The 57,671-nt window shown below is 42.5% G+C and carries 53 protein-coding genes (2 of these 53 cut by a window edge); 27 read left to right on the top strand and 26 right to left on the bottom strand.

The genetic code is table 11. The features are described from left to right. A protein-coding gene (locus J2W55_RS23575; protein WP_310102157.1) for a hypothetical protein crosses the window boundary here: on the bottom strand, nucleotides 1-943 show its 5' portion. The gene continues 914 nt to the left of window position 1, outside the view; only the first 943 of its 1,857 coding nucleotides appear in the window; its start codon is at nucleotides 941-943; its stop codon lies beyond the left edge, outside the window. Nucleotides 944-978: 35 nt separating this feature from the next. Beyond that, nucleotides 979-4,107 (bottom strand): tetratricopeptide repeat protein, encoded by a 3,129-nt coding sequence (locus J2W55_RS23570; protein WP_310102155.1) that lies wholly within the window; start codon nucleotides 4,105-4,107, stop codon nucleotides 979-981. A 230-nt stretch (nucleotides 4,108-4,337) separates the two neighbouring features. Here J2W55_RS23570 and J2W55_RS23565 point away from each other — a divergent pair, with 230 nt between their 5' ends. Beyond that, nucleotides 4,338-5,474: a hypothetical protein gene (locus J2W55_RS23565; protein WP_310102152.1), complete on the top strand. Its 1,137-nt coding sequence runs from the start codon at nucleotides 4,338-4,340 to the stop codon at nucleotides 5,472-5,474. Nucleotides 5,475-5,738: 264 nt separating this feature from the next. Continuing rightward, complete coding sequence (locus J2W55_RS23560; RefSeq protein ID WP_310102149.1) at nucleotides 5,739-6,248, top strand: GbsR/MarR family transcriptional regulator; 510 nt, start codon at nucleotides 5,739-5,741, stop codon at nucleotides 6,246-6,248. Nucleotides 6,249-6,260: 12 nt separating this feature from the next. Here the strand turns inward: J2W55_RS23560 and J2W55_RS23555 are convergent, their stop codons facing one another. Both J2W55_RS23555 and J2W55_RS23550 read right to left on the bottom strand, forming a co-directional pair. Continuing rightward, nucleotides 6,261-6,629, bottom strand: coding sequence for a response regulator (locus tag J2W55_RS23555; RefSeq protein ID WP_310102147.1), 369 nt, complete (start codon nucleotides 6,627-6,629; stop codon nucleotides 6,261-6,263). Between the two features lie 1,053 nt (nucleotides 6,630-7,682). Continuing rightward, nucleotides 7,683-8,039 carry a response regulator gene (locus J2W55_RS23550; protein ID WP_310102144.1) on the bottom strand — a complete coding sequence of 119 codons (357 nt, stop codon included), beginning with the start codon at nucleotides 8,037-8,039 and terminating at the stop codon, nucleotides 7,683-7,685. A 184-nt stretch (nucleotides 8,040-8,223) separates the two neighbouring features. Here J2W55_RS23550 and J2W55_RS23545 point away from each other — a divergent pair, with 184 nt between their 5' ends. The 6 genes from J2W55_RS23545 to J2W55_RS23520 all read left to right on the top strand — a co-directional run bounded on the left by J2W55_RS23545 (nucleotide 8,224) and on the right by J2W55_RS23520 (nucleotide 15,216). Next, the gene (locus J2W55_RS23545) at nucleotides 8,224-9,684 is read left to right on the top strand and encodes an ATP-binding protein (RefSeq protein WP_310102142.1); all 1,461 of its coding nucleotides are present in this window, start codon (nucleotides 8,224-8,226) and stop codon (nucleotides 9,682-9,684) included. Between the two features lie 114 nt (nucleotides 9,685-9,798). Beyond that, nucleotides 9,799-11,115 (top strand): gluconate:H+ symporter, encoded by a 1,317-nt coding sequence (locus tag J2W55_RS23540; protein ID WP_310102139.1) that lies wholly within the window; start codon nucleotides 9,799-9,801, stop codon nucleotides 11,113-11,115. A gap of 9 nt (nucleotides 11,116-11,124) precedes the next feature. Next, nucleotides 11,125-11,937, top strand: a complete 813-nt coding sequence (locus J2W55_RS23535; protein WP_310102136.1) for an alpha/beta fold hydrolase — start codon at nucleotides 11,125-11,127, stop codon at nucleotides 11,935-11,937. Nucleotides 11,938-12,045: 108 nt separating this feature from the next. Beyond that, nucleotides 12,046-12,375, top strand: a complete 330-nt coding sequence (locus J2W55_RS23530) for a YMGG-like glycine zipper-containing protein (protein ID WP_310102133.1) — start codon at nucleotides 12,046-12,048, stop codon at nucleotides 12,373-12,375. 165 nt (nucleotides 12,376-12,540) lie between these two features. Continuing rightward, a complete protein-coding gene (locus tag J2W55_RS23525; protein ID WP_310102130.1) occupies nucleotides 12,541-13,758 on the top strand; it encodes a BamA/TamA family outer membrane protein in 1,218 nt (405 codons plus the stop codon). 231 nt (nucleotides 13,759-13,989) lie between these two features. After that, complete coding sequence (locus J2W55_RS23520) at nucleotides 13,990-15,216, top strand: multidrug effflux MFS transporter (protein ID WP_310102127.1); 1,227 nt, start codon at nucleotides 13,990-13,992, stop codon at nucleotides 15,214-15,216. Nucleotides 15,217-15,267: 51 nt separating this feature from the next. Here J2W55_RS23520 and J2W55_RS23515 read toward each other — a convergent pair whose 3' ends face one another. The 5 genes from J2W55_RS23515 to J2W55_RS23495 all read right to left on the bottom strand — a co-directional run bounded on the left by J2W55_RS23515 (nucleotide 15,268) and on the right by J2W55_RS23495 (nucleotide 17,518). Then, nucleotides 15,268-15,951 carry an ATP-dependent Clp protease proteolytic subunit gene (locus J2W55_RS23515; RefSeq protein WP_310102123.1) on the bottom strand — a complete coding sequence of 228 codons (684 nt, stop codon included), beginning with the start codon at nucleotides 15,949-15,951 and terminating at the stop codon, nucleotides 15,268-15,270. 30 nt (nucleotides 15,952-15,981) lie between these two features. After that, nucleotides 15,982-16,254, bottom strand: a complete 273-nt coding sequence (locus J2W55_RS23510) for a hypothetical protein (protein WP_310102121.1) — start codon at nucleotides 16,252-16,254, stop codon at nucleotides 15,982-15,984. After that, nucleotides 16,235-16,777: an RNA polymerase sigma factor gene (locus J2W55_RS23505; protein ID WP_310102118.1), complete on the bottom strand. Its 543-nt coding sequence runs from the start codon at nucleotides 16,775-16,777 to the stop codon at nucleotides 16,235-16,237. The genes J2W55_RS23510 and J2W55_RS23505 overlap by 20 nt, the downstream gene beginning before the upstream one ends. A 112-nt stretch (nucleotides 16,778-16,889) precedes the next feature. Next, nucleotides 16,890-17,297, bottom strand: coding sequence for a hypothetical protein (locus tag J2W55_RS23500; protein WP_310102115.1), 408 nt, complete (start codon nucleotides 17,295-17,297; stop codon nucleotides 16,890-16,892). A gap of 65 nt (nucleotides 17,298-17,362) precedes the next feature. Continuing rightward, nucleotides 17,363-17,518 carry a hypothetical protein gene (locus J2W55_RS23495; protein WP_310102112.1) on the bottom strand — a complete coding sequence of 52 codons (156 nt, stop codon included), beginning with the start codon at nucleotides 17,516-17,518 and terminating at the stop codon, nucleotides 17,363-17,365. Nucleotides 17,519-17,811: 293 nt separating this feature from the next. Here J2W55_RS23495 and J2W55_RS23490 point away from each other — a divergent pair, with 293 nt between their 5' ends. From J2W55_RS23490 to J2W55_RS23480, 3 genes are all read left to right on the top strand, one after another. Further along, nucleotides 17,812-19,731 carry an SPFH domain-containing protein gene (locus tag J2W55_RS23490; protein WP_310102110.1) on the top strand — a complete coding sequence of 640 codons (1,920 nt, stop codon included), beginning with the start codon at nucleotides 17,812-17,814 and terminating at the stop codon, nucleotides 19,729-19,731. A 132-nt stretch (nucleotides 19,732-19,863) separates the two neighbouring features. Continuing rightward, nucleotides 19,864-20,586, top strand: a complete 723-nt coding sequence (locus J2W55_RS23485; protein WP_310102107.1) for a hypothetical protein — start codon at nucleotides 19,864-19,866, stop codon at nucleotides 20,584-20,586. A gap of 83 nt (nucleotides 20,587-20,669) precedes the next feature. After that, nucleotides 20,670-21,839: an acyltransferase family protein gene (locus J2W55_RS23480; RefSeq protein ID WP_310102104.1), complete on the top strand. Its 1,170-nt coding sequence runs from the start codon at nucleotides 20,670-20,672 to the stop codon at nucleotides 21,837-21,839. A 107-nt stretch (nucleotides 21,840-21,946) separates the two neighbouring features. On the opposite strand, the gene J2W55_RS23475 is transcribed toward J2W55_RS23480, so the two are convergent. Further along, a complete protein-coding gene (locus J2W55_RS23475; protein ID WP_310102101.1) occupies nucleotides 21,947-22,831 on the bottom strand; it encodes an NAD(P)H-binding protein in 885 nt (294 codons plus the stop codon). An 83-nt stretch (nucleotides 22,832-22,914) separates the two neighbouring features. Between J2W55_RS23475 and J2W55_RS23470 the strand changes: the two genes are divergently transcribed. Together J2W55_RS23470 and J2W55_RS23465 are read left to right on the top strand one after the other, a co-directional pair. Next, nucleotides 22,915-23,337, top strand: coding sequence for a winged helix-turn-helix transcriptional regulator (locus tag J2W55_RS23470; RefSeq protein ID WP_310102098.1), 423 nt, complete (start codon nucleotides 22,915-22,917; stop codon nucleotides 23,335-23,337). Between the two features lie 291 nt (nucleotides 23,338-23,628). Then, nucleotides 23,629-23,946, top strand: coding sequence for a GIY-YIG nuclease family protein (locus tag J2W55_RS23465; RefSeq protein WP_310102095.1), 318 nt, complete (start codon nucleotides 23,629-23,631; stop codon nucleotides 23,944-23,946). 475 nt (nucleotides 23,947-24,421) lie between these two features. Here the strand turns inward: J2W55_RS23465 and J2W55_RS23460 are convergent, their stop codons facing one another. From J2W55_RS23460 to J2W55_RS23450, 3 genes are read right to left on the bottom strand one after another with little or no spacing between them, the layout of a single operon-like run. Continuing rightward, the gene (locus J2W55_RS23460; RefSeq protein ID WP_310102094.1) at nucleotides 24,422-25,408 is read right to left on the bottom strand and encodes an MlaD family protein; all 987 of its coding nucleotides are present in this window, start codon (nucleotides 25,406-25,408) and stop codon (nucleotides 24,422-24,424) included. A 22-nt stretch (nucleotides 25,409-25,430) separates the two neighbouring features. Beyond that, nucleotides 25,431-26,204 (bottom strand): ABC transporter ATP-binding protein, encoded by a 774-nt coding sequence (locus tag J2W55_RS23455; protein WP_310102091.1) that lies wholly within the window; start codon nucleotides 26,202-26,204, stop codon nucleotides 25,431-25,433. A gap of 8 nt (nucleotides 26,205-26,212) precedes the next feature. After that, complete coding sequence (locus J2W55_RS23450; RefSeq protein WP_310102088.1) at nucleotides 26,213-27,016, bottom strand: MlaE family ABC transporter permease; 804 nt, start codon at nucleotides 27,014-27,016, stop codon at nucleotides 26,213-26,215. 516 nt (nucleotides 27,017-27,532) lie between these two features. On the opposite strand from J2W55_RS23450, the gene J2W55_RS23445 reads away from it, so the two are divergent. From J2W55_RS23445 to J2W55_RS23425, 5 genes are all read left to right on the top strand, one after another. Further along, nucleotides 27,533-28,411 (top strand): AraC family transcriptional regulator, encoded by an 879-nt coding sequence (locus J2W55_RS23445; protein ID WP_310102085.1) that lies wholly within the window; start codon nucleotides 27,533-27,535, stop codon nucleotides 28,409-28,411. A gap of 231 nt (nucleotides 28,412-28,642) precedes the next feature. Then, nucleotides 28,643-30,475 (top strand): sodium:solute symporter family protein, encoded by a 1,833-nt coding sequence (locus J2W55_RS23440; protein ID WP_310102082.1) that lies wholly within the window; start codon nucleotides 28,643-28,645, stop codon nucleotides 30,473-30,475. A gap of 16 nt (nucleotides 30,476-30,491) precedes the next feature. Continuing rightward, nucleotides 30,492-31,688, top strand: a complete 1,197-nt coding sequence (locus tag J2W55_RS23435) for a glycoside hydrolase family 130 protein (RefSeq protein ID WP_310102079.1) — start codon at nucleotides 30,492-30,494, stop codon at nucleotides 31,686-31,688. Nucleotides 31,689-32,034: 346 nt separating this feature from the next. Further along, entirely contained in the window at nucleotides 32,035-33,264 is a 1,230-nt protein-coding gene (locus tag J2W55_RS23430) for an AGE family epimerase/isomerase (protein ID WP_310102076.1), read from the top strand. A gap of 146 nt (nucleotides 33,265-33,410) precedes the next feature. Beyond that, nucleotides 33,411-34,535: a glycoside hydrolase family 26 protein gene (locus tag J2W55_RS23425; protein WP_310102073.1), complete on the top strand. Its 1,125-nt coding sequence runs from the start codon at nucleotides 33,411-33,413 to the stop codon at nucleotides 34,533-34,535. 12 nt (nucleotides 34,536-34,547) lie between these two features. On the opposite strand, the gene nhaA is transcribed toward J2W55_RS23425, so the two are convergent. After that, complete coding sequence (gene nhaA, locus J2W55_RS23420; protein WP_310102071.1) at nucleotides 34,548-35,843, bottom strand: Na+/H+ antiporter NhaA; 1,296 nt, start codon at nucleotides 35,841-35,843, stop codon at nucleotides 34,548-34,550. 146 nt (nucleotides 35,844-35,989) lie between these two features. Here nhaA and J2W55_RS23415 point away from each other — a divergent pair, with 146 nt between their 5' ends. Next, on the top strand, nucleotides 35,990-36,259 hold the full coding sequence (locus tag J2W55_RS23415) for a hypothetical protein (RefSeq protein ID WP_310102069.1): 270 nt from the start codon (nucleotides 35,990-35,992) through the stop codon (nucleotides 36,257-36,259). Here the strand turns inward: J2W55_RS23415 and J2W55_RS23410 are convergent, their stop codons facing one another. The 3 genes from J2W55_RS23410 to J2W55_RS23400 form a co-directional block, all read right to left on the bottom strand. Then, complete coding sequence (locus J2W55_RS23410; RefSeq protein WP_310102066.1) at nucleotides 36,260-37,411, bottom strand: MFS transporter; 1,152 nt, start codon at nucleotides 37,409-37,411, stop codon at nucleotides 36,260-36,262. It lies immediately after the preceding gene. 123 nt (nucleotides 37,412-37,534) lie between these two features. Continuing rightward, nucleotides 37,535-38,206, bottom strand: a complete 672-nt coding sequence (locus J2W55_RS23405) for a hypothetical protein (protein WP_310102063.1) — start codon at nucleotides 38,204-38,206, stop codon at nucleotides 37,535-37,537. A 210-nt stretch (nucleotides 38,207-38,416) separates the two neighbouring features. Then, a complete protein-coding gene (locus J2W55_RS23400) occupies nucleotides 38,417-39,124 on the bottom strand; it encodes a DsbA family oxidoreductase (RefSeq protein WP_310102060.1) in 708 nt (235 codons plus the stop codon). A 207-nt stretch (nucleotides 39,125-39,331) separates the two neighbouring features. On the opposite strand from J2W55_RS23400, the gene budA reads away from it, so the two are divergent. Continuing rightward, nucleotides 39,332-40,144: an acetolactate decarboxylase gene (budA, locus tag J2W55_RS23395; protein WP_310102057.1), complete on the top strand. Its 813-nt coding sequence runs from the start codon at nucleotides 39,332-39,334 to the stop codon at nucleotides 40,142-40,144. A gap of 2 nt (nucleotides 40,145-40,146) precedes the next feature. Here budA and J2W55_RS23390 read toward each other — a convergent pair whose 3' ends face one another. Beyond that, nucleotides 40,147-40,446, bottom strand: a complete 300-nt coding sequence (locus J2W55_RS23390) for a hypothetical protein (protein WP_310102054.1) — start codon at nucleotides 40,444-40,446, stop codon at nucleotides 40,147-40,149. A 158-nt stretch (nucleotides 40,447-40,604) separates the two neighbouring features. Here J2W55_RS23390 and J2W55_RS23385 point away from each other — a divergent pair, with 158 nt between their 5' ends. From J2W55_RS23385 to J2W55_RS23360, 6 genes are all read left to right on the top strand, one after another. After that, on the top strand, nucleotides 40,605-40,970 hold the full coding sequence (locus J2W55_RS23385) for a hypothetical protein (protein WP_310102051.1): 366 nt from the start codon (nucleotides 40,605-40,607) through the stop codon (nucleotides 40,968-40,970). A gap of 133 nt (nucleotides 40,971-41,103) precedes the next feature. Continuing rightward, on the top strand, nucleotides 41,104-41,460 hold the full coding sequence (locus J2W55_RS23380) for a hypothetical protein (RefSeq protein WP_310102046.1): 357 nt from the start codon (nucleotides 41,104-41,106) through the stop codon (nucleotides 41,458-41,460). A 50-nt stretch (nucleotides 41,461-41,510) separates the two neighbouring features. Then, nucleotides 41,511-41,882, top strand: coding sequence for a hypothetical protein (locus tag J2W55_RS23375; protein ID WP_310102043.1), 372 nt, complete (start codon nucleotides 41,511-41,513; stop codon nucleotides 41,880-41,882). 286 nt (nucleotides 41,883-42,168) lie between these two features. Beyond that, nucleotides 42,169-44,526 (top strand): TonB-dependent receptor, encoded by a 2,358-nt coding sequence (locus J2W55_RS23370; RefSeq protein ID WP_310102040.1) that lies wholly within the window; start codon nucleotides 42,169-42,171, stop codon nucleotides 44,524-44,526. Nucleotides 44,527-44,528: 2 nt separating this feature from the next. Continuing rightward, nucleotides 44,529-45,980 (top strand): PepSY domain-containing protein, encoded by a 1,452-nt coding sequence (locus J2W55_RS23365; protein ID WP_310102037.1) that lies wholly within the window; start codon nucleotides 44,529-44,531, stop codon nucleotides 45,978-45,980. 2 nt (nucleotides 45,981-45,982) lie between these two features. Next, entirely contained in the window at nucleotides 45,983-46,201 is a 219-nt protein-coding gene (locus tag J2W55_RS23360) for a heavy metal-binding domain-containing protein (protein ID WP_310102035.1), read from the top strand. A 65-nt stretch (nucleotides 46,202-46,266) separates the two neighbouring features. On the opposite strand, the gene J2W55_RS23355 is transcribed toward J2W55_RS23360, so the two are convergent. Next, entirely contained in the window at nucleotides 46,267-46,623 is a 357-nt protein-coding gene (locus J2W55_RS23355; RefSeq protein ID WP_310102031.1) for a hypothetical protein, read from the bottom strand. Nucleotides 46,624-46,901: 278 nt separating this feature from the next. Here J2W55_RS23355 and J2W55_RS23350 point away from each other — a divergent pair, with 278 nt between their 5' ends. Then, on the top strand, nucleotides 46,902-49,118 hold the full coding sequence (locus tag J2W55_RS23350) for a putative Ig domain-containing protein (protein ID WP_310102028.1): 2,217 nt from the start codon (nucleotides 46,902-46,904) through the stop codon (nucleotides 49,116-49,118). 210 nt (nucleotides 49,119-49,328) lie between these two features. Here J2W55_RS23350 and J2W55_RS23345 read toward each other — a convergent pair whose 3' ends face one another. The 7 genes from J2W55_RS23345 to J2W55_RS23315 all read right to left on the bottom strand — a co-directional run. Further along, nucleotides 49,329-50,231 carry a YjiK family protein gene (locus tag J2W55_RS23345; protein WP_310102025.1) on the bottom strand — a complete coding sequence of 301 codons (903 nt, stop codon included), beginning with the start codon at nucleotides 50,229-50,231 and terminating at the stop codon, nucleotides 49,329-49,331. Between the two features lie 147 nt (nucleotides 50,232-50,378). Beyond that, a complete protein-coding gene (locus tag J2W55_RS23340) occupies nucleotides 50,379-50,819 on the bottom strand; it encodes a hypothetical protein (protein ID WP_310102022.1) in 441 nt (146 codons plus the stop codon). Between the two features lie 119 nt (nucleotides 50,820-50,938). Then, nucleotides 50,939-51,970, bottom strand: coding sequence for a fatty acid desaturase (locus J2W55_RS23335; RefSeq protein WP_310102019.1), 1,032 nt, complete (start codon nucleotides 51,968-51,970; stop codon nucleotides 50,939-50,941). Between the two features lie 119 nt (nucleotides 51,971-52,089). Continuing rightward, entirely contained in the window at nucleotides 52,090-53,091 is a 1,002-nt protein-coding gene (locus J2W55_RS23330; RefSeq protein WP_310102017.1) for a YncE family protein, read from the bottom strand. Between the two features lie 60 nt (nucleotides 53,092-53,151). Next, the gene (locus tag J2W55_RS23325) at nucleotides 53,152-56,238 is read right to left on the bottom strand and encodes an efflux RND transporter permease subunit (protein WP_310102014.1); all 3,087 of its coding nucleotides are present in this window, start codon (nucleotides 56,236-56,238) and stop codon (nucleotides 53,152-53,154) included. Continuing rightward, nucleotides 56,238-57,164 (bottom strand): efflux RND transporter periplasmic adaptor subunit, encoded by a 927-nt coding sequence (locus J2W55_RS23320; RefSeq protein ID WP_310102011.1) that lies wholly within the window; start codon nucleotides 57,162-57,164, stop codon nucleotides 56,238-56,240. Before J2W55_RS23320 ends, J2W55_RS23325 begins: the two co-directional genes overlap by 1 nt. A gap of 1 nt (nucleotide 57,165) precedes the next feature. Further along, nucleotides 57,166-57,671: the 3' end of a TolC family protein gene (locus J2W55_RS23315; protein ID WP_310102008.1), read on the bottom strand. Its footprint extends 730 nt past the window's final position; the window shows 506 of its 1,236 coding nt (coding positions 731-1,236); its start codon lies off the right edge, out of view — the gene reads right to left on this strand; its stop codon occupies nucleotides 57,166-57,168.

The raw sequence follows: 57,671 nt of genomic DNA, 5'->3' as shown, positions 1-57,671 counted from the left end.
ACTGTTTAACAGTTTGGTTAATAAAGCCGGATAACACCAGGTTATTTTCTTTTGCCTGATAAGCATTGTTGAATACATAGCCTTTTAGCTTTAAAGCATAGGTAAAGGCGTTCTCCTCATCTTTAAAGTTTTTGGCAAGCTCAGCCTCGGCCCCAATGGTGTTAAAATGTTGTTTGCCCGGAACAAAGGTATTATTAGGGGCGGCCTGGTCATAACCATAAAAATTGGTACCCAGGCGGTTGTAAGTTATACGGCCACTAATGGTATTGTCAGCAAGTATGCTTTTGCCAAATACGCCAATATCGTCCTTGCTTTGGCTTTGCTTTTGCAACGAACCCGATTGTGAAAAATGTTTAATGTAGCCGCCAACCTGCAGTGCTTCATCACGACCGTTGGCAAAGTAGGCTTCGCCAAAAAGTGTTTTTAAATTTCCGAAACCAGCTTTAACATAGTTGTTAAGCAATATAGAGTCTTGTTCGGGCGGTCTTTTCATGGCCTCAAGCTGCCTTATCTCAGAATTTTGTTCCTGCCTTTTATCCAATGGCGCATATGCCAATGGCGCTTTAAAAGGAACTTTGTCCTCCAGATCGGGGTTACGGCGTATTTTAACAGCATCTGCCAATACCGGTTTATAAGCGGTGGTTACCACTATCTCTTCCGACAGGCTACCACCATTATAAGCATTGTTTGCATTGGCGCCGCCTTTTTTGGTTGTATCCTGGGTGGTTTTTGCTGCGGCATCACCAACATTTTTTGATGCTGAAGTACTGGCCGCTTTTTTTACCGGGGCTGTTGTTTTTTTCGGTGCCACCTTTTTCGGCGCAGGTTTTTTAATGGTTTTTGCTGTAGCCTTTTTTGCTGGTTTCTTTGTTTGTGCTTGTGCAGGAACAAAGTATAATGCTATTATTAAGGTAAGCAGCGTATATATGTACTTCAATTTCATTGCTTGTCTTTTTATATTATTCTTTGCCATCCTGTTTAATTTTGACCGGGTGTTTTAGTTGTATCTGCAGGCGCGGTAGTATTCCCTGTAGTATCTGTTACGGTAGTATCAGTTGCCGGTGTATCAATTTTTACGGGTTTACCTGTTATTATCCCCATCTTTTGTTTGGCTGTAGGTAATATATCGTCATTGCCCTTGTAGTTATCAATGATACTTTGCAGGGTGGCTTTAGCCTGGAAGTTATCCTTTAGCTTTACATAATTATCGGCCAGCAAAATATATGTTTTAGCTACCCAGTAATCATAGTTTGGCATTTCTTTAGCCAGGTCAAAACACATTTTCTGCGATGTTTTATAGCGTCCTTTCAAATACTCTATATTGGCAATATTGTATTTTGCCTCGGCTGCCGCTACCGTTTTGGTATTGGTTACAGTATAATCAAATTCCTTAACGGCGGTTGTAGTATCACCTTTTTGCAAATAGGCTTTGCCCGCATATAAACCAGTGCGGAACTTGTCTTCCTGTGCCGACTTCTCATTACCGCGTACCTGTTTAACGTAGTTTAGCACGTCATCCGGCATCTGCATTTGCGCATAGCAAAGCATCAGGTTGTTAATTGCAAAGGAGTAATCTTCTTTAAATTCTGCATTGGTTTCCAGTTTTTTCAAGAATACCACGGCCTCGTTATATTTTTTCTGAGAGATATACAATTTGGCCATGCTGATGAGCGATTTCTCGGTATAAGCGCTGGTCCAGTCATTCAGGATAATGTTATAATCAACAACAGCCTCGGCAGAGCGGTTAAGGTTAACTAAACTTTGCGCCCTGATAAACCTGGCTTGTTTTTCATAGATCTGCTTGCTTGGGAATTTATCAAAATAAGCGTTAACCGCACCTACTGTACCCTGCCAGTCGCCTTTTAAATAAAGGTTATTGGCGGCCGTGATCATAATATCCTCTTGCTGCGATGTAGTATAATTACCAATAGGAGTGCTGGTGGCATAATTGATGAATGTTTGCGCATCACCTTTATCGGTATATATTTTTTCAATTTGTTTAAGGGCTTGCTTAGCTTCGTCGGTTGATGAATAATCGGCAATTACCTTTTTAAATGATTCAACTGCCAGATCATCGTTGCCTGCGTTGTAGTCAATTAAACCAATGGTAACCAGGGCGCGCGGAACGTAGCTGCTGCGCGGATATTTCTGAATCATGGCGTTCAGGTCGGTTTTCGCTTTTTCCCCGTCGTTTTTAAGGAAATAAGTATAGGCTATTTCAAACGAAGCATCGTCAGCATAATCCGAATTGGGGAAGGTATTTAAAACATCGTTCAGCGTACCGATCTTAGTGTCAAGGCCTCCCTGTAAGCCCTGTATCATGCCGCGCTGAAACAAGGCGTAATCTTCGCCCTGATTGTGCATGGCAATAATGCGGTTATAATACTCTAACGCTGTACCATAGCTTTTAAGCACAAAATAACTATCACCCAGCCGGGCTATAGCATCATTCTCGGTATTTTTGTCAATTTGCGCCCCACGTAAAAACTTTTCAAAGTAAGTGGCTGCTTTTTTATATTGTTCGCCATAAAAAGCGGCGTAGGCCAATGCATAATTAGCATAGTTGGCAACATCAGTTTCTTTGGCTTCGGGCATGCTTAAAAAGCGTTCAAAGTTTTCAACCGACTCGCCGTACTTGCGTACCTCATACATAGATTCGGCCATCCAATAGGTTGTAAGGGCTTCGGTTTTACTATCAACCGGGTTTTTCAATGAACGCAGGAAAATACCAATGGCGTTTTCAAAAGCACGTTCGTTATAAAACTCCAAACCACGATAGTAAGTAACCTTTTGATAAGCTATCTGCGCACTTTGCGATTTATTAGGAATAGGCTCCAGAATTTCAACCGCTTCTTTATAATTACGTGAATTTAACAGCTCCTCACCAAGCAATATCTTCACCTCATCGTTACGGCGCGACCGTGGATAATTTTTCAGATATAAACGGGTGGCGGCAAGCGCATCCGTATTAAAATCAAGCTCGTAGGATAGCTTCGCATATTCATATAAGGCGTCTTCCTGCAGCTGTTTATCGTAAGTAAGCTTTGATGCCGCTAAAAACGCGTTACGGGCACTTTGCTTATTGTTCATTTTCAGAAAAACATCGCCCAAAGTATAATTACCACTCTGGCTGTATACGTCGCCTTGTTCAATAAGACGTTCCAGTTCGGTACTGGCTTTGGTATAATTACCCACTTTGTAATAAGTGTAGCCTATTTGGTAGCTATCCTGGGTGTTTTGGGTTTTACCCTGGTCGCGCGCCTGGAAGCGGTCATAATATTTAACTGCGTTATCATAATCGGCTTTGGCAAAATACGACGCGGCAATAATACGCAGCATTTCTGTTTCATGCTCCTGGTGGGTATTGTTTACAATAGGAACCGCGTAACTGAGTACATCGTTATAACGTTTATCTAAAAAGTAAACTGCCGATATATAATAAGGATAGCTGCTTTGGTATTTTTTTGAATTTTTAAGTTTTTCAAAATTCGCAAGGGCCAGGTGATAATCCTTGTTAAGATAGGCTATATAAGCAAAGTAATAGGTAGCGTCTTCTGTAAATTCCGATCTTTTATTTTTCACCTCGGCAAAAAGCAGTTGGGCGTTTTTAAAATCGTTGATAGAGAAATAGGCGTAGCCTTTACGGAATTTATATTCGGTGTTGTCATGGCCGTTAAGCTCGCCTGCCTGCACTTTATCAAACCAGCGGAGAGCGTCCTGGTACTTGCCTTGTTTAAAATAGGATTTTCCTATCTGAAAGTAGGCCAGTTTGGTTAAAGGATTTTCAGGATGTTCTTTTATAAAACGAAGAAACATGCTTTCGGCATCGTCATTTCCGAGATTAAGGGCGCAAAAGGCTTCGTAATACTGACAGTTTTCTTTTACCAATGACAGCTCAGACTCAAACTGAGGCTGGGTGCTTGTTTTAAGCCTGGATGCTTCAACAAGGCGAAATTGCTCCGCAGCGGCAACATATTTACCCTTGTCCATCAGGTCAATTGCCGTATGGTAAGTACGGTATATTTGTGAAGAAGGGTTTTGCTGTGCGCGGGCTGTGGAAACAATAAATACCGGGATTAACAGGGAGATGTATTTAATTTTGATCATAAAGCGCATACTAACGATGGTGCTAAATTAGCGAAACGAAAAAGAGCAGTTAACATAAGTAATTAACAAATGTGGAAAACACTTTTAACTTAACGAAGGTAATACTTAAGATAATATGTGTGTGGAAAACTTTAAAATTGTTGGCCATTACCATAGCACTGGTATCGGGGCAAAAGTAAGTAAATTGTATTTACGGGTGCAATTTATTTCACAATTAAGCATTATATAACATGCTGCAAGGTGTAACATTTGTAATTGTTTTGGCAAGCCCGTTTTATTATCGGCTAAGGCTGGCGGATGTGATATTGCTATTGATTTTTTTAATTTCCCCGCTGCTTTTAAATGCACAAAAAATAGCTGGCCCCATTGTTTTAAATAATGAGCGATTGCCCTTTGTGGCAAAAGAGTTTTTTATAAGCGCGGTTACAGATGAACGTGACGACCGCAGCGCCGTTGCCTGGCTTTTACCTCCGTCAGAAACTGCAACTACCCCATATAAGGTTGATTTTAAAAATGGTGCACAGTTGGCAGTAAAGCAGTTTGTTGATTATGCCATACCACCAAATAAGCTTTTGCGTCCGGTGATCATCCGGATCAAAAAATTAAAGCTAACGGAAAGCCAGCGGGCGGACGGGCGTATAGAAGGTAAAATAGAGGAATGGTTATCATTTGATTTGAAACGTACTTATGATAACGTGCATTTGGTTGATTACCGAACGAGTGCCACTTATTACCGCATAGCCTCGCAGCAATATGACGCTGAAACTTTGCTGCGCCGCACTATACAGGCTGGTTTAACCTATTTTAATACCTGGATAAACCGCGAGGCCGATACCAATATAAAACTGGCCAGGGGGGTGAAGCTTATTTTTACTGACTATACAGAACAACCCGAAGGCGATACTATTTATTATGCAACCAACAGGCCGTTACGCTGGGACGATTTTAAAGCTGCGCCGATAGGAGAAAAATACGAGGCCTCGGTTTTGCCAAGTATTGGCTATACCGAACGTGTGGAGGTATTGAAAGGGATGGTAAATGTTAATTTGGCTATCAAAGTGTTTTTACCGAAAAGCGCATCATGGGTAAGAAACGGTGGCGGTAGCGCTTATAGTTTAAACCATGAGCAACGGCATTTTGATATTGTGAAATTAATTGCCGAAAGGTTTAAAAAGAAGTTGAGTGCTGAAAAACTTCCGGTTGATAATTATGACGGTTATATTAACGTGGATTATTTGGAAGCATTTCATGAAATGAATGTAATGCAGGACCAGTATGACAACGAAACCGGTCATGGCATAAATCAATATATGCAACAGCAATGGAATGAGAAGATAGATAAAGAGCTGGGGAATTTCAAATTGTGACATGGTGGTGTAGTAGTGATTGGTGAGTGGTGAGAAGTGAGTGGTGAATGGTTAAGGGTGAGGGTACGACGAACGAGTTAGTTAATTCTGTGATGTCTGTCAGGCAGAAGAATCGAGGTTTATGGTAAACCAGCGAAAACTAAAATGATCATTTGAAGTGGCGATCGGGCCTCTGAAGATTGCGAAATCGGACATTCCGTATTCCAAATAAAAAAATATCTTTCATTTGTTTTTGAAAGTTTGGGAAGTTAATTACATTTGTGCATGGAGTTGCCTGAAGCAAAATTAAAATTTATTGAAGCCTGGGGTAAACTGGGGTCGGAGTGGGGGATTAACCGCACTATGGCTCAAGTGCATGCTTTGCTGTTGGTTTCGCCCGAGGCTTTAACTACCGAAGCGGTAATGGATGAGTTGAGCATATCACGCGGCAATGCCAATATGACCCTGCGTGACTTGATTGACTGGGGACTGGTTGAAAAACAACATAAGACCGGCGAGCGCAAAGAATACTTTTACGCCGAAAAAGATACCTGGACTATTGCAAGGCGTGTGGCTGAAGAACGTAAAAAACGTGAACTTGATCCTGTGATAAAAATACTTAGTCAGCTATCGGAGGTAAAGGGCGATGAAAAAGATGCGGCTTTTAAGGCATTCAATTCATCAGTAACCAATATCAATAAACTGGCAAATAATGTGAATAAAACCTTAGAGACCATGCTCAAGGCAGAAGAGAACTGGTTTTTTGGTGCAATATTTAAAATATTCAAAAAATAGGAAGTAGTGTATTTATGCAGCGGTGTTCAATTGCTTGCTGATGCTTCCTAATAGATCTTCTATATCAAAAGGCTTTGCTATAAAATCATTGGGAGCTCCAATTTGATTTAAGGATTTGGAAACGTCGTGACTGGCAGATACTAATATCACGGGTATGTTTTGTGTTTCACTGCTGTTTTTAACACTGCGGCAAAGCTCGCGGCCGTCCAAATTACCCAGCATTATATCAAGCAATATCAAGTCGGGCTGACTTTCCTTTATTTTATCAAAAAGATAGTGCCCATCTGTAAGGGTTTCAACTTCATATCCCGATTCTTCAAGAATGTACTGTATAACCTCTAAAATATCACTGTCGTCATCTACAGCTAAAATCCGTCTCATGCTTATTTGTTTAGTATCTTCAAGTAATTGCTCTTAGTGATAAAGCGTTTTCCATGTGCAGCAATTAATGTACCAGTTTTGTGACAAATGCATGAGGCGTAGATAAAATATTGCGTTTTCGCTTAATTGCGAAATGATTTTATACTTAATAAGTATAAAACAGCTATAAACGTAAAGTGTATATAATTTTTATTTAGTGCCTGTTTAAGTGAACATCACTATAAAACAGGACAAGTGACAATATTAACCGACCTGGTTAATTGTCTTTGTTAATCATCACATAAGAGGCTTTTTTGCACCTCGCGCAAAAATATTTTCTTATAGGTAGGAAAAATAAAACTTTTTTTGTGAACCAGCCTCTTCTCAGTTGAAAATGAAATGGTTCGCCGCACTTTGAGCAGTAATATTTTTTTCTTGGTTGAGTACTTAAATTCTGATCGTCCACTATAGATAATAAAGGGCGACAAATTACAATACTTACTTAAATAATTATAGATAGAGATTCAATACTGACCTAAAAGTAGGTGTGGATTAATTTGAAATAGAAAAAATAAGAAATGAATTAACTAAACACATACCGCTTGCGCTGGCATCTGTAGCAAAAGTATCGCTTTAAAGGAAGAAAGAATAATATGGTTTTTACAAAGAAGCTTCGCGGTATCCGGCTGTCAAGCTCTGTTTTGCATTTTGGGCATACAGGCATTTTTTTATGCTGTTTCTTGTCGTCTTGGTTTGAAGTAATCGGGATAACCATAAAACAGTCCAGCGTTTACTATATTTTATATATTTATTTAAAGCAGCCATAACAAAACTAAGAAAAATATCAATATATTAAACATGTTGCTTAATTATTGATGAAATGAAATTTTATTATGGATAATTATGTTAAAATTATAAAATAGGTTATATGCCGGACTACCTTTTTATTTATTTATCAAAAAGTATGAGAAATTCATAGGTAACGGCATCAAATTATACGGTTTTAAGCAGCCCGGGCGGGCATTGCCACAATATTTTTACTTAGTGTTGGTAGTGCAGTTATATAATAGTTATTTATATTAAATTGTTAACTTTTTCTACAAGCTCAGTTAAATCGAAGGGTTTATTAATTACATCATCGCAGCCGTAATTGCGCAGGGTGGTATCCTTATTTAAGTATGCGGAAAATATAATTACCGGCACATTTCCAAACCGGGGATGTAACTTGATATTTTTACAAATTTCGCCGCCGTTAGTGCCTGCTACGCGGTAATCCAATATAACCAGGTGGGGAACAAACTGTTCCATTAGTGGCAGCACCTCGGTACTGTTTGATGTGCTTTTTACTTCAAATTGTTCATAAGTGAGTGTTTCATGAACAATATCCAATATATCCTGATTATCGTCTAACACTAAAATCCGTTTTGACATAAGAATATTAAAAGTGAAAAGGTCGAAAATGTACTAAAGTATATGTTAACTAATGCCAATTCAAACGCAACAGCCTCGCCTAAAAAATTTACCGCATTAATAAACATGTAAATTTAACTAATTTTATATCATTGAAAAAAAAGTCGGGCTGAAATTGTATGAATATTTTGTTTTAATTACGATTTTGAAAAAAAAAGATCAAAATAAACCAACGCAATGTATTGAGGATTTAATTTCGCAAGCCCCGGTGGCTATCAGTTTTTTGAGAGGATTTGAGCTCATAATTGAATCGGCCAATCAGCATATCTTGGAATTATGGGGTCGCCAGGAAAATATAATAGGTAAGCCCCTTAACCTTGCTTTACCCGGCCCCGGTAATAAAACTTACGTAAAACTAATAAGCGAGGCATATAAGAACGGGCATATATATTATGGGTATGAAACCAAAATATTGCTTAACCGCAACGGGTACGACAACCTGTTTTATTTTGACTTTGTTTATAAACCGGTTACAGATACCCTCAACACGGTAATTGGTGTGTTGGTTGTTGCTACGGAAGTAACCAAACAGGTGGTAGCAAGACAACTTCTTGAAGATGCCGAAGAACGGCTGCGGCTGGCCATTCAAGCTACCGGCATAGGCAGCTGGGATTTTGATATGGTGACAAATGATATCATTGCATCATCCGAGCTTTCTGAAATATTGGGCCTTGATCCGGAGGAAAAAGCGACCAGTGCGCAATTGCAGGAATTAATACATCCCGACGACAGGGATATGGTAGAAAAGGCTTTTGAAAGAGCCATACAAACAGGCGTTTATTTCCATGAGGCACGTATAGTTTGGGCCGATGGATCAATACACTGGATAAAAACCAGTGGAAAAGTTATTTACGATGAGCAGCATAAGCCTTTACGCATGCTTGGTACCATTAATGACATTACCGAACATAAGCAGGACGAGATCATGAAAAATGATTTTATTGCAATGGCCAGCCATGAGCTCAAAACGCCGCTTACTTCTCTTAAGGCCTATACACAATTACTTGCGGCCAAGGCTAAAAAAGCGGGTGATGAGTTTTTTATAAACGCACTTGAAAAATCTGAAAAGCAGATCAATAAAATGACCAGGCTGATATATGGATTTCTTGACCTTTCAAAAATTGAGGCTGGTAAGATGCAGCTTAATAGCCAGCTTTTTGATGTCAGCGCGTTAATTACCGAAGTAGTAGCTGATAATATAGCCATTGCACCGGGGCATAACCTGTTTTTTACCGGTCACCCACCTATTCATATTGTTGCCGATAGGGAAAAGATAGCGCAGGTACTTGGTAATTTGATCAGCAATGCCGTAAAATACTCGGCAAAGGGTAGTACAATAACAGTTGCAGCCAATGTATATGGCCAAACTTTAAGTGTGAGTGTAAAAGATCAGGGTATAGGTTTAAAATTAAAAGACCAGCAAAATATATTTCAGCGTTTTTACCGGGTTGAAAATGAAAGTACCCACAGGCTATCGGGTTTTGGCATCGGTCTCTATTTGTCGGCCGAGATCATCAAACTGCATCAGGGAAAGATCGGGGTTGAAAGTGAAGAAGGTAAGGGTTCAGAATTTTTCTTTTTACTTCCGCTGCCCGCGCATCAGTAGTTATATGTAACGGTTTTATCTGCAAAAATCCGAAACTCAAATATTGTTATTACTTTAGGCCTATAACCATAGCTTATTTTCATAAAAGCTATTACCTACGTATAACAATTAAATATGGCACTACTAACTATTTTTATCTGCATTGTTCTGCTTGTTTTATTAGTAAGCTGGGCTAAGCTTAATCCATTTATAGCCTTCTTGCTGGTATCTATAATTGCCGGCCTTATGTTGGGTATTCCTATAACTAAAGTTACCGCATCGGTACAAAAGGGCATGGGCGATATACTGGGCCAGTTACTTATTATTATTTGCCTGGGGGCTATGCTGGGGAAATTGGTAGCGGTGAGCGGAGCGGCCCAAAAAATTGCCGAAGTACTGGTTAACGCTGTTGGCGAAAAGCATATTCAATGGGCATTGGTAACCGCCGGTTTTATTATAGGCATCCCCTTGTTTTATGGTATTGGCTTTGTGCTTATGGTTCCGCTTATATTTTCGGTAGTTTATAAATATAAATTACCTGCAGTATATATAGGCTTGCCCATGCTGGCTTCGCTATCAGTAACCCACGGATTTTTACCGCCGCACCCTTCGCCATCAGCGCTGGTTGTGCTGTTCCATGCTAATATGGCCACAACATTTGTGTATGGCCTTATGATAGCCGTTCCGGCCATTATACTGGCTGGTCCGGTATTTGCCAAATTCCTGAAAAAAATACCCTCAGAACCGCTGGCCACATTCAGGGCCGAAGAACTGCCGGCAGATAAGTTGCCCGGCGCGTTCAATAGCTTTTTTACCGCCCTGTTACCGGTAATGTTGTTAATGCTCACCGCATTTTTTCCGTATATGGGTATCAAAAATGCAGGCTTATTAAAGCTAATGACCTTTTTGGGCGATCCTTCTATTGTAATGCTGATAGCCCTTATTGTGGCAACCTGTACACTTGGAATAAAGCAGGGGCGCAGTATGGGCCAGCTGGCGGTGAATTTTACGGATGCCATAAAAGACATCGCGCTGATACTACTGATCATTGCCGGGTCAGGCGCTTTTAAAGAAGTACTGACCGCCAGCGGTGTAAGTAACCAGATAGCAACCCAGCTACAGCAGTTTAATTTACCCCCGCTGCTTTTGGGCTGGGTAATCGCGGCTATCATACGTATCAGTTTGGGCTCGGCTACAGTAGCCGGGTTAACGGCTGCTGGCATTGTTGCTTCATTGGTATTGCAAAACCATGTAAACCCCAATTTAATGGTGCTGTCAATAGGAGCGGGCAGTCTCGCATTTTCACATGTGAACGATTCAGGCTTTTGGCTATATAAAGAGTATTTTAACCTGAGTATAAAAGATACCATTAAATCATGGTCGGTAATGGAATCATTGGTTTCTGTTATTGGCTTAATAGGAGTATTGATCCTAAACCAGTTTGTAAAATAGCCTGTCGATATGAAAAAGATCGTAGCACATATAACCGCTTTTGCAATCATGATGCTGATAAACAGCACCGTTAATGCACAGCAACCTGCAACTGGTAATTTTTTTACCTCATTTGATGGTACAAAGATATATTATGAAGTAAAAGGCGAAGGCTTTCCTGTTATGCTTATACATGGATTTTCGGGTACTGGCGAAGGCTGGAAAAAAGGGCCGCTGTATAACGATCTGCTGGATGCCGGTTACCAGGTAATCATATTGGATCAACGGGGCAATGGGCGGTCAGACAAGCCGCACACAGATGCAGCGTATGCCAATGATGCCGAAGCCAAAGATATTATGGGTTTGGCAACCAGCTTAAAACTAAAAAAATATTATGTGGTTGGCTATTCCCGCGGTTCCATCATAGCCTCGCGCTTGTTGGTGCTTGATAAACGTATACAAAAACTGGTTATGGGTGGTATGGGTGACGCTTATACAAATCCCGACTGGCCCAGGCGGGTACATGCCTATAAAGCACTCATGGGCGATACCTCTTTTCATGATGTTGACGGTATGGTGAAATACATACACAGCAATCCGCTTTTTGATATAACAGCCCTGGCCCTGCAGCAAAAATATCAGCCTTCAACAAGTAAAGCGGAGTTAGCCAAAGTAACTATCCCTGTGATGATCATATGCGGTACCGAAGATAAGGACGGTGGATCTGAGGAAGGGCTTAAGCAAATGATTCCCGGCGCGCGGTTAACTTATATTCCCGGCGACCATAATATTGCCGGCAAAAGTGTACAGTTTTCATCTACCGTACTTGCATTTTTAAAATAGTTAATGGGAGACTCCCTTTTTAGCTATTTAAAGGAGACATTTGCAATCGGCCCGTTATTTGCATAGGTGTTATAAGAATGGTTTTTTATTAACATTTATCAAATACCTATGAAAAAGCTCATAATATATGTTTGCCTGTTCATAGCGTTCTTGCTAACGTTCGCATTTAAAACACAGGCTCAAACTAAGAAGAAAAAAGACATCAGTCCCCAAGGCAAAGGCGCCATTATAGGCGGCGCTGGAGGCGCCGTAGCGGGCGGCATAATCGGCCATAATGTAAAAGGCGCGTTAATAGGTGGTGCTATAGGCGCCGGCGGTGGTTATATTATCGGTAACGAAAAACGCCGTGCGGAAGAAAAAAAGAGGCGTGCCTGGCGCAGGGCGCATCCAAGGCACCATCATCATTACACAACAACCGCTGATGGTACCAGACATTAATAATTATGTTAAAAATAGTTAAAAAGCCTGCGGCCCGTTCTTTACCGCGGGCTTTTTATTAATTTATCTGCTTAAAATATAAATGTGTTACGAAAATGCTGTTTTATACGTTAATATAACAGGTAATTACAAACATAGGGTTTCCATATTTTGTTTAGTGTAATAATGGGTAAAAGGGGTTTTGTATTATTTTTCTGTTTGTTCCCGGTTATTGTGAAGGCACAAAACCTTCCTGACTCTGTTAAAATTAGTGAAGATACCGTAATAGCCCAAAGAGATCTGATTGATATAGCCAGATCATTATTTAAAATAAAGCCCAGAAAGATATCGAGTAATGAGCGAAAAAAGGTTTATTTCTCTATTTTACCCATTTCCTCATCGGATGGCCGAAGCGGGGGGCGGGCATTGTTTACATCAACCACAGCAGCCTTTTACCTCGGCAACCAGGAAACAACTAATCTTTCCAGCTTAACATTTACACCCTATTTTAATTTTAAGGGCCGGTATGGTTTACCTATAAGGTCAAATATCTGGCTAAATGATAATCAATGGAATATTACCGGAGATACACGCGTGTTGGTTTATCCACAATATACCTGGGGTTTAGGTGGCGGCCAGCTTGAAAGTGATAAGTTTTTGGTTAACTATAATTACGTACGTTTTTATCAAACAGTACTAAAAAAAATCAAGCCCTATTTTTATGCGGGTTTGGGATATAACCTTGATTATTATATGGATATTGAAAGTAACGGAGGTGTTTCCCTGCGCGATTTTACAGGATATAAATATGGTACCTCGGGTGATCAGGATGCTTTTTCATCAGGCGTAACCTTAAATTTGTTATATGATAGTCGTAAAAATTCCATCAATCCATTACCGGGAGCGTATGCCAATGTGGTTTACCGGGTTAATAGTAAAGCAATAGGCAGCCATACCAACTGGCAGTCTTTATATATCGACCTCCGTAAATATGTATCGCTAACCCACTCGGGCCCTAAAAATGTGCTGGCATTCTGGTCTTTTTTCTGGACGTCCATTACACCCGGCACGCCGTATCTTAACCTGCCGAGTCTTGGTTGGGAACCCTACCAGCGGTCGGGCAGGGGTTTTGTGCAGAACAGGTATCGCGGTGAGCGACTGGCCTATTTTGAAACAGAGTACCGGCGCGATATTACCCGTAACGGCTTACTGGGCTTTGTTTTGTTTGCCAACGTAAACTCTGTTACCGAACCCAATAGCCATAATTTTGTTTACTGGCGTCCGGCTGGGGGAACCGGGCTGCGCCTTAAGTTCAATAAAAAGTCGGGTACAAATATCAGCCTTGATTATGGGGTTAGTAAAAACTTCTCGTCAATAAACCTTAATTTGGGAGAAACTTTTTAGGGTAAGAGAATCCTGCATCGTGAAAAAAACTTTTCTCCGTTCATTCACTTTGTTTGCTTTTAAAATGACAAATTAAGGATGAACGTTTTTAAATATAAGCCCTATTTTTGCGGCATGTTTTTATCCGAGCATTCGTAGCAATACTCTCCTCCCGCACATCACCGGTAATTTTGCCCTGTATTCATTTCTTATAACTTTGGTCTTTCACTGATCATCCGCCAAAAAATCAATATGACAAAAAAACGATACCTTTCTTTAATTCTTATTCTGGGGTCATTAACGGCTTTGGGGCCATTTTCTATTGATATGTACCTGCCGGCTTTTAAATCAATTGCAAAATACCTGCATACCACTACTGATCAGGTAGCCCTGTCATTGTCCAGCTTTTTTATAGGTATCTCCGCGGGACAATTGTTGTATGGCCCCCTGCTGGATAGATTCGGGCGTAAAAATCCGCTGTACTTTGGATTGGGCTTGTACATTGTGGCATCTATAGGCTGTTATTTTTCAACTTCGCTCGAAATGCTTATTGTACTGCGGTTTTTCCAGGCGGTGGGTAGTTGCGCGGCTACTGTTGCCTCCATGGCCATGGTACGTGATCTGTTCCCGGTTGAAGATAACGCAAAGGTGTTTGCCCTTCTTATACTGGTGCTGGGCGCGTCGCCTATGCTGGCCCCCACAATAGGCAGCTATGTAGCCGCCGCGTTTAGTTGGGAAGTTATATTTTTGATACTCACAATTATATCAGTACTGATATTGCTGGCCGTTATATTCTTTTTACCAGAAAGTTATCAGCCCGATCCTGGCTATTCTTTAAAACCTAAACCCATAATTGGTAATTTTTTACAGGTGATGAAAAACCCGCAGTTCTTTACATACTCATTAAGCGGCGCTTTTGCATTTGCAGGGCTGTTTGCCTATGTTTCATCATCGCCAATTGTGTTTATTGAGGTATTTAAGGTGAGCGAGAAGGGGTTTGGCTGGATATTCGCCTTGCTTTCTATCGGTTTTATAGGATCAAGCCAGGTGAATAGCATGCTGATGAAGAAATTTAAAAGCGAACAAATGGTTAACGTTTCGCTTTTTAGCATGGTCATTATCTCCGTAATATTTTTGATAGGTTCACTCAATGGCTGGTTTGGCATTGGCGGTACAATTGTAATGATATTTGGGGTTTTAAGCTGTGTAGGTATTTGTTACCCCAACACGGCAGCATTGTCGCTGGCTCCATTCACTAAAAACGCGGGAGCTGCATCAGCATTATTGGGCGCATTTCAAATGGCTATTGGTTCGCTGGCATCAGTTGGTATTACTTTAATAAAAAGCCATAGCCCGCTGCCCATGGCAGGGGTTATGGCAGCATCAGCAACGGTAGCGCTGTTAATATTGCTGACAGGTAAACGGTTTATTAAAAATAAAATAGAGGCCGAAAAAGGCGCCGCGGTCATGGCGCATTAAAGGCGCCGGCTTAGATAAAAGATTACGCGAAGTTTGCCTTAACGGGATACTTTATGCTAATACTTCGTCAATAATTCCAAATTCTTTGGCTTCGCCGGCTATCATCCAGTAGTCGCGGTCTGATACATCATGCACTTTTTGATAAGGCTGGCCGCTGTGTTTGGCTATGATCTCGTATAGTTCTTTCTTTAATTTCAATACCTCACGGGCCGTTATCTCAATATCCGAAGCCGGGCCCTGTACCCCGCCCAACGGTTGATGGAGCATTACCCTTGAGTGGCCCAGGGCTGCACGTTTACCCGTAGCTCCGGCGCACAATAATACCGCCCCCATTGATAAGGCCATACCCGTACAAATAGTGGCCACATCAGGACCGATGAAATGCATAGTATCATAAATACCTAAACCGGCATATACCGACCCTCCCGGCGAATTGATATACATCTGGATATCTTTCTTTGCATCGGTTGATTGCAGGAACAGCAGCTGCGCTTGTATAATGTTGGCTACGTTATCATCAACGGCCTGGCCCAGGAAAATGATACGGTCCATCATCAGCCGCGAAAATACATCCATCTGGGCCACGCGCATTTCGCGTTCTTCGGTTATGTAAGGTGTCATGGCCACTGGCATGGCGTTTTTTTCGACTCCGGAAATAAAACTATCTACCTTAAAACCGGCAATAGCATGGTGCATGACGGCATATTTGCGGAATTCCTGTTTATCAATATTCATAAAATTTATCGTTTTTTTTGGTAAGGTGTTTTACCGGTTTAAAAATATACGTGCTATTTTTTGCCTGAAGCTTAAATGCTCCGGTTGGGTAAATAATTGCTGATGTACGGCCTCTATTTCGTGTTTTAACTGCTTGCGGCTATATTGTTGTACCAGGCTGTAAACCTGTTGTTGCGATGAAACCTTATTTTGCAGATCAGCATCGAGCAGCATTTTGGCTTCAAACAAAAGCGCTGCGCCAGGCGTATGGCGTTGAAGCAGATGATCTTCTATCGCTGCTATTTCATTCAAGGAAGTCCTCATACGTCAATGCTTTTTGTTTTACTGTTTCCCTTACTTTTTCAATGCACTTGTATTTTTGCACGGTTGCCGAGCGCACTCCCGAAAAACCAAATAGTTGCGCCACCCTTGTCATGGGCAATTGATCATAGTAAAAAGCACGGAGCAATTCCATGCAGCGTTTTCCGGCTGTCTCTAAAAAATTTAATAATTTATCCTCAGCAACAGGCAATGTAGTTTCAACCGCTATATGGGCTGCATAACTATCATCAAGCCGTGTGGTTTGGTTGCCTTCTTTATATCGCCTGATCCACAGATAGCGGGAAATACCGTAAATGTAAGCCCCCACGCTGCTGTTGACAGTCATATCAGCCGACCGGCTTTTTTCATAATAACTCACCAGTGCATCCTGAAATACATCTTTAGCCTCCTCAAATGATCCGCCGCATTTGGCCACATATTTGGCCACTGCCGGGAATACCTTTTGATATAGTGCTGTAAAAAGCTGTTGCCTTGCAGCCTGCTCTTCTAAATTAACTGCATCCATTGTTTACTGTTTATTACTATGTGTAAATTATAACAGCTATATCACCATTTTTTTGAAAAAAGATCTTAAATAAACAACCGGCCGATAAAATAAATTACTCGCCCCTCACCATTTAAAACTTACTTGCCCTTAATGCTGTTACTTTTGAACCTTCGGCACCTATGGTTTCAAAAACGATCTTTGATTCGGTAAGTTCGGATACGGTGAAAACAAAATCGCGGGTTTTACCGTCGGGCAATTTTTCAGTTACTTTTATATTACTGCCATCGAGACTATAATTGCCATGCGATAAAAATTTGCCGCCCCATACAATAAGCCATTTCCGCTCGGGTGTAAATTGTATATAAGGAGCCGCCTCATCCAACTCCGCTTTTTTCATGGTATCCGGCGGACTGGCATTAGGGTGTTCTATTTTTATATATTTCCATTTGCCGGTGAGCGTTTCGCTGTTAACAGACGGCTTGCACGATGCCATGACGCATAGCATGAAGGCTAAAAGTAAAAAGGTGTTATTTTTCATGATAGCATTAAAGTTCATCTAAGCTATACAATTACCAATTAAAAATAAAATCCAGACTTAGAGGATCAGCTTTTGTTTTTAAGTTGCTTTTTTAACCTTTCCTCGGCTCTTTTTACCTCATCTTTTTCGCTGATGGGCCCCTCGGTGTTCAGTTCCTTTGATGTTTTACTGTCTGTAGCTTTTTTATTATTGGTTTTTTTCTTTGATGCTGAAGTATTCATAATTACAGGGATTAATGAGATACATACACTTATTTAACTACCGGCACATTGAAATGTTTACAAATACTTATAAATCCTCCACATCCTTTTAATCAGGCGAATCCAGGTTCAGAGAGCTCATTACTGGCAGTCAAAAATATTTTTTAAAAAAAATGTAACAAAGAAAAATCACAACCGTCATAATGACACTATATAGCCAAGGTACTCCAATCCAGTTAAGCTATAAGTTATTGTGAGGGCCCGCACCTTAAGGGTTCCGTTAAAAAATCAAATACTTAAATCTTTTTAAAAAAATGAACAATCTAATTGTGATGTTTTGGTGGGCTGTGCCTGTCATTCTGCTTTTGCTGATGTACAAATTTGTTTTACGTGTGTTTTTCGGTATGGTTATCGTGCCTGATAACCGTATTGGCCTGGTGGTTAAAAAGTTTACCTTGTCGGGTAAATCACGTCTGCCCGATGGTCGTATTATTGCCACTAACGGCGAAGCCGGCATGCAGGCCAAGGCACTTGCACCGGGTTTATATTGGAGCATGTGGCCCTGGCAATACAGTATCACCATGGAGCCGTTTACCATTATTGAACAAAATAAATTGGGGCTGGTAAAGGCAAAAGATGGTGCGCCGTTTGATACAGGCCGTGTATTGGGTAAGCCTGTTGATTGTGACAAGTTTCAGGATGCCATAGCGTTTCTGGATAATAATGGCCAAAAAGGTCCACAGGCTGCTTTTCTTACCCCGGGTAGTTACCGTATCAATACCTTCTTGTTTGAAATTGAAATGGTGCCCATTACCCAGATCCATGAAAACAAGGTAGGGATAGTTACCACACTCGATGGCGAGCCGCTGGATAAAGGCGAAATTGCCGGAGAATCAGTAGTAGGGCACAAAAACTATCAGGATCCTATAGCATTTATTAACGCAGGTGGCCGCAAGGGCTTGCAGGAAGATGTGATACTGGCCGGTACTTACTACCTTAATCCCTGGTTTGTAATTGTGGAGCAGGTTGATATGACCTATATACCTATTGGTTATGTGGGTGTGGTAAACTCCTTTGTTGGCCCCGAAGGTAAGGATACCAGTGGTGATGCTTTTAAACACGGTAATATTGTTCATCGTGGTCAAAAAGGCGTTTGGGAAGACCCGCTTGACCCTGGTAAGCATCCTATTAACATTTACACTCACGCGGTGGAGGTTGTGCCTACAACAAATATTGTGCTTAACTGGGCCGATAGCCGTACCGAAGCGCATGAGCTGGATAAAAATCTGTGTACCATTACGGTAAGGTCAAGTGATGGTTTTACATTCAATTTGGATGTGTCACAGATCATCCACGTGCCACGTAATGAAGCGCCAAAAGTAATAGCCCGTTTTGGTAAGATGAAAAACCTGGTATCGCAGGTACTGGAGCCTACTATTGCCAACTATTTCCGTAACTCGGCGCAAAGGAGTGATGTGATAGGCTTTTTGGCCAACCGTATCCAAAGGCAAAGCGATGCTCGTGATCATATAGGCGCAGTATTAACAACCTATAATGTAATTGGGGTTGATACGCTGATAGGCGATATAGTGCCACCTGCCGCATTGATGAAAACCCTTACCGACCGTAAACTGGCCGAGGAGGAAAAAGTAACTTACGAGATACAACGCCACGCCCAAATTGAGCGTAAGGAATTTGAAAGCGCCAGGGCTGGTGCCGATATGCAGCCAGAGGTTGTAAAATCAACCCGCCAGGTGGAGATCAATACGCAGATGGCGGCTTCAAAAGTTGCCGCATCACGTGGTGAGGCCGAAGCCAAGACCATTAATGCCAAAGCTGATGCCGAAGTGAGGATCACGATAGCTAAAGCCGATGCCGAAGCCAAAACAGTAAATGCCAAAGCCGATGCGAACGCAACTGAAGTAAATGGTACTGCCGAAGGTGCTAAGATCAAGGCCATAGGTTTGGCCGAAGCCGAGGTAACCAAACAAAAGACAGAGGCAATGGGTACCGAACAATATGCTATTGTACGTGTAGCCGAAGCCCTGGCCAGTAACGGAATCAGGCTTGTGCCAGAAATATTGGTTAGCGGAAAAGATGGTGGCGGTAATGGTATGATTGATGCTTTGATAGGCAGCGAAATGCTTAAAAAATTACAAAACGAAGCCGTAAAAACACCGGACGCTTTGCATAAAAAAGCGGGCGGCAACGGTAAGCAAACTGATATTGAATAACCTTAATACCTAATGCCTATCACCCGGGTGCCCCTTCATTGGGGCACCCTTTTACTTGATATCAAATGTTAATTTTAGTTAAAAAAATATGATGGGCGATTGCAGAACCGCATCTTCTGATTATTTTTACTGATGCTTCGTTACCTGCTTTTAGTTTTTATGGGTTGTTTTATCACGTCTGTGGCCTGCGCACAGGGTGTTCAAAATGGTACTGTGTTGGAATACAAAACCCGTGTAGTGTTGCAAGGCATTCAGGTTGAAAATAAGACTACCGCCAAAGTAGTAGTAACTGATAAAGCCGGAAGGTTCAGCATCCCGGCAAAAACAGGTGATCTCTTGGTATTTACAGGCGCCTTTTACCGGCCAGATACCATATTGCTGACCAACCTGTTTGGGCGCGAAGTATTTTTAACACCTAAACAAACCACACTTGGTGAGGTAAAGGTAACTGGTACAGAGATTAAACAGCCGGCAAGCGGCTATAAAGCCCCCGATTTTCACGGGCAAACGATGGTTTACCAGCGCGATGCCAAATATCCCGAATATTATAAGGGTGGTGTTGCACTCAGGCTGCACTATTGGACAAAAGATGACAAGAAACGGCAAAAAGAGGAAGATTTTATAAAGAATCAACAAGTGCAGGATGAGATAAAGACAGTTTTCAATCCCGAAAACATAGCCAAGTACGTACCCTTAACCGGCGACGATATGAATGATTTTATATTGCTTTATATCCCATCGGTTAAAACCTATACCAGTACCGGTTTTAACCTCACAACTTATCTTGATACCTGTTACAAAGAATTCCTGAAATTAACTCCCGAGCAACGAAAAGCCGGTCATTTGATCAAATAATTGTTAACGAGTGTAACTATTGTTTAAAAATTGCATCCTTATAGATATAGTGTTAATTATATAACACACCTTAATCTGTAAAAATGTCAATCCAAACCTTTGTATCCCCCCCTGCAAATGACAGCATCACACAAACCGGTAAAATATTATATATTGATAACCTTAAAGTACTGCTTACCGTTTTAGTGGTACTACACCATACTTTTATTACGTATGGCGCGCCTGGAGGCTGGTATTACGCCGAAAAAACTACCAACTTAGGGGCACAAATACCCATGACCCTGTTTGTGGCCATCAATCAGTCGTTCTTCATGGGTTTTTTCTTTTTTATAGCAGCTTATTTTACCGGGCCATCCTATTGCAAAAAAGGTGCAGCACGCTTTACTGCCGACAGGCTGAAGCGACTTGGCATACCACTTGTATTTTACTCTTTCATATTATCGCCGGTATTAAGTTACCTGGTTTACAGATTTGCCCAGGGCAATAACATTACTTATTTTCAATACTTAAGCGGTTTTCATTCGTGGATTGATTTTGGGGTACTATGGTTTGTAGCTGCCCTGTTGCTTTTCAGTTTATTGTATGCAGGCATCATGCAACTGCTAAAAGGTATTGAAGTGCTATCCTTAGGGCAGTTGCCTCATACGCAAACTATTATTTTGTTTATCCTTACTCTTGTGTTGGGGAGCTACCTGGCAAGGTGCGTATTTCCGATTGGGTGGGTGCTGAAACCGGTAGGCTTTCAACTGGGGCACTTTGTACAGTACATTGCCTTGTTTGTTTTGGGCATAGTAGCCTGCAACGGGCAGTGGCTTAGTAAGGTGAGCTATAAAATGGGCAAAGGTTTTGCTGTTATGGCATTTGTGATGATTGTGATTGTTTTCCCCATAATTTATTTTGTAAAGGTGGCCACCAACAGTCCCGCCGAAACATTTAACGGTAACGGTCACTGGCAATCATTAATGTATGCCGGCTGGGAGCAGTTTACTGGTATGTTTATTATAATTGCGCTGCTTGGCTTAGCTAAACAAAAATGGAACAGCCAAACGTCGTTCATGAAAACATTGTCACGATCGGCCTTTGGCGTATATATTTTCCATCCGCTGGTACTAATCTCTTTGTCGATGTTGTTTAGACCCTGGGGAATTGACCCTGCGGTTAAATTGCTGGTTGTAGCGCCATTGGCTGTTGCGGGCTCATTTGGCTTAGCTCATTTACTCCTCAAAATACCCGGGGTTAAAGCGGTGATTTAACGTGTTGATATTAAAAAGGGGAACAACCCTTTGATCTATTGTGATAAAGGTTTCCTAAGTTTTTAAAGCTCAGGAAACCTTTCATTTTTATATACGGCGCTTGTATATTATGCTTTGTACCTGTCCGCAAACTCTAGGGCAAATGCTTCCAGCTTGCGCTTACCTGTAACAGCAGGTTTGTTCAAATCATAGTCCTCCCATAAGTTTCCCGAGCGAATAGCGGCGCCCATTTCCACAAAGTTTCCGGCAATTTCGTGGGATAACCCATTTTGCATCATCCCGTTTAAGGCTTGTTCATCGTTAAATTCAACCCATTGCAGTTCGGGTTTGTCAATGGCCGCACCCAAAACACTTGCTATTTCCGCGGCGGGGCGCTCATCGCTAACCAAATAACGCACGCTTTTTCCGGTAAAACCATGTTGAATTTCTTCGGCGGCCGCGGTAGCTATATCAGCCGGGTGCACCATGATGAGCCTTGCATTGCCGGGGTAGTTTGAACCCAGGATGCCCAGGTTTTTGATCATATCGATATTGCCGTAAAAATTAATATAAAAGAACGGCGTGCGCAAATGCTTTATGGCTGTATGCGCTAACTTATTCAGCGCTATTTCAACATCGTGCATGCCTGTAATAGGGCCTGTTCCTGAATCCAGATGCGCGCCAATGCTGCTTAAATTAACAACCCGTGTTACGCCCGATCTTTGGATGGCTTCCGCGTAATTTTTGCCGATTCCTCCAACATATTGCCGAAAATTGGATACCCCTAAACTGGGTGGAACCATGGTATAAACCACATCGGCGCCGGTAAAGGCCCGCGTAAGGAATTCAACATCGGTTACCAGGCCTATTGCGGGTGTTGCGCCCAGTTCTTCGATGTTCGCTGCTTTAGCTGCATTGCTGCTGATGATAGTAACCTGATGCCCTGCATCAATCAATTGCATGGCCAATGGTTTACTTATATTTCCTAATGACCCGGTGATGGTGATTTTCATGTTTTTAATATTTTGTTTTTGTTGGAAGCAAAAGTATATTTGTACTTACTTTTATACAAGTACTTACCCTAAAGTATGTATATATGACAGCAGTAAAAGAAAGCTCGACCATACAGGAAAATAAGCAGGGAGCATTTAAAGAGTGCCCGGTAACTTATGTAATGGAAAAAATAGGCGGATATTGGAAACCCATTATTTTATTCCATTTGCTATCGGGCAGTAAACGCTACAGCGAAATAAGAAAAGCGATCCCGGCAATTACCGAGAAAGTGCTGATACAGCATTTGAAACAGTTGGAGGCCGACGCTTTAATAAGTCGGGAGGCCAAGCCGGTAGTGCCTCCGTATGTTACTTATAGTCTTACCGAGGCGGGTACCCGTTTAAGGGCAATTTTATACCACATGGCGGTATGGGCAATGGAAGAGAGCGGCAGAAACCCTAAAATGTATTATAAAAGCCTGGACGAATTTCCCGGAAAGATTTTGCAGCCTGATGATGTGGCGTAAGGTGGGGAATGGTTTAGCTCACTTTCAGTGCGCCCAAGAGAAGTAATAATATGTAAAGTTTGTTGTGAGTAGTTTCGCCCCCTGCAGTGATGATGTGATTGGCAAACATGTCACGGGTAGTGATAAAGCCCGATAGGAATCTGAAGGAGAGAATGACGCAGAGGTCTGTCATCCTGAGGTACGAAGGATCTTCTTCGCCGGATTCTATTGAAGAGGATGCTTTACTCCGTTCAGCATAACGAATGCTTTTTGCACTATGCAATATATTCAGCATTCTTTATAAATTTGATAATGCGCCAGTATAACTTTTTTACCTATATACTAACCAATTACAATAAAAAGGTATTATATACGGGTGTCACCAATGATTTGAACAAACGCCTGTACGAACATTATTTTGGTGTTGATCAAAAGGAAAGCTTTACATCCAAATATAAATGTTATTATTTAGTTTGGTTTGAAAGACATCAGTATATTGATCATGCGATTGAACGTGAAAAGGAGATTAAAGGCTGGACAAGAAGTAAAAAGCTGAAACTTATTGAACAGGAAAATCCAAACTGGAGTTTCCTGAATCAGCAGATTATGGAATGGCCACCTTTATTATAAATTCTTTTTGAAAATGAATTTGTCATGCTGAACGTAGTGAAGTATCTTCTTAGATAGAAAAGTCCAGGCTCGGCAAGATGAAGAAGATCCTTCGCTATCGCTCAGGATGACAAGCTTTTATTTTACAACGCACACTTTGTCATGCTGAACGTAGTGAAGCATCTTCGATAGAAGAGTCCACGTTCAGCAGGGCGAAGAAGATCCTTCGCTATCGCTCAGGATGACAAGCTTTTATTTTACAACGCACGTTTGTCATGCTGAACGGAGTGAAGCATCTTCGATAGAAAAGTCCACGTTCAGCAAGGTGAAGAAGATCCTTCGTACCTCAGGATGACAAACTTTTGTGTTTGCAATTTTCTCTTTGTCATGCTGAACGGAGTGAAGCATCTTCTTCGATAGAAAAGTCCAGGCTCAGCAAGATGAAGAAGATCCTTCGCTATCGCTCAGGATGGCCTACTTTTGTATTCGTCAATGTTTATTGTGCCTTTAAACTATCAGCTTTGGCTTTGGCTTTTTTCTTGAAAAAACCGCGTAATAAAAAATTATGCTGTACGGCTTCCAGATCGTCATTTAACTTAACTGAGCTCTGCTGCAGGAGGTTTAATGTGCTTTGTACCTGCGCGGCTCCTTTAGGATCATTAAGCAGCACACCTATAGCATTGTCGGTGGTATTTAGCTTGTTACTGGCCTTGGTTAGGTTATCGGTTAGTGTTGAAGCGTTGGCAGCAGTTTTTTGCAATTGATTAACTGCCTGGCTTATCTGGTTAAAAGTAGTTGTATCCGTAAGCAGCTTATCGGCAAGACCGCCTTTGGTATTCATTTTATTGCTGAAATTATCAAGCTGGGCAGCCATGCGCGCCGCGCTTTGGGTAGTGATCTGCAGGTTACGCATAGCGCTGCGCAGTTGTATGGCCATAGTACTATCGGCCATTAATGTGCCCACAGTTCCTTTGCCTTCCAGTATTTTATGGCTTAATACTTTAAAATCAGTGGTAATAGCCAACAGGTTTTGGTTATTGTCCTGCAAGGTTTTAAGCATATCGTCGGTCGAAAGCATTTTTTCGGCTTGTAGTTCGTCGCCATCCTGTACTACCGGCGCTTGCGGACTGCCGCCATCAATAACAATGATCTTGTTGCCAATCAATCCGTCGGAACTTACTTTTGCACCTGCATTGCGGTGAATGTATTGTTGTGTGGCTTCGTCAATGTTCATGAACACCTGTACCCGTGACGGGCCAATGAATTTAACCGCACTGATGGTGCCCACCTTAACACCCGAGAACCATACGTTATTACCTTTTTTGAGGCCGGCAATATCACTGAATACCGAACTGATACGTATATTTTTTACAAAGCTTTTTTGCTGACCGCCAAGCGTAAATACGCCAAGTATAAACACTATAAGGCCGAGTGCTAAAAATATGCCCACTATAATCGCTTTTTTATTTTCTGTTGCATCCATAATAAATGGTATAATATCTGTTCTATTGTATAAAGTTATAGTCAAAAAAAGGTTTCACCCGGTCGTCAGTTGTGTTAAAAACTTCATCAAATGTACCTGTGCGTTGAAATTGTCCGTCGAGCAGCATGGCTATCCTGTCGCCGGTTTGTTTGGCGCAGGTAAGGTCATGGGTAATAATGATAGATGAGGTGTTGAAACGTTGTTGTACTTCGTTAATAAGGGCATTGATCTCAATGCAGGTTATAGGATCGAGCCCGGCCGTTGGCTCATCGTACAGCATAACTTCGGGTTTAAGGATCAGGGTACGGGCAATGCCAATTCGCTTACGCTGCCCGCCCGAAAGCTCTGCCGGCATCTGGTTAATGGTGTGCGACAAACCTACCGCATCGAGCACCGTTTCAACAGCTGTATTAATTTCTTTGCGGGTGATATTTTTTTGGTTACGCACCAACGGAAATTCAAGGTTTTTACGTACCGTCATACTATCATACAAGGCGCTGTTTTGAAACGAAAAGCCAATCCTGATGCGTAATTCCTGCAATTCTTTTTCAGTAATATGCGCTAAATTATGGCCCAGTACTGTTATTTCGCCCTCATCGGGTTTTAGTAAACCCGATATGATCTTGATCAGCACTGATTTACCGGTACCCGACCGGCCAAGCACTACCAGGTTTTCGCCCTGGTACAGATCAAGGTCGATACCGCGCAGTACGGCAAAATCTTCAAACGACTTTTTGAGCCCTCTGATGCTGATAACCGGGTTGCCATGATCTGCCTGTGTTTTTACTTTTTTCATGCCCTAAATTAACGGAACCAGCTGGTTATCTGTACAATAATGATCTCTTCAATAAATACCAAAAACATGGCGGTAACCACCGCGCCGTTGGCTGCTTTACCCACGCCCTCGGTTCCTTTGGTAGAGTTATAGCCCTGGTAGCAGCCAACAATGCCTATAGTGAACCCAAATACTATTGATTTGATGAGCGATGCCACAAAATCAACAAAAGTTAAAGGCTCAAACACCTGCTGTATAAATGTACTCCAGCTGGTGCCTTCATTTTGGCTTACGTTTAAATAACCGCCTAAGATGGCTATAAGACCCGTATAAGTTGATAAAATGGGTATAGTTAGGGTTGTGGCAAGTACACGGGTACAAACCAGAAATTTAAAGGGTTTGGTCCCTGATACCTCCATGGCGTCAATTTGTTCAGTTACCCGCATGGAGCCCAGTTCGGCACCAATGCTTGAGCCTACTTTGCCCGATGCTATAAGCGCGGTAACCAGGGGTGCCAGCGCACGCATAATAGCTATAGATACCAGTGATGGCAGCCATGACTGCGCACCAAACTCAGACAATGAAGGCCTTGATTGTTTGGTGAATATTACCCCGACAATAAACCCGGTTACTGATATTAAGGTGAAAGAACGCACGCCAACTTCAAAACACTGCCGTATTACTTCTTTAAATTCAAAGGGCGGCAGAAAAGCTTCCTTAAAAAAGCGAAGGATAAATTGATTGATCTTATACAGGTCGGTAAAAAAGTTGATAAAGCTTTGTTTGAGCTTTGAGTTCTTTTTTTGTACCGTTGTTGTTTCTGCTGTATCCATTAAATATGATATAGTAGGTATTTGTACAATTTGATTATGGTTATTTTACAATAACTTATAATATTTGTTTTGCTGCCAGCTACATTATCAGGTTTTTTTATGCTTTTGCATCATGAAAAACTAAGCTGCAGGTGCGTTTTTCAAAAACCAAAGCCGGGTTTTAAGATCGAAAACCAGCGGGTGTAAGTTAAGCAGGCAAAATTTAATAACATATTAAATTGAGTTTAAGTTTCTGACCATTTGGGTTAAAAATTTAAACTACAATCGCCTGCAAACCTAACGGTTATAATTTATATAGAATATAGCAATCCAAAAAATTTAGTTAATGGAGTGTAAAATTACATATATAAGTAAAAAGCATAAAAACTTCTCGAAATGAACAGAAAATGTGTTAAAAAGGCCACTTTTTAACCTCTAACAATAAAAAAAAGACGAGTTTTTGTTCTATAAAACAATACATCTCTTTTTTTATGTTAAATTCGTATCAGTGTAAATACCATTTTGTACAATAAAATTATGACAGGAAGTAACGTAATGCGCGAAATAACACCACTAACCTCCAGTGATTGTTTTACCATTTTTTCGCGGGTTAAAAAAAAGTTCGATTTTCCGCTGCATTATCATGAGGAGTACGAGCTCAACCTGATCCTTAACGCCAAAGGAGCCAGGCGGGTTGTGGGAGGTAGTATTGAGGTTATTGACGATCTTGAACTGGCCCTGGTAGGGCCCAATCTGTACCATGCCTGGTTTACCCACCAGTGCCAGAGCGAGGAGATCACCGAAATTACGATACAGTTCCATAAGGATCTTTTTGATGAAAAGTTCCTGAAACGCAACCAATTGAGCTTTTTAAAGACTATGCTCGAGCATTCGCAGCGAGGCATTGTGTTTTCGCCCGAAACCATACAGGCGCTTAAGGGAAGGATAATCGGGCTGGCTCAAAAAAACGGGTTCGACTCGGTATTGGAGCTGCTGTCCATATTGCATGATCTGTCCATATCCCGCAATATGAAAATGCTGTCGGATCTCAGCTTTACCAACGAAAAGTTTTATTACAACAGCAGGCGCATTGAAAAGGTGTTTGAGCATATGAACCTCAATTACAGCAAACAAGTTACCCTGGCCGAGGTAGCGAAGATCGCCAATATGCCCGAAGCATCCTTTAGCCGGTTCATCAAAAGGAGAACAGGTAAAACCTTTATCGACAGTCTTAATGAGATCAGGCTGGGCCATGCCTCGCGTATGCTGATCGATACCACCACCACCATAGCCGAAATTGCCTATAAATGCGGTTTTAATAATATATCAAACTTCAACAGGATATTTAAACGCAAAAAGTTTTGCATCCCAAAAGATTTCAGGGAAACTTACACCGGTAACCGCGTCTTTATTTAATAGGGGGCATATATTGACCCAGAAATTGTTAAACGATTTATTAAAACTTGGATAATTAAGTAAATATAAGGTTAAAATAGTATTATATAATAAACTATAATATAACCTACTTTTGGGGTATCCGGTATGATAGTTACAGGGTAAAAAATATGCATTTATGCAACAATTTTTGATGCTTTTAAGTCAAAAAGAACACCAGTTTTATAAATTTTAACACTTTTTTTGATCAAAATGAAGCTGCATTTACTTGATGTTGCCATTATTGTCCTGTATCTGTTAAGCACCATTTTTATAGGCTTATGGTACCGTAAAAAAGCACGCGAAAACAAAGAAAGTTATATGCTTGGCGGCAAATCGTTGCCTTGGTATAAACTGGGTTTAAGTGATGCTTCAGATATGTTTGACATCAGCGGGACCATGTGGATGGTGAGCCTTTGTTTTGTATACGGCATGAAAAGCATTTGGATACCCTGGCTTTGGCCGGTATTTAACCAGGTATTCTTAATGATGTATTTGTCGCGCTGGTTGCGCCGCTCAAACGCGGCCACGGGCGCCGAGTGGCTGGCCACCCGTTTTGGCAAAACCGGGCCGGGCGTAGGCAATTCACATAAAGTAGTAATTGCTTTCGCGCTGCTGAGCTGCCTGGGCTTTTTGGCTTACGGCTTTATCGGCCTCGGAAAATTCATCGAAATATTTATTCCCTGGGACCTGGTTAAGGCCTATGTGCCCTTTGATGTAGCGCCGCAATATGTGCCGCATGTATATGGTATTGTATTTACGCTGTTCGCCATGTTTTATTCCATTTTGGGTGGTATGCACAGTATTGTATTAGGTGATATGATCAAATACGGCATCATGACGGTAGCCTGTATCTGGATAGGTTTCATAGCGGCAAACAAACTGGCCGGGCAAAGCCTCCATGTGCCGGGCGGCTGGTACAGCCCCTTCTTTGGTAAAAACCTGGGCTTTAGCTGGACCGGCATCATCAATGAGGTTAACCAAAAGATAAAAGAGGATGGCTACTCGCTGTTCGGGTTATTCTTTATGATGATGACCTTCAAGGGCTTTTTTGCAGCGCTTGCCGGGCCTGCGCCTAATTATGATATGCAAAAGATTCTCTCTACGCGCTCGCCCGAAGAGGCCAGCAAAATGAGCGGTTTTGTAAGCATCATCCTGTTGCCCATCCGCTATTCGCTTATCGTAAGCTTAACTGTGCTTGGCTTGCTGTATTATAATGAAATGAACCTGAAGGATGCCGCCGGCGCAATTGACTTTGAAAGGATACTACCCGCGGTTATCAATAACTTTTTGCCTGTTGGCCTGGTAGGTTTGCTGCTGGCCGGTTTGCTGGGCGCTTTTATGAGCACATTTAGCGGTACCATGAACGCGGCACAGGCCTATATCGTAAATGATATCTATCTAAAATATGTTAACCCGGCCGCGTCAACCAAAAAGATCATCACTATGAATTACCTGGTAGGTATCGTTGTGGTTGCAGTAGGAGTGGTGCTGGGCTTTTTTGTAAAAGATGTAAACAGCGTTTTACAATGGATAGTATCGGCCCTGTATGGCGGTTACATCGCCTCAAATGTTTTAAAATGGCATTGGTGGCGCTTTAACGCCAATGGCTTTTTTTACGGAATGCTTGCTGGCATATTATCATCTATGGTTTTTTCGCTCCTGATACCATCGGGGCAATTGCTGTACTGGTTCCCTTTGTTATTCCTGATATCGCTGGCGGGCTCGGTGATCGGCTCGTATGCTACCGCCCCGGCCGACATGGCCGTTTTAAAATCATTTTACAGCAATGTACGCCCCTGGGGTGCATGGGAGCCCGTTAAGCAACAGGTAATGGCAGATGATCCTGCTTTTATCCCCAATAAAAACTTTAAGCTTAACATGTTTAACGTGGTAATAGGTACCATAGCGCAGTTATGCCTTACCATTTTTCCCATGTATCTCATACTTAACCAAAAGCTGCCCTTGCTGGTAACTGTGGTTTTACTGGGCATTATCATGATGATATTGAAAAGAACATGGTGGAATAAATTAAAAGACTATTGATAATTAGCTAATATATATGATGCAGGAATTTAAACACCGTTTAGCCCGGTTGCAGGACGAACAGGAACAGCTGATCAGTAAAACCAACGAAATAACAGGTACCGGCAATGGTATATTTAACCGGTACAAATACCCGGTACTTACCGCCGCGCATACACCTATTAACTGGCGGTATGACCTCAATGCCAGCACAAACCCCTATTTGCTGGAGCGGTTTGGCATCAACGCGGTTTTTAACGCGGGCGCCATTAAGTTTAATAATAAATATTTGGTGGTGGCCCGTGTAGAAGGGGTCGATCGTAAATCGTTTTTTGCGGTGGCCGAAAGCGCCGATGGGATAAACAATTTTGCCTTTTGGGATTATCCTGTTGATTTGCCGCAAACCGAACAACCTGATACCAACGTGTACGATATGCGCCTGACAAACCACCAGGACGGGTGGATATATGGCCTGTTCTGCACCGAACGGCGCGACCCTGCCGCACCGCCGCATGACCAATCAATGGCGGTGGCTGCCTGTGGTATAGCCCGCACTAAAGACATGGTAAAATGGGAACGCCTGCCCGACCTGAAAACCAATTCGCCGCAGCAACGCAATGTGGTATTGCACCCCGAGTTTGTTGATGGTAAATATGCCTTATATACACGTCCGCAGGATGGTTTTATAAGCGCCGGAACGGGTGGTGGCATTGGGTTTGGTTTATGCGATACCATGGAGAACGCCGTTGTGGGCCAGGAAACCATTATTGATAATAAAAGCTACCACACCGTTTATGAGGCAAAAAACGGTCAGGGACCGGCGCCCATCAAAACCGAACGGGGCTGGCTGCACCTGGCCCATGGGGTGCGCAATACAGCGGCGGGCCTGCGCTATGTGTTGTATATGTTTATGACCGACCTGCACGATTTGACTAAAGTTTTATATAAACCCGGCGGCTATTTTTTAGCCCCCGAGGGCGACGAACGCATAGGCGACGTATCAAACGTAGTGTTTTGTAACGGCTGGATAGCTGAAGACGACGGAACGGTTTATATTTACTATGCATCGTCAGATACCCGTATGCACGTGGCTACCACTACTTTGCATAAGCTTGTTGATTATGTAATCAATACCCCTGCAGATGGCCTCAGATCGTCCGCGTCGGTTGATGCCGTTTACCAGATCATCAACAGCAATAAAGAATTGTATAAGACCGGGCAGCAGGTAGGGTAAGCGGACGGGTAAAAAACACAAAGAACTGTCATGCCGAACTTGTTTCGGCATCTCACATGCAAGGTTATCAACCTGTCCTGTGAGATCCTGAAATAGATTCAGGATAACCGGTCGGGTAAAAAACACAAAGGGCCGTCATGCCGAACTTGTTTCGGCATCTCACAAGCAAGGTTGTCAACCTGTCCTGTGAGATCAAGATGACCGGGCGGGTAAAAACACAAAAGAGCTGTCATGCCGAACTTGTTTCGGCATCTCACGTGCAAGGTTGCTAACCAGTCCTGTGAGATCCTGAAATAAATTCAGGATGACTGATTCGCCCTACTTACTAATAAAACAATCAGCCTTAATGCAGGAAACCGCACATAATACCAACATCCGGCAACAGCTAACCTCCTATAAGCGTGAGCTTACCGGGCAGCTAAGCAATATTCTTGATTATTGGCTTAAAAATGCGCCTGACAGTGTAAACGGTGGCTTTTGGGGTCAAATTGATAACGAGAATCAGGTTAATCCGGGCGCTCCAAAAGGTTCGGTATTAAATGCCCGCATATTATGGAGCTTTGCGGCCGCGTACAATCAAAAGCCCGACGAAGCCGCTTTGCAAATGGCGCACCGTGCCTATGAGTACATTATAACCCATTTTATTGATCATGAATTTGGCGGGGTGTACTGGTCGGTTGACTACCGGGGCCATAAACTGGATGCCAAAAAACAAGTTTATGCCAGCGCGTTCACCATTTACGCGCTGAGCGAATATTATAAGGCATCGGGCCTGGAGGCAGCAAAAAACCAGGCCGTTGATTTATACCGGTTGCTGGTTGATAAAAGTTATGACCATGACCGTACAGGGTACCTTGAGGCTTTTACACGGGATTGGCAACCCATAAACGATCTGCGCCTGAGCGTTAAAGATGCCAACGAAAAAAAGACCATGAACACCCATTTGCATATACTGGAGGCATATACCAACCTGTACCGCATTTGGCCTGATGAGAGATTGGAAAGGCAGATAGAAGTGCTTATTGATAACTTCTGCAATTATTTTATTGATGCGCAAACCCATCACCTTGTTCTGTTTTTTGATGAGGACTGGAACCGCCGGTCACACACAGTATCGTATGGGCATGATATTGAGGCAGCCTGGCTTTTACTGGAAGCAGCGGAGGTAACAGGCAACTATACCCGGCAAGCGCGCATAAAAAAGATCTGTTTGGAAATTGCTGAAGCTACCCGGAAAGGGTTGGATGCCGATGGCGGACTTTGGTATGAGTATGAGCCGCTTACCCAACATCTTATTAAAGAAAAACACTGGTGGGTACAGGCCGAAGCGATGGTTGGTTTTTTTAACGCGTGGCAAATAAGCGGCGATGAAAAGTATTTTAACCTGTCGGTAAATAACTGGGCTTTTGTAAAAGACAGGATATTGGATAAACAGAACGGCGAGTGGTTTTGGGGCATCACCGCGGATAGCCATGTAATGCCGGGGCAGGATAAAGTTGGCTTATGGAAATGCCCTTATCATAACAGCAGGGCTTGCATAGAAATTATTAAACGCATTGAAAAAGGCACATTATAAAAGGCACATTATAAAAGGGACAGCAAAGCAACTGCAGCTGTTAATGCGGGCGGTATGTATTGCCGCAATTTACAACGGGTACAGGTGTTGCACAAGTTTGGTTTTGCAGGCAATTAAATGATAATTTATTCATAACCTTGTTTTAAATGAAACGCGTTTTAAACCACACTGCATTTATATTAATAGCATTATACAGCCTGCCAGCACGGGCACAATTATATAAGCCCGCCGATAAAAATGCTACTGCCGAAACACGCGCCCTTTTTTACAGTATGCAGCGTTTGCTGGGCGCGGGGGTAATATTTGGCCATCATGATGATACCGCGTATGGCGTAAACTGGAAGTTTGAGCCTGGCCGGTCTGACGTGAAAAGCGTTACCGGGTCATACCCGGCCCTATACGGCTGGGATCTGGCCCGTATTGAGCACGATAGTATAAACGATATTAACGGCTTACCCTTTAAGCTGCAAAAACAACTGGTTAAAGATGCTTACGACCGCGGGGGTATCAATACCTATTGCTGGCACATGGATAACCCGGCCAACGGAAAAACCGCCTGGGATACCACACAGCATACCGTAAAAGACCTCATACCAGGAGGAGCCTACCATAATGTTTATGTAAGCTGGCTTGACAAGGCGGCTGCTTACATGGCCGGGCTAAGAGGGTCGGGCAGCGAGGCTATCCCCATTCTTTTCAGGCCGTTCCATGAGCTTACAGGCAACTGGTTCTGGTGGTGCAAAAATACCAGCTCGCCCGATGAATTTAAAACCCTATGGCGTTTCACCATTGATTATCTTCGTAAAGATAAAAAACTGCATAACCTGCTCATCGTATATTCTACGGCTGATTTTGAGTCGGAAGGTGAATTTCTGGAACGTTATCCAGGCGATGATTATGCCGATTTTATCGGTTTTGATAATTATTGCTATAAAAGTGTCCCTGATTATCAAACCAAACTGGATAAGCGCCTTACCATTTTAGATGCTGTTGCAGCCAAACACCATAAGGTAGCCTGCCTGCCCGAAACCGGCTATGAACAAATACCCCAGGCCAACTGGTGGACAAACGTTTTATTGCCAACAATATCAAAGCATCGTTTATCATACGTGTTAGCCTGGCGCAATGGCCGTACAGATCATTACTATGTACCATACCCCGGCCAGGTAAGCGCCGATGATTTTGTGAAGTTTTATAACAGCCCGCTAACCCTGTTTCAAAACAGGCTTACCCCGCTAAGCGTATATGGCAAGCCAAATTTGATAAAATAAGAGCAGCAAAAGCTACCTTCTTAATACCGCAAGCCCAAGCACACCGGCCAGCAATGAAGCCAGCAGGATGCCATACTTTGCCTGGTCTATCATTTCAGTTTGGGTAAAGGCAAGTCCGGATACGAACAGCGACATGGTAAAACCCACACCGGCCAGCAGGGCAACGCCCATCATGTGCTTCCAGGTTGACTGCGCAGGTAGTTGCGCGCCAAATTTTACCATAAGCCATGTTGCCAGCAGCACACCTGTAAATTTGCCGGCAACCAAACCGATAGCTACCCCCAAGCTAACCGGGTTAACAAGCGACGAAAAAAAGCCGGCTCCGATAATAATACCCGCGTTTGCCAGGGCAAAAAGCGGCATTATTACAAAAGCTACCCACGGGTGCAGCGCAAATTCTATTTTTTGAAGCGGGGTTTCCGCATCGGTGCTCAGTTCCTTTATTTTTTCGATGGTATCGTGCTGCTCGGGCGTGGTTAAGGTGCTGTTGTTGGGTATGGCGTTTTCAAACTCAAGCAAAAGGCCGCGGATGCTTTGGGCATAGCTTTTTTCATTGATGCGGGTACGTGCCGGTATGGTAAAAGCCACCAGTACACCCGCTATAGTAGCATGTATGCCTGAGAGTAAAAATGCCACCCAAATCGCAAAACCTATCACCAGGTAAAAAATAGTGCTGCGTATGCCCAGCTTATTGCCAATAAGTAAAATCACCGCTAAACACACTCCTATGGTTAAAGGCCCTAATGCAATATGCGAACTGTAAAATATAGCTATCACCAGTACGGCGCCCAGGTCATCGGCAACGGCCAGTGCCGATAAGAATACTTTTACCGACGATGGAATATTTTTGCCGGCAACAGAAAGCAAAGCGAGCGCGAAGGCTATATCAGTCGCCATAGGTATGCCCCAGCCATGTTCGGCTGTTGTGCCTTTGTTTATAAAAAAGTAAATGCAGGCGGGCACCAGCATTCCGCCGAGGGCGGCAACCATAGGTAACGAAGCCTTTTTTATGGTGGAAAGTTCGCCGGCCATAAACTCACGCTTTAGTTCAAGCCCTATTACAAAAAAGAACACAGCCATCAGGCCGTCGTTTATCCAAAGATGCAGGGAATGGTTAAGTACGTGGCCGCCAAGGCCCAGTGACAGTTTAATATCCCATAAGGAATGGTAAAAGTGCTGCAAAGGTGAGTTAACCCATATAATGGCAACTACAACACTTATTAAGAGTACTATACCGCTGGTATGTTCCTGGTGGATGAACTTGCCTACAGGAGCGGTAATTTTTTCAATGGGAGATATTGGCCTCATTGCTGCCTAAATTAAGGAATTAATCAGATAATCGCCTGCTTTTGGTTTGCATGATTTTGGCCTGAAATTATACCAGGTATTTACGTTGAGTTTAAAATATTTAAAACCAATTCCTTCACTCAAGCCTTTATAATAAAAAACAATTTATGAACGCTTATCAGCAAAAATGGATCGAGGTTTTAAAAAATGCTCATCTCCAGGGATGGAAGATCGAGGCCAGGGGCGAGGATATATTTATTGATATGCCGCACATAACCGATTTGAAATTGATAAGGGACAACCTGCCTCAAACCATAGGTTTAATGTCGCTGGATATTGACCAGCCTAAGCAGCGCCTCAACTTTATTTTTCATAACGGATATGAACAATTTGAATACCTGCTTAATCCAAGCGAAGATGACCTGAACCGGGAATGATCAGATCTTAGCTTTGGTTGATACTACCACAACAGAAATTCCCATGGCTGCTATCAGGATAAACGATGCCCTTAAGGTGGCCAGGCCTGCTATAAAGCCAATTACCGGCGGGCCAACTAAAAACCCAAGGAACCCTATGGTTGACACTGCTGCCAAAGCAACACCCGGCTGCATTGTTTTTGACTTACCTGCCGCGCTGAATACCATTGGCACCACCGAAGATACACCTACACCCACCAGCAGAAAGCCCGCCATGGCGGTATATACATAAGGGAACGCTACGGCCACAAGCAAACCTGTAGCTGTAAGTGTGCCGCTAACCTGCAGGGTACGTTTTAAGCCAAACCGCTGCGCAAAGCTATCGGCAACAAACCTGCCGCCTGCCATGGTGAACATAAAAGCGGTAAAGCCGGCACCTACCAACGCTGTAGGCGCAAGCACTACTTTTTTAAAATAAATAACGCTCCAGTCAAACATGGCGCCCTCACATATCATGGAACAAAAGGCAATTACACCCAGTTTTATCAGGGAGTGGTCGGGCATTACAAATACGGGGCCGGGGTTGGCAACCTTGTCATCTTTAAGGTAACGGGCTGCAATAATTACTCCAATTGTAATAACCACCATCATCACCAAAAAATGCCGGAACGGGGCAACGCTATTAGCTATCATGAAGGTACCGATACCCGCGCCTGCAAACCCGGCCAGGCTCCACAAACCGTGAAATGATGCCAGTATAGGTTTTTGATATAGCTCTTCGGTTACCACAGCCTGCGTATTAACTGAAATATTAACCGCGTTACTGCTAAAACCAAAACATACCAGGCAAATAATCAGCTGAAAAGTATTTTGTGCCAGTCCCAGGCTTACCAAAGCTATTGAATATACCAGCAAGGCGCTTATAAGCAATTTGCGACTGCCTATTTTGGTAATTACCCAACCCGAAAATGGGAGCGAGCACATTAAACCTACAGGCAGCGAAAATAATACCGCGCCCAAAGCGGCATCAGATAAACCCAGATCCTGCTGTATTGTAGCAATGCGCGATGCCCAGCTTGAAAAACTTAAGCCTGCCATAAAAAACATAGCCCCTACAGCAATGCGGAGTGCTTTTTTTGATGTTAAAACAGGTGGCGCAGGTGAGTCGATCATTGTAATTTTATAGCTTGTTAGTGTAAAATTTACACTTAGTATTTATATTGCAAATATATAGCAATTGTTTAACACTTAATACGCTAAATCGTTTTTTACATTAACCTGGATTTTGGCTTTATTTTACAAGCCGTTTTCAAACCATAAGGTGGTTTCGGCATTTGTTAATGTTAACGAAGCTCCGCTCCCTTCCTCGGGATATAAGGTACAGGAGAAAGTGAGTTTGATCTTTAGTCCTTCTTCCTTGCCAGGTTCTTTGGGTACAGGGGTTACCGATACAATGTTTACAGTACCGGTTTGCGCCCCTTTGGCGCTTGTATAAAAATTTCCTTCACTGTCTGTATATGATATGGTAACATACCTGGCGTCAATCGCGTTATTTTCAGTTCCAAAAGCCCAGCTACCGGTGGTAACAAACGAATTAAAGACAACTGATTTATCGGCATCAGCCAAAACGTGAAATGTTCCTATCTCCACCGCAACTGATGGCTGCAAGGTTTTGGCAGCTGATAATAAGGCGCTAAGGTTTCCGGTAATGTTCCCCTGGTCATTTGAAGTAGCCGCCGCCGATCCTACAACCCAGCCATCAACACCTGTTGTTTCCTGCCAGTTTAATGCCTGGCCATCTAATGTGCCTTTAAAATAATAGGTTCCGGTATTAGTACCGGCATCATCCCCCTTATAGCCCGGAATAGGTACAACCCTGGTTGGATAAAGTGCAGGATCCGGTTTGCAGCTATTGATGGTTATGGTTAAAAGCAGAAGAATAAATAGCTTAGGGTAAAGGTTGTTCATACACGTTTTTATGATATTGTTTTACGTACACTAAAGATATGATTGTTTCAGTTTATTATAATAAAATATCGGAAGTAATTTGCTCTGGCGTTAAATGTGGAAGGGTCGGGCTTGAAAAGGCCACGTAAAACTATAACCAATTTACAAGTTTGAGACGCACATGATGTGTCCTCAAACTTGTAAAGCAAATAGGCAGATATTATGATAAAATTAGCTGCAATCACCGTCTGGCGAACAGGATTCGCCATCAATAACTGATAACTCCGACTTGCCATTTTCCAGCTGCCATTCGGCAAATGATTTTTCAATGGTTTCCAGGAATACAGGTACAGCCTGTGCACCTGATACACCGTATTTATTGTTCATCACAAAGAACGGAACGCCTCTTATGCCTAATTGCTGCGCTTCTGCAATGTCATGTTTTACATCATCGCTGTATTTGTCGCTGTCAAGCGTCTCTTTTACTTCATCGGGATTAAGGCCTATTTCGGTTCCCAGTTGTATAAGTGTATGGGTATCGTCAATATTTAGTCCGGCGGTGAAATAAGCATTGAACAAAGCTTCTTCGGCCTTATCGCCAAGTCCGTGGCTTTTGGCAAGGTGGCTAAAGCGGTGAGCTTTAAAACTATTGGCTACAACCGCTTTGTCAAAATTATAAGTTAAACCAACCTCTGCCGCCATTTGTGTTACATGGCTGTTCATTTGTCCGGCATAATCCAGTGTCCAGCCCTTTGCATCAGCCAGGTACTGGTTAATATTTACAGAAGGATCAGTTTTTATGTGAGGATTAAGCTGAAAGCTTTTCCATTCAACCTCCACCTGGTTTTGATGACCTGATTGTTGCAGCGCCTGCTCAAACCGGCGTTTACCAATATAGCAAAAAGGGCACATTACGTCTGACCATATTTCTATCTTCATGTTATTTCATTTTTTGGATATGCAAAGCTAACATACCCGGTTGTGATCCCCGTAAGGGTAAAGTAAAATTTGGCGGGTTGGATAATTGTTTGGAAACAGCTGGCCCCAGCCTGGAGATCTGAAGCTCCGGAATATGGTGTTCAAATATTTATTTGTACACATGGTTGTAAAACAATTGCTTTGTAAACATTTATTATCAGCCAGCAAATGAAAAAAACAGTCCTCAGTTTTTGTTTATTATTAACCATCATCAGCTTTAACTTTAGGGCTGCCGCACAACAAAAAACCAAACCTGTAAACTCCAATGATAATAATCTATTCAGTGCCGGGCTTGCTTCCGCGTTTATAGGAGGGCTTTATGATGACTATTATCCTTATAGGCTGCTTAAGCAACACGGTAATTTTGGTTTAGGCGCACCCGCCAGGCTTGATGGCGAACTGCTTGTTTTTAACGGTCATTTGTACCAAACACAATCATCAGGCAAAACCACCGAGATTGCCGATACCGGCAAAACTCCATATGCCATTGTATGCTTTTTTAAGCCGGTTAAGGTGTTTGAGCATGTTGGGGCACTAAACAAAGCGGCACTTTTTAGTTACCTTGACAGTTTGCTTAGTAATCAGAACGGCATTTACGCCATACATATAAAGGGTAAATTTAAAGATGTTAAAACCAGGGCGTTCCCCCCGGTTGACAAACCTTACTTACCACTGGCAGCGATGCTTGACCGGCAACACTTTTTTGATCATACCAATATTGAAGGCGACCTGGTTGGATTCAGGATACCGGCCTTTATGGAAGGAGCTCATATTACCGGTTATCATTTCCATTTTCTGTCGGCCGATAAAGCCTTTGGCGGGCATATCATTGATTTGTTAACTGATGATATTACCGTTGAAATTGATCCGCTTACCAGTTATACCATGGATGTGCCCCAAACTGCTGATTTTAATAATTTCGATTTTAAGAAAGACCGCAAAGAGGAGATCAAAAGCGTTGAGAACGGCAAAAAGCAATAGTTTTACCCTTCAATAACCGCAACAATTTTACTGATGTCGCTGTCATTCATCAGTTCGTCTTCGGCTATGTTTGGATAGTATTTATTCAGGATCTTTTTAATGATCAGGTAGCTTTCTAACGATTGGATAGGCGGGTTGGCCAGTTCGCTGATAATGGAACCAACCATTTTAATCTTTTTGGCCTCGTATTGGTTAAGTACAAAATCCGATGTCTTTTTTTTACGACCTGCAGCAATCAATTCATCAAGCTTACTGATATCTTCAATCAAGTCTATCAACTTTAATACTTCCACCTTTTTCATCGCGGCAAAATTAAACAATTATTTGCGCCGCTAAATAATATTCGGCCAATATGTGAAAATTAGTCAGCGACGCGACTATGAATAATGTATTTTATATAATTTGTACTTAACTGATTTTTAACAAAAAACACATTATATTAGGTGAATAAAAACTCATTATGAAAAGAAAGATCTTTACTACTGTAATGCTGGTAAGCTGCTTTATGGTTTGCCTTGCAGCTATTGCCGACCTGAATGGCAAATGGGTCGGAAAATTGGTTATGGGCGATGGTACGGAATACCCGCTGCTGTACAATTTTAAAGTTGACGGCGATAAATTGACAGGAACCGCTTTAACCCCTGATGGCGATGTGGAAATAGCCGGAGGTAAAACAGATGGTACCACTTTTTCATTCAGTGTAACAACCAGCGGCATGGATATACCTCATACCGGAAAATTCTATGGCGACTCAACCGGCATTGACCTTGAAATTAATGGTTCAAAAATTCACTCCGTGTTAAAAAGACCCGAAGAAAAGAAATAACTGTTAAAGCTCGCTATTGGTTTATTTACCGCTCTACCTTACTTATCAGTAAGGTTTTTTTGTTTTATGAAACTTTTTAGCCAGGCATTTGTATCTCCATAGCAGCAACCTTAATTGCTGCGCAAAGCCCGCCATGAAAAAGAAGATATATACAACTACTGCGTTTATGGCGCTTTTTGTAGTTTGTTTTGCAGTTGTAGCCGATTTGAATGGAAAATGGACCGGAACCCTAAAGTTGCCCGACAATAGTATCTTTCAGTTAAATTATACCTTTAAATTAGATAGCGGTAAACTTACCGGAACCGCGCATATGCCGCAGGGCGATGCAAATATTACTGATGGCATGGTAAACGGCAACGATTTTTCTTTTAATGTAACGGTGCCAAATGGTAATGCCCCGCATACCGGCAAATTTTATGGAGACTCCATTGTATTACATATCGTTTACCAGGGCGAACATCTTAAAACGACTTTAACGCGTAGTAATTAGTTTTATTTGGGGTTGCTTTTTAAGCCCGCAGCCACTACCTTTGCGGCAACATGCTGCAACGTTTTACAGCCTATTTACTCATCATTTCGCTGGTCACGGTTAATTTCTCGCGGTTTTTTATTTACGCGGGTTTTGAACTGAACAGGAATTACATTGCCACTAAACTTTGCGAAAACCGGAATAAACCCTGGATGCATTGTGATGGTAAATGTTATTTCGCGAAAAAGATAAAACAGGCAGAGGAAAAGCAGGCCAGCGATGAAAGGCAGTCGCAAAAGAGCCTTTTTCAGGAAGTTTATGTAGCCAGTTCAACTGACATTAAATTTCACTCCAGCTTGTTGCAAATTATTGAAACCCCATGCAAATGCACCCTGCCGCTTAATCGTGTCGGTGCAGTTTTCCACCCTCCGCAGTTAGGATAATCCCATTTCAATTTTTCCCGGATTTTTTTTGGATCGATGGCTTTGCTGTGTGCCAAAAGCTGATGCTACGCCCTTGCAATAGGTTATTACGACGGATAAGCAATGATGAAGTTCTTAAAAAGGAAACTATCATCCTAAGCCTTCAAACGGATTGCGCGCAAATGCCCGCACACCAAGGTTTTGCAGGTTCAGCATAACACTATCCAATTCGTCCAAACATCCGGGAACACCCATGTTCTATACTAAAAATCTTATACACGGAGCGATAGCTTCTGATATACTATACATGAAAAAATATCTAAGTCTGCTTATACTTTTATTATCTATTTATACCCGGCTTTATAGCCAAACCACTTTACAGGGAACCGTTACCGATGCCTATACGCACGAGGCGCTGGCAGGAGCATCTGTTTGTGAAGCCGGTACCGGCAATGGCGTAAAATTGAGCACAACCAATGCCAGGGGCCATTTTACCGCTAATGCCGGGGGTATTACCAAACTAAAATTTGTTATGGTTGGTTACAATGCCCGCATTATTGAGGTGGCTGCTTTAAAAGGCCAAAGCCTTAACATAGCGCTTGAACCATCAATCGTTGATCTGCAGCCAGTGGTGGTAACGGCAAGCAGGGAAGGGCAGGCCCGGCAGGATGCCCCCATTGCAATCAGCAAAATAAACTCCACCCAAATTAAAGATACCAAAGCAACGGCCCTGTACCAGTTATTAAACAAGGTAGCCGGGGTTTATATGGTAAACCTGGGCAACGAACAGCATACCATGGCCATACGCCAGCCTATTACCTACAACGCGCTTTACCTGTATATGGAAGATGGCTTGCCCATACGCCCTACGGGCATTTTTAATCATAATTCACTTTATGAGATCAATATGTCGGGCGTTAAGGATATTGAGGTGATCAAGGGTCCGGCTTCATCGCTTTATGGCAGTAATTCTATTGGCGGCGCGGTTAATTTTATAACGCAGGGGCCGCCATCTGGTTATGCAGGTAACGTATCTGTGCAGGGCGATAATTACCATTACCGCCGTGTTGACGCTGATGGTGGTTTTAGCCGGGGCAAATTCGGTTTATACGCTGGCGGGTATATTGCCCACCAAAAAAACAGCTGGCAGGATTATTCTGACTTTGATAAATATTCGGGCAATATTAAAACCACGTATGATTTTAATTCCGCCACACGTTTAACCGCGGCAGCGGCCTATAATTACCTGAACACGCAAACTCCCGGCAGTTTAGATAGCGCTCGTTTTTACAACCGAAGTTATGGTTCCAATTCGCGGTTTACCTACCGTAAGGTAAAATCGTTTAGGGCAAGTACCCGTTTGGATCATGAGTGGAACAACAGGAACAGCACTTTTATAACCCTGTTTTTCCGGGATAACTCTACCGCGCAGCTGCCCAGTTATTATATAGCCGATGTGCGGGATAATGCCGGGAAGTACCTGAGCTCGAACGGGCAGGTTAATGATCAAAAATTCAAAAGCTATGGCTTACTGGCTCAACACCGTGCCGATTTTGATTTCCTTAACTCGCGCCTTATAGCCGGTGCTTATGTGGACGATAGCCCGAGTTCATACTATGCGCAGTTTTTGAACATTGATAAAGATGTGCAGAACAACTATTACACCGGCTTTACTAATACAGGCCGGTATATTGATGACTACCGCATTAAACTGTTCAATACAGCGGCTTATATACAGTATGAGATAAAGCCTGTTGCCGCCCTGCGCATTGTAGGCGGCCTGCGATATGACCGTGTGCACTATGATTTTACCAATGGCCTGCCTGCCGGAAGCACCAAATACAAACAGCAGGAAACCAATAATTTTAATATTTTGGCGCCTAAGCTGGGCCTAACCTACAACCTGGGCAGCAATAAGGGTTTTTACGCCAACTATAGTGTAGGCTTTCAGCCGCCCGAAACCGGCGACCTGTACAGTTCCCGTCAATTAACTCCTCTTAAACAGGCTACTTTTAATAATTACGAAGTAGGAGGCTGGTTTTCGGCGTTTGATAAAAAGCTGTATTTTGAGCTAAGCGTATTTGACCTGGAAGGCCATAACGAGATCATTAACCAGTTACTGCCCGATAATACCACGCAAAACCAAAACGCGGGCGCTACCCGTCATCGGGGTATTGAGTATGCTTTAACACTCGCTCCGGTACAGGAATTAACCTTCAGGTTTAGCGGCACCAATGCAAGGCATACTTATGTGGAGTATAGTGAGGTTAGCAGCAATTACGCTACCGGTGCCAGCACAGTGATCAGCTATAATGGCAACCGCATGAGCAATGCGCCTGCATGGATAGCAAATTCTGAGCTTACCTACAAACCGGAGTACCTGTCAGGTTTCAGGATAGCTACAGAATGGCAGCACATTAACCAGTACTATACTAACCCGGCTAATACCAAAGCCTACAATGGCTATGATACTTATAACCTGCGTTTAGGCTATGATATAAAAAGCAGCGTATTAAAAAGCGCGGGCATCTGGTTCAATGTATTGAATTTAACCAATAAGTTATACGCTACCACGGTAACCAGCAACCAGTATGGCGATACCTATAACGCTGCTCCGCCGCGTACTTACACTTTGGGCATCAGCTATTCTTTTTCAAAATATTAATTATGGCATCATCAGCAATAAAAAGCAGCTTTTATAAATGGCACCGTGTACTGGGTTTAATAGCCCTGGTACCGGTGATCTTCTGGACGTTGAGCGGTCTGTCGCACCCTTTTATGTCAAACTGGTTCAGGCCGCAGATCGCTAAAGAAGTGTTCAAACCCTTATTGCAAAGCGAAATAAAACCGGTTTTATCCATTCAGCAAATAATGGATAAAAATAACCTGAGCGAATTAAGGAATTTTAGTTTGATAAACTTTAAGAAGGGCTCCTATTACCAGGTGCTGGGCCGTGACAGTGTTTACAAATATTATTCGGCTATGGATGGGGTATTACTGCCCAATGGCGATGCACAATACGCCGAATACCTGGCCCGGTTTTTTACGCAGGATTCTGTATCGTCCTTGAAAAGTATGCGGTTGCAAACTGCTTTCGACGATGAATATCAGCCCATTAATCACCTGCTGCCTGTTTGGAAGGTTTCATTTAACCGCCCCGATGGGATGGATGTTTACGTTGAAACCGGCCAAAGCCGGATGGGCACATTTAATAACAATACCCGCAAAGCATTTTTGTGGCTGTTTGAGCAGTTTCATACCTGGCAGTTTTTGGCTGTTATGGCCGGCGATACTTTTCGTAATGTGTTCCTGCTGGTTATTATGTGTATAATGCTTTGTTCGCTTATTAGTGGGCTAACCATATACGGCATGTTTTGGAAAAAGTTTAAGGCCATGAGGCAAAGCCAAAAAGCCAGGAGCACGGAGGATAAACGCTTTATACATCGTTTTCACCGGCAGATAGGGCTTATCGTATCTTTTGTGATGTTTACGTTTGTGATAAGCGGTGCATTCCATCTGGCTGTAAAACTATATAATAATGAGCCTGAAAAAGTAGATTACGGGCAGGTGATCAGCCGCAAACAATTGGGGGTATCAAACCTGGCCTTGCCCGTGGCCGATAGTGTAATTAAAAAGACAGGCATCGTGAATTTTTATGGCAACACCTATTACCAGGTGCTCGATAACAAAAAACAAGTATTATATTTTGATGCCTTAACCGGCAAAGCACGGGAACTTGGCGATGAGGATTACGCCCGGTTCTTAAGCAATTATTATCACACAGCGGCCTCTGGCTTAAAAACATTTAAGGGGAGGGTTAAGGTAGATGTGATCAGGCAGTTTGATAATGAATATGGCTTTATTAATAAGCGCCTGCCGGTTGAACGGGTTAGCTATCCTAATGGCGACAACTGGTATATCGAGACCACTACATCAAAACTGGCCGCCAAAGTTGCCGGTATTGATAGGGCCGAGGGGCTGTCGTTTATTTTTCTGCATAAATATTTTGGTATGGCCTGGGCCGGTAAGGATATTCGCGACCTGGTAAGTATGGTGGCAGCACTGGGCGTGCTGGTAGTATCGCTGTTTGGTTTTGCCTCTTTTATTAAAAATAAATAATCATGAAAAAATCTATTATAATTTTTGCTTTGGCCGCATTGGCATTAAGTACTTTTAACGCCTGTAATAACAATAACAAGGCTGACCATTCCTCAGAAAGCAAACAGAAGAAAGGAAAATACACCTGTACCATGCACCCTGGTGTAAGTGCAGATAAACCCGGCGTTTGTCCCAAATGCGGTATGGACCTGGTAGAACGCGACACTACGGACGATAAGTAGGTTCCGTACGTTAACGGCCCGCAATTAAAAATATGTCATCCTGAGGCGCTAAGGATGACATATTTTTACTTTTTCCTCAGCAGCGTAGTATGTGCTTTGGCACCATCGGCTGCAATATCAACGCTAACAGAATCGTCATAGAATTTTCCGGTGTGTTCAATTTCCATGTCACCTAATGTTACGGTAAACTTAAAATCGGTACCGGTTATTTTACCATCGTCAATAGGCAGGTCGCCTTTGGGTGTTTTGGCGGTACCGGTTAGTTTATCGCCATCTACTTTAAAATTATAAAGCAGGGGATATATCTCGCCGGTGTCAGTTTTTAAAGTGCCGGTCCACATCCCCGAAAAATCGGCAATAGCTGCAAAACTGGCTAAAAAGCAGCAAATTAACAGTGCAGTTGTTAAAAATGTTCTTTTCATGAGTGTTGTTTTTCAAATACTTAAAAGTAAAACCCTCATTGAAACTGATTGTGAACAGGAAGTTAAATTTTAATGTAAATGGTGGAAGTTTTTGTTAAAGATTTAATAATTGTAAAATGCACATTTCATATATTCCCAAAAAATGTAACTTTAACATTTCATGCGTTAAACCAATTATGAAAAAGAGTGCCTGTTTATTATTCATGATGTGCCGCAGCATGTTTGTTTTTCCTCAACAAGTTAAATGTATTAACACTTTACCTAAATAAATTATCTGAATGAAAAAGTTACTTGTACTTATCAGCCTGGTTGCAGGCTTTTTAAAAGCCGGGGCGCAGGATATTCCATTAAATAAAGGATGGAAGCTGGCTGTAGGCGATTCGGCACAATGGGCGTCGCCTGCTTTTAATGATCAGCACTGGCAGTCTGTTGATGTATTCAAAAACTGGGAGCAGGAAGGACATCCCAATTATGATGGATTTGGCTGGTACCGGATACATGTAGTTATCCCTTCATCATTAAAAGAAAAAGCATTTTTAAAAGACAGTGTGCGGATTAACCTGGGCAGTGTTGATGATAATGACGAGGTTTACCTTAACGGCAAACTGATAGGTAAATTTGGTGGCAAAACCGGCGATATTAAAACCGGAGGCTTTTACGGCCCGCGTACCTATACCATTGCGGCCAACAACCCGGCCATTTTATGGGATAAGGAAAATGTTCTGGCTGTTCGCATTTTTGACACCGGCGGTGATGGCGGCATATATGGTACTAACTTTAGCATTGCCATTGCCGATGTTATGGATCAGGTAAGTGTGGATAACGAGGCCGATTTTAACTATGGCGATCGCAATAGCCTTAGTAAATCTATTAAACTTGTTACTACCAATCATTATAATTATAAAGGCAAATTAGCCTTTAAGGTAACTGATCCTGAAACCAACACTGTTTTATATGAGAAAACAAACGATGCCACGTTTACAACCGGCAAACCATTTACTTATACGTTTGAAATAGCCCGCTTAGAAAAAAAATCATACAACATTACCTATACTTTTACCGATGAAAAATCAGGTAAAACATTGGTTAAAACCGAAACAAGCCCTTATATCCTTACCCCTTATCCATCGGCAAAACCAAAAATAAACGGGGCCGATGTTTTTGGCGCGCGTCCGGGTAACCCGTTTTTGTACCTGATACCAGCAACCGGACAAAAGCCACTGACCTATAAAGCGCAGGGTTTACCAGAAGGTTTAAAGCTTGATGCCGCCACAGGCATTGTTACCGGAGTAGTGACTCAAAAAGGCAATTATCCGGTAACTTTTACGGTAAGTAACAGGTTGGGTAGTAAAACAAAAGCATTTACTATCATCATTGGCGACAAAATTGGCTTAACACCGGCATTGGGCTGGAATAGTTGGAACGCCTGGGGCTTAAGCGTTGATGATAAAAAAGTACGTGTATCGGCCAAAGCCATGGCCGACAGGCTAAGCGCGCATGGCTGGGCTTATGTTAATATTGACGATGGATGGGAAGCCGAAAAGCGCCTGCCCGACGGCAAAATAGCTGCAAACAGTAAATTCCCGGACATGAAAGGGCTCACCGATTATGTACATGGTTTGGGTTTGCGCATGGGTATATATTCATCGCCGGGGCCGCGTACCTGCGGTGGCTTTTTGGGCAGCTGGCAGCATGAAGACCAGGACGCGCAAACTTATGGCGACTGGGGTATTGATTACCTGAAATATGACTGGTGCTCTTACTCTGAAATTATACCGCACCCTGACTTGGCCGGGCTAAAAAAACCTTATGAGGTAATGCGCGGATCGTTAGATAAAATAAACCGCGACATCATGTACAGCCTGTGCCAGTATGGCTGGGGTAATGTATGGGAATGGGGAGCCAGCGTAGGCGGCAACAGCTGGCGCACTACCGGCGATATACAGGATAACTGGCGCAGTTTATCGTCTATTGGTTTTAATCAGGATAAGGCGGCTCCTTTTTCACAGCCCGGGAATTTTAATGATCCTGATATGCTGGTTGTAGGCAAAGTAGGGTGGGGCCCAAGTTTGCACAATACACACCTTACTTACGATGAGCAGTACACCCACATCAGCTTATGGAGCTTACTTTCATCGCCATTATTAATTGGTTGCGATATGGGGCAGCTGGATAAGTTTACGCTTAATTTGCTTACTAATGATGAGGTACTGGCCATTGACCAGGACGCATTAGGCAAGGGAGCAAGTCAGTATGTTAAAAAAGATGATTACCAAATATGGGTAAAAGACCTTAAGGATGGCAGCAAAGCTATCGGGTTATTTAATTTATCAGATAAATACCAAACCATAAGCCTTGATAAAAATGATCCTGCACTAAAGGACTATACCAAATTCAGAGACGTGTGGCAGCAAAAATATATAGTAACAACAGGTAAAACTTTTAGCGCCAAAGTGGCCCCTCACGGAGTGTTGCTGGTTAAGGTAGAAAAATAGCCGTGATTATAAAGCTTGTCATACTGACGTAGCAAAACTCCTGTTTGCAAAGCTTTCCTTAAATCTCTCCCAGCCGGGGGAGATTTTTTGTTTAAAGCCCTTCCCCTTAGGTCGGGTTCTTATACAACAATGGCCAGTTGCTTTTATTTAAATAGCTTTTTTGGTTTTGCCAATTTAAGACCTCAGCGTTGCAAATAGAGAAGAGAGAAACTAATCAGGGGTTTCATAATAATAAATGGGTGCAAAAACACCTTCACTGGTAGTGTAGTAACCTTTGCCATCGGGAGTAAAACCTATGGCCTCGCCTTGTTTTTCTGCCTTGTATGATAGTTCCTTTGGTTTTCTTACCATCGCATCCCAAAGGTGCTCATGTGGCTTACGACGCCAGTAGTAAACCTTTTCGTAGCTTTTTAATAATACCTGCAGGCCGTCTTTTGAAATATCGCCGGCTGTTATCCATTTAAACGGCCTGAAACCCGGGAAAAATAACCTCGCCCTTTTAGTCAGAACGACAGTGTCCTTAGGATTGGTTTTTAGCGGCGCAGTGTAAACGGTTACTGTATCAGTGCGTTTGGTAACTATATAGAACAGTTTTTCAACCGGATCAACCATCATGGCTTCCGCATCTTTGGGGCCGTCGGGGTATCTAAATTGGATAGGTACTGCTGTTACATTGCTCAGGTTGTCGGTTACCCATGATTTTTTTTCGGGTATACGGTAAATGGTAATATGGTCCCATCTGTTATCGTTATCACCAATATCGCCTATGTACACGTAGCTTTTACCTTTAACCGGTCCGGGACCAACGGCTATATCTTCGCAATCGCGTACGCCTAAGGGTACAGTTTTATCGCCGGTGAAATAAATTGTGGTTTTTAATTTACCATCTGGAGTTATAGCAAAAAAACGGCTCGTATCGCCGCTGTCATTATGTACATAATAAATATCAGGGTTGATGGACGATGCCACTATACCGGATGTTTCATCCATTTGTTTGCTGCTGAGCGTACCTGTTTGCGTCTTTTTGTCAAATAACCTGTGCTTGGCAAAGGCCCCCATAAATAACAGGGTGATAAAAGGCACAATTAATTTTAATTTTTTTGATCTGCTCATATTATTTGTTGCAAATAACAACGCAAATAAACCAAAATATTATGAAGATTGTATTAATTGCCAGCTTAATGTGCAAAAGATGACCGGTTTAGTACAAAATAAATACACCAGTCTGCATGAGTAACACCCGCGGGGATGACGATTTTTTCAGGCCGATTCAAAAGCAAGCAGAAGTGCATTTTGCTGGCAGATCTCCTCGGCCGAACGATAGTCGGCAAGGTTTAGTTCCTGTACGTAGCGCGAATTACAGGTATGGCCAGGCGAAATAAAAACAGGCATATCAAAGCCCAGTTGCTGGTAATAGGGGGTTATAAAAGCTTGTACCGGCAAATTATTGGCCGCGGTGATAATGTCGGGCGTTAATTTTTTTAATGGCTTTAGCAACAGCTTAACCTCACATATCCTAAAATTATCATAAAACGGTATCCACCGGCTTACGTTATCCGCATTAACTAATATTCCGTTTTGTTTTACGCCGGTAAGGGTACCTGTGCTTATCTCATTGTTTAAAAGGCTGTTGATCACAACCTGCTGCCCTATATAACGGCTGAATATAATGAGTTGATCTGCTATGCTTAGTATATTCATTTTACTAAAAATATTAGCAATTATAATAAATTTAACATAGACTTTTACAAGTGTTTATAATTTTTTTTATGATTTGTATTTAAAATAAAAAGGGCCTTTATAAGGCCCTTTTTATGATTTTACTTTGCCAGTTCAGGCTTTAAAGTATCCGTTGCTTTAGTCAGATCAATATCGGGTTTTGATATGTCTGTTAGCGCCACCCGGCCGCGGTCTTTACGCAGTATGCGGTTAAATAATGATATTTCGCGATCAAAAAGGAAGCGTAAAAACAGTTTGGTCCACGAAGTATGATAATACAGCGTGTCATAATATTCAGGTGCTGTCTTTCTTATTTCGGGCAGTTTATTCCATGGTATAGAAGGAAAATCATGATGCTCATTATGGAAACCTACGTTAAAGGCCACAGCATTAAAATTGCCATAATAGCTGTACGTTTCCTGCTCAACGCTATGGGTAAGATAGTGCTCCTGTATCCAGCGGGCACCCAGTGGGTGTAGGCCAACCGAAAAAGAAAAACTTAACAACAGGAATGCAATTGCCGGCCAGCCCATAAAGTACCATATTGCGGTAGTAAATACTGCCTGCAACACAAAGTTGGTAACTATCCAGCCATCAATAGGATGGATCTCTCTTAGTCTTGACAAACGGAAAAGCTGAAACACCGGGAAAAATAACAGCCACAGCGCTTTGCCAAAAAATGAATTGTTGATCAGTTTTGCTTCCCATTTGTTGGGCAGATCGGCATCAAGCTCATGAACACCCTGAAAAGAGTGGTGCTTGATATGATATTTTTCGAACGATATAGCGCTTGGCAATATTTGCGGCAAATTGGCAAACATAGAGGCCCAGCGGTTGGCATTACGGTTTTTAAATAACAGTTGGTGAGTACACTCGTGGATCATCACAAACAAAGCATGATCGGCAAAGGCACCTAATAAATAAGCTGCGCCAAAAATAAGCCACCATGACTGGTCGCGTAAAAACCAGGCTAAAACCACCTGAAAAGTTACCAGGCCAATAATGGCAAATATGGTATTGGGGTTTTTACCTATTAGTTTGCGTAACTGTGGAAATTGTTTTAAAATTTTTTTTGTACGGATACGATGAGGTTCAGACTCCTGGGAGTAAACGAAATCAGTTTTCTTAATCATATAATTTTAGAAACGTTAAATATACCAATAACGTCTCTAAAATATCATTTTATCGTAAAAAATTATCAAATGAAGCAAAACTTCATAAACATTTCACGAATATTTTATATACGATTAGTTTATGGTTGCTTGAAAACCAGTACTTTAAAGGTATTGGGCAATGCTTTTCTTGTTCCGGGCTCAAACTGGGCTAAACTTAAGTAAATTTTATGAGTTTGATTGTCAAGTACCATGGTTCTGGCACGATCGCCTGTTTTAAGTACCTGTACAATATGATAGTCATCAGCGGTTTTTTGCTTAATAATGGTAGTTGTACCATCGCCGCAGGAACAGAATATCAATTTTATTTCAGGGTCATAAGCCACGGCATCAACACCGGCACCTATAGGTAAAGTAGTGATCACCTTGCCGGTGTTAATATCAACTACACTTACACCTTTGTTTTCGCGGCAAACCGTAAACAAACGCTTGTTGGTTATATCCAATGCCAAACCTGTGGGACCGCCGCATGGCGCTAAAGGGTATGTTTTAACAACCTTTAGCGTTTTGCTATCAATTACATCCAGGCTGCTTTTATCTTCCAAATTGTTGTAAATTTTCCCCTTACCATCGGCTACGGCAAATTCAGGCGCGCCGCCCAGGTCAATTGTACCCACCTGTTTAAGGCTGGCTGGATCAATGACCGATGAATTGTTACTTTCGCCATTAAAACTGAAAACCCGGTCGGCATAAGGATCGTACATAATGGCATCCGGTCCGTTGGCATTGGTTAAAGGTATGGTAGCTATCACCTTAAACGTTTTTAGATCAAAGACCACAATCGAGTTTGCTTTACCATCGCTGATAAATCCGCGGTTTAGTTTATTTACAATGGCTATGCCATGAACGCCTTTCATGTTATCAACCAAACCAATAGGTTTTTCGGTAGCCAGGTCAATAACATTTACCTGCGTACCGTGCGACACATATAAACGACGGTTTACTTTATCAATGGCCAGGTAGTCATAGCCACCGTCGCCGGGTAAAGCTATGGTCTTGTCGGCAACATAGGTTTGTGCCTTTAACATTAAAGGCATTAAGCCTGCAGCTATTATTATCAAACCCAAAATAAACTTTTTCATAATTGTTGTGATGATTTATCACTAAATATCAGCGTTAATTCTGTAGAAAGGCTGTACATATTAAATGCTGTTTTCATGGCTATGCAATTCCGGATGTACGTTCCCCGAACGGTAGATTATACGCAGCATACTTGGCAAAACTATCAGCAATAAAGGCAACGCCGCTAAAAAACCGCCAATAACCGCAATAGCCAGTGGCTGATGTAGTTGCGCACCCGCGCCAATGCCCAGTGCCAGCGGTGTAAGTGCTATAATAGCACCTAACGCGGTCATTAACTTGGGCCTGAGGCGGGTTGATATGGAATAGATAATAGCCTCGTCAACACTTTTTTCTTTTGCGCTTTCTTTAAACTGTAACAAGGTGAATATGGCATTTTCGCCAATAATACCCACAATCATGATAAGACCGGTGTAGCTACCTACATTGAGCGGGGTATTGGTAATACATAAAGCTAAAAAGCTGCCTGCAATTCCTAAAATAGCCATAGCAAGTATCAAAAATGCTATCCTGAACTGCTTGAACAGGAACAGGATCACTGCAAAAACCAATAAGCTTGAAGTGACGAGGATAGTCAAAAGTTCGTTAAACGATTGTTGTTGCTCGGCATAAGCCCCGCCATATTCCACGTGGTAGCCGCGGGGCAGGTTCACATGGTTGGCTATATTTTTTTGAATAGCAGGTATTACGGTGCCCAGGTCGCTGTTTTCCAGGCGGGCCGTAACCACACCCATTGATTGCAGGTCCTGGCGATTAATTTCTGCTTCGCCCCCTTTTATCTCCACCCTGGCCAGCTGGCCAATGGGTATTAATTTACCATTGGCCAAAAATATATCCAGATTTTTTATCTGGCTGATGTTTAATGACCGGTTGCCCGGGTAAACCATACGGATAGGCGATAACTGTCGGGTTTCGTACAAATTGCCAACAATATTGCCGTCAAGAGCCGTTTGGGCCTGGAATTGCAGGTTGGCCGGTGTAATATTGTATTGTGCAAGTTTGGTATAATCGGGCATAATATTTACCGAAGGGCCTGCTATTACAATGCCGTCAAAAACATCGGCTGTACCTTTTACAGAGCTAACCTCGGCCGCCACTTGTTTGGAAAGTGTTTGCAGCACCTGTTGGTCATCACCAAAAACCTTTATCTCTATGGGTTGGGTCGAGCTCATCAGATCGCCCAGCATGTCGGCTATCACTTGTCCGAAGTCAACCCGCAGGGCCGGCTGTGTTTTTTCAATAGCTGCCCGCAGATCGCTGGTTACCTCTTCAGTTGTTTTGTCCCGTTTTTTTTTGAGTTGTATCAGATAATCGCCGGTATTTGGCTCGGTAATAAAGAAACCCATTTGTGTACCTGTTCTGCGCGAATAAGCAGCAACGTCCGGGTGGCTGGTGATGATCTTTTCTACTTCCCTCAACATACGATCGGTTTCCTGGAGCGATGTTCCCGGCGGCGATGTGTAATCAAGTACAATGGCGCCTTCATCCATGTCAGGCAAAAAACCGGTTTCGAGCCTGGATGGTATAAAAATAATTGCTGCTGTCAGTATCAGTACGATCGCTATGCTCACTACCGGTCGCAGAATAAAAAAAGAGACCCAGCCCAGCCGCTTTACCTCGTGTGTTTGCTCTTTTGCGTTTGCGGAATGGCCGTGATGGTTGCGGGTAAGGAACAGGTATATGACCGGCAGCCCTATCCAGGTTACCAGGAATGAGCAAATGAGGGTAATGATCATAGCATTGGTCATTACTTTAAAGTAAGCCCCAGCTACCCCTGTCATCAATAAAAAGGGTATAAATATTACTATAGTACTTATAGATGAGCCAACCATAGCCGGAAACAGGTAATCGATAGCTTTTTTTAGCAGTCTGCTGGTTGGTTCATCCGGATGTTCTTCATGCGTACGGTGAATTTGTTCAACAACCACAATGGCGTCATCAATTATTAAACCTATGGCGGCGGCAATTGCGCCCAGCGTCATGATGTTAAAGGTATAACCAATTACATACAACACAATAAGGGTAAAGCACAGGGTAATGGGTATTGTGATCAGTATAGTGAGGCTTGCCTTTAATGAACGAAGAAAAATAACGGCCACTATAATGGCTAATAATAAACCTACCCATACGCTGTCCGTAACGCTTTTGATTGACTCGTTAACAAAATCGGCTTGTACATAATAAGGTTTTATGGATACGTCTTTGGGCAATATTTTTTGCAGCGCAGCTATCTTTTGGTCCATATCCGTTGATAGCGATATCAGGTTGGCGGCGGGTTGTTTAACAACCGCTATAAGTACCCCATCGTGTCCGTTGGCGTTTATTTTGGTGTACTCAATGCCTTCGCTTATTTGCACATTTGCAATATCTTTAAGCTGTATAACCCGTTTTCGGTTATTGCTGATCACCATATTTTCCAGCTGATCTTTAGCGTTCACTGTAGCGTCAGTTACCGTGAGGTAGAGCATCTTATAATCAGATAAATAGCCCTCTGATTTTATAAAGTTGGTTTGGCTAAGCGTATTGCTGATCATATCCGGCGTTAAAGACAGGGCCGTCATCCTTTCTTTGTTAAGTACCAGCCAGTATTCTTTTGTTTTACCGCCTATTACCCTTATTTCAGACACACCGCTCACCTGCGATAAAAATGGTTTAACCGTAAAAGTGGCCAGTTGCTTTAGCTCAATAGCCGACCGCTCATGGCTTTCCAGTGTATAGCCGCTTACGGGTAAAATAGAGGGGTTCATTTTCTCGACAGATATGTTTACCTCCGGCGGCAAAGTGTTTTGTATTTTGGCTATCTGCGATTCTATCTGTTGCTTGCTCAGGTCAATATCCGCGCTCCAGTCCATATAGGCTGATATTTCTGCGCTGCCCCGGCTGGTTGTGCTGCGCACCACCTGCAGACCAGGTACCTGTTTAATTGCATTTTCAAGCGGTTTGGTAACCGTGATCATCATTTTGTTGACCGGCTGCAAACCAGCATCGGCAATAACCTTTATTTTAGGAAAAGTTATCTCGGGGAAAAGCGAGGTTTGCAATTGGGTATAAGCATATATACCTCCCATTAAAATGAGCGATAAAACCAGCAAGAGGGGTTTCCTGTAAAAAATGAAAATGTTTTCTGCCTTATCTATTGCTTTGTTCATTACTGCACAATTTTAACTTTGGCTGTATCGGCCAGCCCATAATTGCCGCTAACTACTATCTTATCGGTCGCCGAGAATTTGGGTGATAGTATCTCTACCCGGTTGCCGCTTTCAATACCTTTGGTAACAGGAATTTTAATGGCCGTTGTTGGGTTAATAAGTTTCATGACCCAAAATTCCGTCTGGGTTTCGTTGGTGAGTACAGCTGTTTTGGGCAGCGATATGGTGCCCGTCCTTGCCGATTTTATGATTCGTGCTTTGGCTACCAGGTTTTCCGGGATCAGGTTTGCATTATTCACGCTGATCACCATACCCTGCGTTTGCGACAGGGTATCAACCGATGGCATTACAGAGCTTACTTTGCCGGTTAGCTTTTCGCCGCCGGGCAACAGCAATTGCACATCCTGGTTGTTTTGTACATAGCGGCGCATTTCGTAAGGCAGCTGCATTACAAACGCAAAGCTGGAACGGTCGCTTATTATGGCCAGTTGTTCACCATCCTGCACATAATCACCCTGTTGGTGATTTAACTGGGTAATATACCCGCTGCCCGGAGCTTTGATATGATTTACTCCCGAAAATTTAAAAGTGGTATCCAACACGTTGATGCTGTTGCCTATACTTTGAGCTTCCTTTGTTTTTATGGTGAAAATAGTTTCACCCTTACTTACATAATGCCCTGGCAGCGTATTTACTTTTTGTATGTAACCGTTGGCATTTGCCTTTACAAAATTCTTTTGCAAAAAAACAGACGTAGCGCTCAGGTCAACATAGTCAACCAGGGTACTGTCGCTTATGGTAGTTACTGTAACCGGCGTTTGTGATGCAATTGCGCCATCTTCCTCACCAGCCGGCCCATCTTTGCTTTTGCATGAAAACAAGAGTGTCAAAAGGCAGGCAACTATATATATGTGTTTAGGTTTCATATTATCGGTTCCAGTAGTTTAACTGATTAATAAGCTGTAAATTGGTGATGTTGATTTGCGTTTTAAGGTTTTTAATGCTCAGGTAATTGTTAATGGCAAGCACCAGGTCGGCAATACGCAGGTCGCCGGTTTGCAGTAGTTTAGTATTTACCTTGATCAGGCTTTCAGAGAATTTCATCTGTTCATCTATTTGGGCCAGCAGGGTTTCATTACCGGTAATTTGCTGTTTTAGCTGGGCAATTTGCTGATGGTATTGCGTATCAAAAAACGCTTTATAGCTTTTACGGGTATCTTCTTCCAGCGATAGTTTGCGGTATTGAATTTTACGCTGACCGCCATCGTAAACAGGCAGGGTAAAGCTAAAGCCCACACTCACGCCAAAATTTTTATAAGGCTGACTCATAAAATCAGAATTATAACCGCCATCGGCCAAAAGGTTTATTTTAGGTTTGTATGCAAAATCGATAAGGCTGCGGCTGTTTACCAGTTTAAGGCTATCCAATTTAT

This window comes from Mucilaginibacter pocheonensis (assembly GCF_031456535.1).
In the GTDB taxonomy this organism is placed as follows: Bacteria; Bacteroidota; Bacteroidia; order Sphingobacteriales; family Sphingobacteriaceae; genus Mucilaginibacter; species Mucilaginibacter pocheonensis.
This window is presented reverse-complemented; position numbering and strand designations above follow the sequence as displayed.

Coding starts and splice junctions, on each gene's coding strand:
- nhaA (WP_310102071.1), bottom strand. CDS start 35,843: ATGAGGCCAATATCTCCCATTGAAAAAATTACCGCTCCTGTAGGCAAG.
- J2W55_RS23550 (WP_310102144.1), bottom strand. CDS start 8,039: ATGTCAAAACGGATTTTAGTGTTAGACGATAATCAGGATATATTGGAT.
- J2W55_RS23340 (WP_310102022.1), bottom strand. CDS start 50,819: ATGAATATACTAAGCATAGCAGATCAACTCATTATATTCAGCCGTTAT.
- J2W55_RS23400 (WP_310102060.1), bottom strand. CDS start 39,124: ATGAAGATAGAAATATGGTCAGACGTAATGTGCCCTTTTTGCTATATT.
- J2W55_RS23330 (WP_310102017.1), bottom strand. CDS start 53,091: ATGAAAAAGTTTATTTTGGGTTTGATAATAATAGCTGCAGGCTTAATG.
- J2W55_RS23480 (WP_310102104.1), top strand. CDS start 20,670: ATGTCAATCCAAACCTTTGTATCCCCCCCTGCAAATGACAGCATCACA.
- J2W55_RS23485 (WP_310102107.1), top strand. CDS start 19,864: ATGCTTCGTTACCTGCTTTTAGTTTTTATGGGTTGTTTTATCACGTCT.
- J2W55_RS23380 (WP_310102046.1), top strand. CDS start 41,104: ATGAAAAAGAAGATATATACAACTACTGCGTTTATGGCGCTTTTTGTA.
- J2W55_RS23570 (WP_310102155.1), bottom strand. CDS start 4,107: ATGATCAAAATTAAATACATCTCCCTGTTAATCCCGGTATTTATTGTT.
- J2W55_RS23475 (WP_310102101.1), bottom strand. CDS start 22,831: ATGAAAATCACCATCACCGGGTCATTAGGAAATATAAGTAAACCATTG.
- J2W55_RS23425 (WP_310102073.1), top strand. CDS start 33,411: ATGAAACGCGTTTTAAACCACACTGCATTTATATTAATAGCATTATAC.
- budA (WP_310102057.1), top strand. CDS start 39,332: ATGAAAAAAACAGTCCTCAGTTTTTGTTTATTATTAACCATCATCAGC.
- J2W55_RS23325 (WP_310102014.1), bottom strand. CDS start 56,238: ATGAACAAAGCAATAGATAAGGCAGAAAACATTTTCATTTTTTACAGG.
- J2W55_RS23460 (WP_310102094.1), bottom strand. CDS start 25,408: ATGGATGCAACAGAAAATAAAAAAGCGATTATAGTGGGCATATTTTTA.
- J2W55_RS23525 (WP_310102130.1), top strand. CDS start 12,541: ATGGGTAAAAGGGGTTTTGTATTATTTTTCTGTTTGTTCCCGGTTATT.
- J2W55_RS23375 (WP_310102043.1), top strand. CDS start 41,511: ATGCTGCAACGTTTTACAGCCTATTTACTCATCATTTCGCTGGTCACG.
- J2W55_RS23415 (WP_310102069.1), top strand. CDS start 35,990: ATGAACGCTTATCAGCAAAAATGGATCGAGGTTTTAAAAAATGCTCAT.
- J2W55_RS23350 (WP_310102028.1), top strand. CDS start 46,902: ATGAAAAAGTTACTTGTACTTATCAGCCTGGTTGCAGGCTTTTTAAAA.
- J2W55_RS23440 (WP_310102082.1), top strand. CDS start 28,643: ATGAAGCTGCATTTACTTGATGTTGCCATTATTGTCCTGTATCTGTTA.
- J2W55_RS23405 (WP_310102063.1), bottom strand. CDS start 38,206: ATGAACAACCTTTACCCTAAGCTATTTATTCTTCTGCTTTTAACCATA.
- J2W55_RS23520 (WP_310102127.1), top strand. CDS start 13,990: ATGACAAAAAAACGATACCTTTCTTTAATTCTTATTCTGGGGTCATTA.
- J2W55_RS23560 (WP_310102149.1), top strand. CDS start 5,739: ATGGAGTTGCCTGAAGCAAAATTAAAATTTATTGAAGCCTGGGGTAAA.
- J2W55_RS23355 (WP_310102031.1), bottom strand. CDS start 46,623: ATGAAAAGAACATTTTTAACAACTGCACTGTTAATTTGCTGCTTTTTA.
- J2W55_RS23445 (WP_310102085.1), top strand. CDS start 27,533: ATGACAGGAAGTAACGTAATGCGCGAAATAACACCACTAACCTCCAGT.
- J2W55_RS23500 (WP_310102115.1), bottom strand. CDS start 17,297: ATGAAAAATAACACCTTTTTACTTTTAGCCTTCATGCTATGCGTCATG.
- J2W55_RS23435 (WP_310102079.1), top strand. CDS start 30,492: ATGATGCAGGAATTTAAACACCGTTTAGCCCGGTTGCAGGACGAACAG.
- J2W55_RS23530 (WP_310102133.1), top strand. CDS start 12,046: ATGAAAAAGCTCATAATATATGTTTGCCTGTTCATAGCGTTCTTGCTA.
- J2W55_RS23385 (WP_310102051.1), top strand. CDS start 40,605: ATGAAAAGAAAGATCTTTACTACTGTAATGCTGGTAAGCTGCTTTATG.
- J2W55_RS23535 (WP_310102136.1), top strand. CDS start 11,125: ATGAAAAAGATCGTAGCACATATAACCGCTTTTGCAATCATGATGCTG.
- J2W55_RS23540 (WP_310102139.1), top strand. CDS start 9,799: ATGGCACTACTAACTATTTTTATCTGCATTGTTCTGCTTGTTTTATTA.
- J2W55_RS23465 (WP_310102095.1), top strand. CDS start 23,629: ATGCGCCAGTATAACTTTTTTACCTATATACTAACCAATTACAATAAA.
- J2W55_RS23510 (WP_310102121.1), bottom strand. CDS start 16,254: ATGAGGACTTCCTTGAATGAAATAGCAGCGATAGAAGATCATCTGCTT.
- J2W55_RS23320 (WP_310102011.1), bottom strand. CDS start 57,164: ATGAAACCTAAACACATATATATAGTTGCCTGCCTTTTGACACTCTTG.
- J2W55_RS23505 (WP_310102118.1), bottom strand. CDS start 16,777: ATGGATGCAGTTAATTTAGAAGAGCAGGCTGCAAGGCAACAGCTTTTT.
- J2W55_RS23455 (WP_310102091.1), bottom strand. CDS start 26,204: ATGAAAAAAGTAAAAACACAGGCAGATCATGGCAACCCGGTTATCAGC.
- J2W55_RS23335 (WP_310102019.1), bottom strand. CDS start 51,970: ATGATTAAGAAAACTGATTTCGTTTACTCCCAGGAGTCTGAACCTCAT.
- J2W55_RS23360 (WP_310102035.1), top strand. CDS start 45,983: ATGAAAAAATCTATTATAATTTTTGCTTTGGCCGCATTGGCATTAAGT.
- J2W55_RS23555 (WP_310102147.1), bottom strand. CDS start 6,629: ATGAGACGGATTTTAGCTGTAGATGACGACAGTGATATTTTAGAGGTT.
- J2W55_RS23490 (WP_310102110.1), top strand. CDS start 17,812: ATGAACAATCTAATTGTGATGTTTTGGTGGGCTGTGCCTGTCATTCTG.
- J2W55_RS23370 (WP_310102040.1), top strand. CDS start 42,169: ATGAAAAAATATCTAAGTCTGCTTATACTTTTATTATCTATTTATACC.
- J2W55_RS23390 (WP_310102054.1), bottom strand. CDS start 40,446: ATGAAAAAGGTGGAAGTATTAAAGTTGATAGACTTGATTGAAGATATC.
- J2W55_RS23345 (WP_310102025.1), bottom strand. CDS start 50,231: ATGAGCAGATCAAAAAAATTAAAATTAATTGTGCCTTTTATCACCCTG.
- J2W55_RS23515 (WP_310102123.1), bottom strand. CDS start 15,951: ATGAATATTGATAAACAGGAATTCCGCAAATATGCCGTCATGCACCAT.
- J2W55_RS23410 (WP_310102066.1), bottom strand. CDS start 37,411: ATGATCGACTCACCTGCGCCACCTGTTTTAACATCAAAAAAAGCACTC.
- J2W55_RS23450 (WP_310102088.1), bottom strand. CDS start 27,016: ATGGATACAGCAGAAACAACAACGGTACAAAAAAAGAACTCAAAGCTC.
- J2W55_RS23495 (WP_310102112.1), bottom strand. CDS start 17,518: ATGAATACTTCAGCATCAAAGAAAAAAACCAATAATAAAAAAGCTACA.
- J2W55_RS23565 (WP_310102152.1), top strand. CDS start 4,338: ATGCTGCAAGGTGTAACATTTGTAATTGTTTTGGCAAGCCCGTTTTAT.
- J2W55_RS23365 (WP_310102037.1), top strand. CDS start 44,529: ATGGCATCATCAGCAATAAAAAGCAGCTTTTATAAATGGCACCGTGTA.
- J2W55_RS23470 (WP_310102098.1), top strand. CDS start 22,915: ATGACAGCAGTAAAAGAAAGCTCGACCATACAGGAAAATAAGCAGGGA.
- J2W55_RS23430 (WP_310102076.1), top strand. CDS start 32,035: ATGCAGGAAACCGCACATAATACCAACATCCGGCAACAGCTAACCTCC.